Below are 54,819 nucleotides of genomic sequence, written 5' to 3' on the forward strand. Positions count from 1 at the left end.
GAGCACGAGGTCGGCAGCCTCGCGTTTGAATTCAGCAGAAAAGGAACGGCGTTGTTTGGTCATCTGACACCTCGATCTGGCGAGCATTCTCACCTAAATGGGTGTCCGGTTTCATTAGACCACTACATTTTGTTGGGCTCGATTCAGTGGAATGTTTAATCGTTCGGGGGCTGCCCGTACACCTTCTTAGCTTGATGTAAGCCTTGGCTTACTCTTTCGTAAGTGTTCGGTTTTTATGTTCGGTAGCAGTCGTCCGCAAGACTCTATTTAAGTTTCTAGTCTGTTGTTTTTAAAAGATATTTTTACAGTCTGGCAAGTTTCTATACGGAACGTTTGGCCATTACCTGTGATTGCTCTTGCCGAGGAACTCTCTAGTATCGGTCCTGTGTCGACGGACAGACACAGCCTTCAAGGATGATGGTCAAGGAGCATCTCAAGGACGCGATTCATCAGGATGATGAAAAGGAATACAGGGAATAGGGAAAAAATGTGGGCGGGTCATACCGCCCCTTTTTTTGCCTGTGAAAAAGTATCGAAACCCGGAAATGCAAAAAGGCCCGCAGGGGGCCTTTTCGAGGGTACCGTCAGGATCAGCGTTCGAGATCCTTGATCTTGCCTTTGACGCCATCCCACTCTTCGGCATCGGGCAGCGATTCTTTCTTTTCAGTGATGTTTGGCCAGATTTCGGCCAGCTCAACGTTCAACTGAATGAATTCCTGCATCTCTTCCGGGACTTCGTCTTCGGAGAAGATGGCCACGGCAGGGCATTCTGGCTCGCACAGGGCGCAGTCGATGCACTCATCCGGGTGAATCACCAGGAAGTTCGGGCCTTCGTAAAAGCAGTCCACCGGACAGACTTCTACGCAGTCGGTGTACTTGCACTTGATGCAGTTGTCGGTGACGACGAAGGTCATTTCTAATTCTCTCCTCAGGCGCGGCTTGCAGCGCCCCTTCACGGTGGGGTCGCCAGGTTTGGGAGCGATAGTCTGCAGACCAGGCTATGTGCCTGCAGCATCCCAAACCGCGCGAGATTCTATCAGCTTGCAAGCCTGTGCGTTAGATCAGTGTCTTTAGTGTATAGAGCATTTCGAGTGCTCGACGCGGCGTCATGTCATCCAGGCTGAGCTTGGCCAGTTCGTCGAGCACCGGATGGGGCAGGCTGGCGAACAGGTCGCTTTGCTGTGGTGCTGCCGGTTTGCCCTTGGCCGGTGTCGGCACTTCATGGGGCAGGCTGGTGGTTTCCAGGCGGCTCAAATGCTCACGTGCCCGTACGATGACCTCGGTTGGTACGCCGGCCAACTGCGCAACCGCCAGCCCGTAGCTCTGGCTGGCAGGCCCGGGCAGTACGTGGTGGAGGAACACGATGCGTTCGTTGTGCTCGGTGGCATTGAGGTGCACGTTGGCCACCAGCGGCTGGCTTTCCGGCAGTACCGTCAGCTCGAAGTAGTGCGTAGCGAACAGGGTATAGGCACGCAGTTGTGCCAGGCGTTCGGCTGCCGCCCAGGCCAGCGACAGGCCGTCGAAGGTGCTGGTGCCGCGGCCGACTTCGTCCATCAGCACCAGGCTGCGTTCGGTGGCATTGTGCAGGATGTTCGCGGTTTCGCTCATTTCGACCATGAAGGTCGAGCGCCCGCCCGCCAGGTCGTCGCTGGAGCCGATCCGGGTGAAGATGCGGTCCATCAGCGACAATTCGCAACTGGCGGCCGGTACGAAGCTGCCGATATGGGCCAGCAGTACGATCAGCGCGGTCTGGCGCATGTAGGTGGATTTACCGCCCATGTTCGGGCCGGTGATCACCAGCATTCGCGTGTTGTCATCCAGGCTCAGGTCGTTGGCCACGAACGGCGTGGTCAGCACCTGCTCGACCACCGGGTGACGACCCTGGCTGATGCGCATGCACGGCTCGCTGACGAATCGCGGGCAACTCAGATCCAGGTTCAAGGCGCGTTCGGCCAGGTTGCTCAGGACATCCAGTTCGGCCAGGGCGGCAGCGGTATCCTGCAGCGGTGGCAGTTGGCTGATCAAGTCTTCAAGCAGCGCTTCGTAGAGCATCTTCTCGCGAGCCAGTGCACGGCTCTTGGCCGACAGGGCCTTGTCTTCGAAGGCTTTGAGCTCAGGCGTGATGAAGCGCTCGGCACCCTTGAGGGTCTGGCGGCGGATATAGTCGGCAGGTGCCTGTTCCGCCTGCTTGCTCGGCAACTCGATGAAGTAGCCGTGAATCCGGTTGTAACCGACTTTAAGGTGTGACAGGCCGGTGCGGGCTTTCTCGCGGGCTTCGAGGTCGATCAGGAACTGGCCAGCGTTCTCGCTCAGTGATTGCAGCTCGTCGAGTTCGGTGTCGTAACCGGTCTTCAACACCCCCCCGTCACGGATGACGGCGGGCGGGTTGTCGACGATGGCTTTTTCCAGCAGGGCAGCCAGCTCGGGATAGGTGCTGGTGGTGACGGCCAACTGGTTCAGGTGCGGTGCTTCCAGCTCGCCCATCGCCACTTGCAGTTCCGGCAGGGCACCCAGCGCATCGCGCAAGCGCGCCAGGTCACGTGGGCGCGCATTGCGCAGGCCGATCCGCGCGAGGATCCGCTCGATGTCGCCGATCTCTTTCAATTGCGGTTGCAGTCGTTCGAAGCGATAGCCGTCGAGCAGGCACGTGATCGAGCTCTGGCGCGCCTGCAACACCTGCAGGTCGCGCAGCGGGCGGTTCAGCCAGCGGGTCAGCAAACGGCTGCCCATGGCGGTCTGGCAACGGTCGACCACCGATTGCAGGGTGTTGTCGCGGCCCCCGGCCAGGTTGGTGTCCAGCTCCAGGTTACGGCGGCTGGCACCGTCCAGTACCACGGTATCGTCCAGGCGTTCATGACGCAGGCTGCGCAAATGGGGCAGGGCGGTGCGCTGGGTTTCCTTGGCGTAGCTCAGCAGGCAGCCAGCAGCGCCGATGGCCAGGGTCAGGTTCTCGCAGCCAAAACCCTTGAGGTCTTGGGTGGAAAATTGCTGACAAAGGCTTTTCAGCGCCGAATCGCGCTCGAAATCCCACGGTGCACGACGACGAACGCCACGACGCTTCTCCGCTGGCAGGTCTTTTGGCCAGTCGTCGGGAATCATCAGCTCGACCGGGTTGACCCGCTCCAGTTCTGCCAGCAGGTTTTCCCAGCCTTTGATTTCCAGCACGGTGAAGTTGCCGCTGGTGATGTCCAGCACGGCCAGGCCGAACAGGCGCTCATCGCCGAGCACCGCGGCGATCAGGTTGTCGCGGCGCTCGTCCAGCAGCGCCTCGTCGCTGACGGTGCCGGGGGTAATGATGCGCACCACCTGGCGCTCCACCGGACCTTTGCTGGTCGCCGGGTCGCCGACCTGCTCACAGATCACCACCGACTCACCGAGTTTGACCAGCTTCGCCAGGTAGCCTTCGGCGGCGTGGTATGGAATCCCGCACATCGGAATCGCCTGCCCGGCCGACTGCCCACGGGCGGTCAAGGTAATGTCCAGCAGCTTGGCGGCCTTCTTCGCGTCTTCGTAGAAGATCTCGTAGAAGTCACCCATGCGGTAGAACATCAACTGATCAGGGTGCTGGTTCTTCAGGCGCCAGTACTGCTGCATCATCGGCGTGTGGGAGGACAGATCGGAGAGTGCTTTATTCATCAGGTAATCAGGCGACTTCATTCAAAGGGGTGGGGTAAAGGTGGGGCATCGGCCCGGCTTTTCCGCGATGGGCGCAAGGTTACCATGGGCCGGTCCGGACGACTCAGGGATGAACAGTACGGGATGGTTTTCTGCTCTTGACGTGGCGCTTATGCAAATCAGCAATTGTCATCGTCGAACAGAACTCGCACTATGTGCATTATGCAAAAACGCAACGTTTCCACAGTCCTCAGAGCGCTGCTCGACCAGCACGGGATCTCCCCGACGGAGCTTCACCGTCGCACCGGCGTGCCTCAGTCCACCCTCTCGCGGATTCTCGGCGGCAAGATCGCGGATCCTTCGGATAAACACATCTCGAAGATTGCCGAGTACTTTCGCATGAGTACTGATCAGTTGCGCGGCCGTGCCGACCTGGCAGCGTTCACGGCGCCTGTTCGCGGCCCGGTGCATCCGGAACTCAAGGATATAAGCCTGTGGGATGACGACACGCCCGTTGATGACGACGAGGTGTCGGTGCCCTTTCTTCGCGAGGTTGAATTGGCTGCCGGTTCAGGAAGATTTGTCATTGAAGAAAGCGAGCGCGCCAGTCTGCGTTTCGGCAAGCGCAGCCTGCGCCACAACGGTGTGCAGTTTGACCAGGCCAAGTGCGTGACAGTACGCGGCAATAGCATGTTGCCGGTGCTGCGCGATGGCGCCACGGTCGGGGTGAATGCAGCGAAGTGCGCAATCGGCGACATTGTCGACGGTGACTTGTATGCCATTAACCATAACGGCCAACTGCGGGTGAAACAGCTCTATCGTCTGCCGACAGGGATTCGCCTGCGTAGCTTCAATCGTGATGAGCACCCGGACGAGGACTACAGCTTCCAGGAAGTCCAGGAAGAACAGATTGTCATCCTCGGGCACGTTTTCTGGTGGGGTATGTACGCCCGCTAACCTTTAACTATCCGGTAGAGCCCGCCATACGGCGGGCATTTTTTTGCCTGCGGATATCAAAAGGCCTTGCCTGTCGATGCTCTGATGCGCTTGTGCATTTATTTGGTATTTAGGAATGCATTGATGCATTGACTGTATATGCATACATGCATAGTCTGTATTCGAACCCGCCAGCAAAATGTTGCTCGACCAGGGAAAGGCAGGTTCATGGCGATTTTTCCACTCGGGAGTAGTGAGATGACAAACGAACAGCAAGCATTGCTGGAAATTCCTGTCTGGATTGTCATTGCCCTCACGTTGCTGGGTGGTGTCTCAGGTGAAATGTGGCGGGCCGACAAGGCGGGCGCTCGCGGCTGGCCACTGTTTCGACGCCTGCTCCTGCGCTCCGGCTCCAGCATGATCTGCGGCGTCTCGATCGTCATGCTGCTGTATGCCGCCAACCTTTCGGCCTGGACGGCGGGGGCTCTGGGTTGCCTGACGGCCATGGCCGGTGCCGATGTGGCCATCGGGCTTTACGAGCGTTGGGCGGCCAAGCGTATCGGTGTGGCTGAACCGGCAGCGCATCACGACCCTTCGGACCCGCAGTAGAGCGGTGCCGACCTACTCACAATTTGATCCAGCCTGCGTCTTGCAAGCGCAATCCGCTCGTGTACGGTAGCGCTCATGCCCGCCTGATTTAAGGAGAGAGTCGTGAACGAAATCACCCAGCTTGCCGCGGAACTTGGGCGACGCCTACAGGTTCTCAATGCCCACGTCAGCACCGCCGAGTCTTGTACCGGTGGCGGTATCGCCGAAGCGATCACCCGGATTGCCGGCAGTTCGGCGTGGTTCGAGGCCGGCTATGTCACGTATTCCAATCGCCAGAAGACCCAGCTACTGAAAGTGCCGGCCGAGTTGTTCGTCCAGGTCGGGGCGGTCAGCCGCGAGGTGGTCGAAGCCATGGTCCGGGGCGCGCAGCGCAACAGTCAGGCGCGTTTCGTCGTGGCGGTCAGCGGTATTGCCGGGCCGGACGGCGGCTCGCCGAACAAGCCGGTGGGCACTGTCTGGCTGGCCTGGGGCATTGGCGAGGCGGTTTTCAGCGAGTGCCGGCACTTCCCGGGTAACCGCGATGAGGTTCGCCGACAAACGGTGAAGGCCGCGCTAGAGGGGTTGCTACAGCATGCCGACGCAGAAATCTCAAATCAGGGGTAGGCGATCCACAAACGCTGTGGAATAATACTGGCTACTTATACAGGTGTTGGCCGTCAGGCCTTATTGATTACGTGAGGACTTTAATGGACGACAACAAGAAGAAAGCCTTGGCTGCGGCCCTGGGTCAGATCGAACGTCAATTCGGCAAGGGTGCCGTAATGCGTATGGGCGATCAGGACCGTCAGGCGATCCCGGCTATTTCCACAGGCTCTCTGGGTCTGGACATCGCGCTCGGCATTGGCGGTCTGCCAAAAGGCCGTATCGTTGAAATCTACGGTCCTGAATCCTCCGGTAAAACCACACTGACACTGTCCGTGATCGCCCAGGCTCAAAAAGCCGGCGCGACCTGCGCATTCGTCGACGCCGAGCACGCACTGGATCCGGAATACGCCGGCAAGCTGGGGGTTAACGTCGATGACCTGCTGGTTTCCCAGCCAGATACCGGCGAGCAAGCCCTGGAAATCACCGACATGCTGGTGCGTTCCAACGCGGTTGACGTGATCATCGTCGACTCCGTGGCAGCTTTGGTGCCAAAGGCTGAAATCGAAGGTGAAATGGGTGACATGCACGTGGGCCTGCAAGCCCGACTGATGTCCCAGGCACTGCGTAAAATCACCGGTAACATCAAGAACGCCAACTGCCTGGTGATCTTCATCAACCAGATCCGGATGAAGATCGGCGTGATGTTCGGCAGCCCGGAAACCACCACCGGTGGTAACGCGCTGAAGTTCTACGCCTCGGTTCGCCTGGACATCCGCCGTACCGGCGCGGTGAAGGAAGGCGACGAAGTGGTGGGCAGTGAAACCCGCGTCAAGGTCGTCAAGAACAAGGTGGCTTCGCCGTTCCGTCAGGCCGAGTTCCAGATCCTTTACGGCAAGGGTATCTACCTCAACGGCGAGATGATCGACCTGGGTGTGCTGCACGGCTTCGTTGAGAAATCCGGTGCCTGGTATGCCTATAACGGCAGCAAGATCGGTCAGGGCAAGGCCAACTCGGCCAAGTTCCTGCAGGACAACCCGGACATCGCCGCCACTCTCGAGAAGCAGATTCGCGACAAGCTGCTGACGCCGGCAGGCGACACCAAGGCTTCTCCGGTCAAAGAGACCGAAGCTGACCTGGCTGATGCTGATATCTGATTGATCCAATGACCGCCGTACTCGATACCCTCGTCGCGGTGCGGCGAACCGCAATGGACCTGCTCGCGCGTCGCGAGCACGGTCGAGTCGAGCTGACGCGTAAACTGCGTCAGCGCGGCGCTCCAGATGAAATGATCGAAACAGCCCTCGATCGCCTGACGGAAGAGGGGCTGCTGTCCGAATCCCGTTACCTCGAAAGCTTCGTTTCCTACCGTGCCCGTTCCGGCTATGGCCCTCTGCGTATTCGCGAAGAGCTCAGCCAGCGTGGTTTGCAGCGTGCCGATATCGAACTCGCCCTGCGCGAGAGCGGAATCAGCTGGCAAGAGCGCCTGGAAGAGACCTGGCGGCGCAAGTTCGCCGGGCATTTACCGACAGATGCCCGCGAGCGTGCCAAGCAGGGGCGCTTTCTCGCCTACCGTGGTTATTCCATGGAGATGATCGGCCGCTTGTTCAGCGGCCGGGGAATGGAAGACTAAAGAAGCCCGACTATGCCAATAGTCGGGTTTTTTTATGTCACCTTGCTCGGCTCCCGTTTGCGCTTTGGCGTAGCCGGCTGAGGCGTGGCCCAGTTTTCCGGCAGGTTGATGTAGTCGACCAGTTCACGCAGGCGTCCGTGATCACGGGCGCTGAAGGTGAATGCCAGGCGCGCCAGGTGGCTGAATTGAGCCTCGTCATGCTCCTCGCCGCTGTAGGCATGCTGGTGAAAGTGATCGTTCAGGCACAGGTCGGCAAACGCCTCCTGCATGTGCTCAAGTGCCCGTTCGTTGAGCGGGTGATTCATGCGGATCACAAACTGGTGTTTCAGCCAGCGGCTGGAGTGGAAGTTGCTGTAGAACTGGTTGATTTGCGTCACGGCCTCCTCGGCGGTGTACACCAGTCGAATCAGCTTCAGGTCGTTTGGCAGGATGTAGCGGTTGGCCTCCAGTTGATTGCGAATGAAGTCCAGCGCCCCTTCCCAGAACGTGCCGCCGGGTGCATCCAGCAACACCACCGGCACCAGGGGGCTTTTGCCGGTCTGGATCAGGGTCAGGACTTCGAGGGCTTCGTCCAGGGTGCCGAAACCGCCCGGGCACAGCACCAGTGCATCGGCTTCTTTGACGAAGAACAACTTGCGGGTAAAGAAAAAGTGAAAGGACAGCAGGTTTGCCGTGCCGCCGACGGTCGGATTCGCATGCTGCTCGAATGGCAGGGTGATATTGAATCCGAGGCTGTGATCCCTGCCCGCACCTTCGTGGGCGGCGGCCATGATGCCGCCACCGGCACCGGTAATGACCATCAGGTTCGATTGCGCGAGTTTTTCCCCCAGCTCCCGGGCCTGGGCATACAGCGGGTGTTCGACCGGTGTTCGTGCCGAGCCGAAAACGGTCACCTTGCGTCGCCCCTTGAACTGCTCCAGTACGCGAAAGGCATGTTCCAGTTCGCGAAGGGCTTGCAGGGTGATCTTGGCATTCCAGCGATTATGGTCCTCTTGGGCCATGCGCAGGACCGTTAATATCATGTCGCGATAAATCGGAATATTCGGACTGTTGGGTGAAAGCTGGTTGAGTTGTTCTTCGATCTTGCTGGTGAGATCGACGCCGTTGCTTTGGAAATGACGTATCAGAAGGTCATTCGGTTGGTAAGGCATTCAACTTCTCCTTCTACACAGAACCTCGGCCCGAACGAGCAGTTCGTTTGAGCCGCGACACGGCTTGTGTCGCTGTCAGCCTGTAAAAAAGGTTGGGCGCTAAACCCGACCCGACAGGCTAGCAAGGGTAATCGGGTCATCCAGACGGGTTCTGTTTATCCCTTGGATGAAAGAAATGTTCGCACGACAGACACTTGAGGGCAGCCCCTTTTCTGCCTTGAGCGTTGAGTATCAACCTATATGAATCTAGACCTTTGCAGTGAATTGCGCTGGCTTGATCATGGGCTTCAAAAGTCGATGCTGGCAATAGCGGGTTAGCGCTTTGTCATTGGCATTCACCGCCGGTCAGGCGTTGCGCGCGATGGCCTGGGCTCTGATTTACTCAGCAACAGACACAGCAAGGTCGCCATGCGTCCGGACCCCGGAACAAGGCATCAGGAATCGTGGGGTGCGATACCTATGCAGGGAGGCAGGTCATGACCCAGGTCATTCTAGAGATCGACACGCCATTGTATCGATTGCTGAAGTCGGCGGCCGATGAGCATCACGTCAGCCTCGAAGAGGCGTGTCGCCGGCGTCTGCAGGGCAATGAACAGTGTTCGCCGTACTTGCAGGCGCTGCTGGCGGAGCTGCGCGCCGCTGATGAGCAACGGCGCGCCGGCTCGCGGTGATTACTTTTTCTTCTGTGCAGGCTGGGCAGGGCAGTCCGATTCCTGGAATCTGGCCGAGGCCACAGGACGGTTGGTTTTGTTCTCGGTGAACTCGTACCGCATGATTGCGCCCTTGGCCATCAGCTTGCGGTAGTTGGGGTTGCGGCAGACACTGGCACCCAGTTGCAGATAAACCGCCTTCGGATTGGCGCGCATCTGATCGGCGTAACCGGCTTGTACGCTCAGATGGTCAATCAGTTCCTTGCCCTCGACCGTATAGCCTTGGTCGAGAATGTTGTCACTGACCTCGCGCGGCAGCCCGACGTTGCTTTCCTGGGCGACCTTTTGCAGCATTTTGTTCAGGTCGTAGTCCTGCTTGGACGCCGCCTGGGCACTGAGGGGCAGGGCCAGCAACAGGGCAGCGGTGGGAACGATAAGGCGCAGCATGAAACTCTCCTGATTCAGTGACTGGTGCTTCGACCCGTCACGGGGCTGAGCGTTCAGTGGCGGCGAATTATAGGGGGCTGCGGGCGGGCGGTACAGGTTTGCGCAGGAGGCTCTGGTAAACTGCCACGACTTTATTGCCTTGCCGAGCGCTTTTTGTGTCGAATCAATCCCCTTTGCATCGAAGCCTGCCATGAGCCATGCCGTTTCCCGTTTGCGCGCCCAGCGTCTGGCTCGCGCCGTCAAACCTTTTGTGGCGCGCGGCTCGCGGGCTGAGCGTTGCGCCGGTTGCCGAGTGATCCCCAGCCATTGCATGTGCGCCTGGCGACCGAAAGTGGCGGCGAAGTCGGCCATGTGCCTGGTGATGCACGATGTCGAGCCGTTGAAACCGAGCAATACTGGCTGGCTGATTGCGGATGTAATCAGCGAGACCAGTGCTTTTCCCTGGTCGCGTACCGAGGTCGAGCCGGGCTTGCTGGCGCTGATCGCGGACCCGCAGTGGCAGCCGTACATCGTGTTCCCGGGGGAGTTCGTTGCCCCGGAGCGGGTGGTGTCCGAGGTCAGGCTGCAGGAGGGCAAGCGCCCACTGTTTATTCTGCTGGACGCGACCTGGAGCGAAGCGCGCAAGATGTTTCGCAAGAGTCCGTATCTGGAACACTTGCCGGTCCTGAGTCTCGCCCCCGAGCAGCTGTCGCGCTACAAGCTGCGCCGCTCCAAGCGTGACGACCATTTCTGCACCGCGGAAGTCGCAGCGTTGTGCCTGGAACTGGCCGATGATCAAGTGGCCAGCGAAGTGCTGGACGCCTACCTGGACGTTTTCAGCACTCACTACCTGTCAGCCAAGTTCCAGCTTCCCATCGACCCGCAAGACGAAACCCACAGCCGTCTCAAGCCGTACCTGTAAGTCTCACGCCTTGGCCAGCGCCGGTTTCCTTGGCCAGAGCTGGGCCATCAGCATGCCGGCCAGCATCAGTGCACAACCGATGTAGCCGCGTGGTTGCAGTTGTTCATCCAGCAGCCAGGCGCCGGCAATGGCGGCAAACACGGCCTCCATGGAAAAAATGATCGCCGCGTGCGAGGCGATAGCGTCCTTTTGTGCGATCACCTGCAGGGTATAGCCGATACCGACCGCAATCAGGCCGCCATACAAGATGGCCGGGCCGGCCGCGATGATTGCGCTGAGGTCAAAGGTCTCCAGGCACAACGCCAGGATCAGGCTGACCACCGCGCACGTCGCGAACTGCACAAACGCCAGGCGAATAGGGTCGTGGCGGCTGGCGAACACGCCGACCAGCACCACGTGACCGCCCCAGACAAATGCCCCGATCAGTTGCAACCAATCGCCGGAGGCCACCTGGAACTGATCGCCAACGCTGAGCAGGAACATCCCCAAGACCGCCAGGATCGCCCCGAACCAGGTGCCGAGGCCGGTCTTGTGTCCAATCAGCAGGCCCAGCAGAGGCACCACGATGACGTAGAGCCCGGTGATGAAACCGGCGTTGGTCACGCTGGTAAACAGCAGGCCGACTTGTTGCAGGTTGATTCCCAGGGCCAGGGCCAGGCCCATCAGGCCGCCACCGATCAACAGGCCCCGGGTCAGGAAGGGCTCGGCCTTGGCCTGGTGCCGGGGGCCACGCAAGACCAGGGGGAGCAGGCACAGCGAACCCAGCGCAAAGCGCAGGCCGGAATAGAGAAAAGGACCGATGTGATCCATACCGGAGGTTTGTGCGACAAATCCCGACCCCCAGATCATGGCGGTAATCAGCATCAGGACATCGGCACGCAGGGCTTTGGTCTGCATGATGGCACTCTTATTAGTTAGCCAGCTAAGATGCCGCAAAGGATGCGGCTTGACCACCCCGGCTTCGCTGGGCATCCTTGGCGCCGATTGGGGTGCGGCCGAAGATTGAAACGCCGGTTTCATGGGCTCTTGGCGTTGAACGTGCCCTGTTGGTGCCGCTGATTGGCGGTGCCTTGAGTTGCTTTGGTGAGGCTTGAATGCATCAGGCCTGCCATGAAAAACAGGATCATTTGAAAAATGGCCACATACGAAATCCTGATTGCCGATGACCACCCCCTCTTTCGCAGCGCACTGCATCAGGCGGTAACCCTGGGCCTTGGCCCCGACGTGCGCCTGGTGGAAGTGGCAAGCATTGCCGAACTGGAAACCCGCCTGACTGAAAAGGCCGATTGGGACCTGGTACTGCTGGACCTGAACATGCCTGGCGCGTACGGGTTTTCCGGACTGGTGCTGTTGCGCGGGCAGTACCCGCAGATTCCGGTGGTGATGGTCTCGGCGCAGGAAGAAGCGTCGATCATGGTCAAGTCCCGTGAGTTTGGCGCCAGCGGTTTCATCCCTAAATCCAGTTCACTGGAAGTGATCCAGCAGGCCGTGCGTGCCGTACTCGATGGCGATGTTTTCTGGCCGCCACAGGCGTTCGAAGAGGTCAGTGTGTCGGCTGAGGCCAAGGCGGCCAGTGAAGGCCTGGCGAGCTTGACCCCGCAGCAGTTCCGCGTACTGACCATGGTCTGCGAAGGGTTGCTGAACAAGCAGATTGCCTACGAGCTGAATGTTTCGGAAGCTACCATCAAGGCGCACGTGACGGCGATCTTCCGCAAGCTGGGTGTGCGCACCCGGACTCAGGCGGCGTTGCTCCTGCAACAACTTGAGTCAATTTCGAACCTGTAACGGCTCTACATTCACGCTTTTTTGACTTTTGTTGATCTAGCTTTTCCATTCCTATTTGTTCAGTTGCCTACTCTTATGTCACCTTTCAAAGGTCAAACCGGTCTCAAACGCATCCTCAACGCTTCCGGCTACTCCCTGGACGGCCTGCGTGCAGCTTTTACGGGCGAAGCGGCTTTTCGTCAGCTGGTGTTGCTCAACGTCATCCTGATTCCGCTGACCTTCTTCCTGGATGTCAGCCGCGTCGAACAGGCGCTGCTGATTGCCGTCTGCCTGCTGGCGTTGATCGTGGAGCTGCTCAACTCCGCCGTGGAAGCGGCCATCGACCGGATTTCCCTCGAGCTGCACCCGCTGTCGAAGAACGCCAAGGACATGGGCAGCGCCGCTCAGTTCGTGGCCCTGAGCATGATTGCGCTGGTGTGGGCAGTCATTCTGATCTGAGCCTTCAGGCAATGGTCGGCAGTACGATCTCGTCGCTGCGCTGAACCCCGGCGGTGAAGGCGCGGCACAGGTCGAGGAACTCGCGCATGGCCGAGGTCTGATACTTCTGTTTGTGCCAGATGAAGTAAAACTGCCGCGCCAGGTCGAGGTCCGGGGTTTCGACGGCCACCAGGCTGCCACGGCGGAAGGCGTCACGCAGCGCAAGTCGGGAAATGCAGCCTATCCCCAGGCCCGACTCGACCGCGCGCTTGATGGCTTCGGTGTGTTCCAGTTCCAGGCGGATGTTCAGCGTGCTGCGGTGGTGGCGCATGGCCTGGTCAAAGGTCAGGCGCGTGCCGGAGCCTTGCTCCCGAAGGATCCACGCCTCATGAGTGAGCTCCTCCATGCTTGCCTGGCCACGGCTCGCCAGCGGATGTTGCGGGGCACAAAACACCACTAGCTCATCCTCGACCCAGCTCTGCACTTCGATGTCCGGGTGGCTGCAGTCGCCTTCGATTAGACCCAGATCAATTTCATAGTGCGCAACCTGTTGCACGATATGAGCCGTGTTCTGTACATGCAGCTTCACTTGGCTTTCCGGATGACGCTGCATGAAGCCGCCGATCAGGAGGGTGGCCAGGTAATTGCCGATGGTCAGCGTGGCGCCGACCGCCAGTGAGCCGAAACCGGACTTGCCGTTGAGCAGGTCTTCGATTTCCTTGGCCTGGTCGAGCATGGCCACCGCTTGCGGCAAGAGCTGCTTGCCCAAGGCGTTGAGGCTCAGGCGTTTGCCGGCGCGATCGAACAACTGGCAGCTCGACTGGCGCTCAAGTTCGGTGATGGAGGTGCTGGCCGCTGATTGCGAGAGGTTGAGCAGGCCCGCAGCACGGGACACACTCTCTTGCTGAGCGACGGCGACGAAGACTTGAAGTTGACGTAGAGTAAATCGCATATCGATATAACCGATAACCCTTATCTTAATAATCCATTTAACAGATATTGTCGCCGCCATTAGAATGCGATGCAATTGCGCACTGCATCGGCGCAGGCAAAATCTCCAGGAGTCCCACGTACATGAGCAACATGAACCACGAGCGTGTCCTCAGTGTTCACCACTGGAACGACACTCTGTTCAGCTTCAAGTGCACCCGCGATCCGGGCCTGCGCTTCGAGAACGGTCAGTTCGTGATGATCGGCCTGCAACAGCCCAACGGCCGCCCGCTTATGCGTGCTTACTCCATTGCCAGCCCGAACTGGGAAGAGCATCTGGAGTTCTTCAGCATCAAGGTGCCTGATGGCCCGTTGACTTCCCAGTTGCAGCATCTGAAGGAAGGCGATGAGATCATCATCAGCAAGAAACCGACCGGCACCCTGGTGCTGGACGATCTGAAGCCGGGTAAACACCTGTACCTGCTCAGCACCGGTACTGGCCTTGCGCCGTTCATGAGCGTCATCCAGGACCCGGAAACCTACGAGCGTTTCGAAAAAGTGATCCTGTGCCACGGCGTACGTTACGTCAACGAAGTCGCTTACCGCGAATTCATCACCGAGCACCTGCCGCAGAACGAGTTCTTCGGCGAGTCGCTGCGTGACAAGTTGATCTACTACCCGACCGTGACCCGCGAGCCGTTCGAGAACGAAGGCCGCCTGACCGACCTGATGCGCAGCGGCAAGCTGTTCAGCGACATCGGCCTGCCGCCGATCAACCCTGAAGACGACCGCGCCATGCTGTGCGGCAGCCCGAGCATGCTCGACGAAACCAGCGAAGTGCTCAACAGCTTCGGCCTGAAGGTTTCGCCACGGATGCGCGAGCCAGGCGACTACCTGATCGAGCGTGCGTTCGTCGAGAAGTAAGCGGTTGTTCCAGTGACGCAGAGCGTCACTGGATGCATGTCCAAGCAAAAGCCCGCGTTGCCTGACAAGGCTGCGCGGGCTTTTTCGTTGCTGGGGATCAGGCGCTGGCGGGGATGACCTCAAGGACCCGAATCGAGTCCGGCGTCGGGTAGTGCCAGCGCACGTCCAGGTCCCAGAACTGTGCACCGTACTCGCGCTCGGGCGTCGGGGTCTGGTAGGCCGGGCGCGGATCCTGGGCCAGGCACTGCTCGATCAGCTCCACCAAGGGTTCTTCAAGGCGCTGAGCGTGCGTATGAGCCTGTTGCAGTGCGCTCTCGGCCCACTGCACCGCAATCAACTGCGGCGCCGCGCTGGCGATCGCATTGGAGGCCTCAGGAATGATGTCGGCGTAGGGCACGTAGGGCTTGATATCGATGACCGGTGTGCCATCCAGCAGGTCGATGCCGGAGATCCACAGGCGATTGCCTTCAACCTTGTCCAGCTTGACCACCGATTGACCGATGCCATTGGGGCGATGGGTCGCACGGGTGGCGAATACACCCATGGATTTGTTGCCACCCAGGCGCGGCGGGCGGACTTTGAGTCGTGGCTTGTCTTCCAGTGCCTGGTGAAACAGAAACAGCAGCCAGACATGACTGACCTGTTCCAGGCCCTGCACGGCATCGCCCTGATCGAACGGTGCCACCAACTCCAGAATGCCGCGGGCGGCCGGGGCCAGTTGCGGTTGACGGGGGATGGCGAACTTCTCCTTGAAGCAGGAGCGCACGAAGCCGATGGGGGAAACGCTGTAGGTCATTACTGAAGCCTCAAGTTACAAGCTGCAAGCGACAAGCCTTGACTTGTAGCTTGCAGCTTGTCGCTGTCTTACGCTCTGACGCGCAACGTCAGACCCTTGAGGAAGTTACGCAGCAACTGGTCGCCGCACGTGCGGTAGTTGGTGTGGCCGAACTTGCGGAACAGCGCACTCAGTTCAGGCTTGGACACCGGGAACTCGGCCGCCTTGAGGATGGCGTGCATGTCGTCTTCTTTCAGTTCGAAAGCCACGCGTAGCTTCTTCAGGATGATGTTGTTGGTCACCGGCAGCTCGATGGGCTGCGGCGGACGGCTTTCGTCCTTGCCGCGCTTGAAGATCACCAGGCCATCGAGGAAGTGCGCCATGACGTCGTCCGGGCAGCGTACGAAGCCTTCCTCGTCTTCCTCTTTCTTATCGAGGTACGTCACCAGGTCTTCCATGGTCACGTCCATGCCGCCGAGCTTGATGATCTCGATGACTTTCTTGTCACTGATGTCGAGCATGTAGCGCACGCTGCGCAGTACGTCGTTATGAATCATGGTGTGCAATCCTGATATTCAGCAGTGGGCGCCGCACAAAACTGCGGTGCCGAAATGTATGGCGGCGTGAAAAGTCTTAGAACTTCTCTTTGCCGGACAGGTAGCGCCATTGCCCCAACGGCACTTTGCCGATGGACACGCCGCCGATGCGGATACGGCGGATGGCGACGACCTTCAGGCCGACGGCCTGGCAGAACAGGGCAATCACGCCCGGTTGTGGGTTCTTCATCGCAAAGCGCAGGCGGTTTTCGTTCTGCCAGCTGGCTTTGACCGCTGGCAGTTCCTTGCCCTTGTAGGTCAGGCCGTGGTTCAAGCGGTTGAGGCCGTGAGCCACCATGTCGCCTTCAACCTCGACCACATACTCTTGCTCGATCTTGTTGGAATCGGCAGTGAGTTTGCGCAGGATCTTCCAGTCCTGGGTGAACACCAGCAAACCGCTGGCATTGGCCTGCAGGTCGGTACTGGCGGTCAGCCGCAGGAAGTGGCCCTTGAGCGGACGTTTGCCGTAGCGGTGCTCTTCGCTCAGAGTTTCGGCGCTGATCGTCGCCATGGCGGTGTCCGCATCCATGCCCACGGGAACGTTCAGCAGGATGGTCACCGGCTCCGGCGCGGTGGCCTTGGCTTCTGGATCGAGCTCGACTTTCTGGTTGTCGACCTTGAACTGGGGCTCGTCGATGACTTCGCCGTCCACGGTGACCCAGCCGCCCTCAATGAACAGCTCAGCCTCCCGACGGGAGCAGCCGACGAGCTCGATGAGGCGTTTGGAGAGGCGAATGGGGTCAGTCATGACAAGGCCGTAACAAAAAGGGGGCAGGCATTGTACCTGCCTCGCGCCGGTTAATCGCGGGTCCATTTGCCTCGTGTGGCTTTTAGCCGCGCAGGGCCTGCTGCTGAGGCTGTTTAAAACGCATGTGCAGCAAGGGATAGGGCTGCCCCATGCCGTCGACTTCCGAGCGTCCGATGACTTCAAAGCCCTGTTTCAAATAGAAGCCGAGGGCTTGCGGGTTCTGTTCGTTGACGTCCAGTTCATCGGCGTTGAGGTGCTCCAGGGCATAGCGCAGCAGTTGTTTGCCCAGGCCTTCGCCGCGGTGTTCGGGGGCAATGAACAGCATCTCGATCTTGCCCGCGGCCACGCCGGCGAACCCGGTGATGCGCTGATGCTTGTCACGGGTGCAAATCAGCATCACGGCGTCCAGGTAGCAGGTCAGCACCAGGGTTCTCAAGCGCTCGATGTAAGGGTCCGGCAAAAAATCATGGGTGGCGCGTACCGACGCCTCCCAGACCCGGGTGAGTTCTTCGTAGTCGCTATGTTTCGGCGTGTGGATGACCGAATGATGGCGCATGCCCGCCTGCCCCTTGTGGTGAGTGAGTTCACTGAACCAAACAATAGTCGTAAAAAAGCCCCGCATCTCGTCTGGAGAGCGGGGCTTTGCGTATTTTTTACGATTAGATCTGTTCAGCCCACAGATCGTACTCGTCGGCGTCGGTCACCTTGCACCAGACCTTGTCGCCTGGCTTGAGGTTGCTGCCGTTGTCGATGAACACGTTACCGTCGATTTCCGGGGCATCGAAGAAGCAGCGGCCAACGGCGCCTTGCTCGTCGACTTCATCGACCAGCACTTCGATCTCGCGGCCAATGCGCATTTGCAGGCGCGCCGAGCTGATGGCCTGCTGGTGCGCCATGAAGCGGTCCCAGCGGTCTTGCTTGACGTCGTCCGGCACGATGTCCAGGTTCAGGTCGTTGGCTGGAGCGCCTTCAACCGGCGAGTACTGGAAGCAGCCGACGCGGTCGAGCTGGGCTTCGGTCAGCCAGTTCAGCAGGTACTGGAAGTCTTCTTCGGTTTCGCCCGGGAAGCCGACGATGAAGGTCGAGCGGATGATCAGGTCCGGGCAGATTTCGCGCCAGTTCTTGATGCGCGCCAGGGTCTTGTCTTCGAAGGCCGGGCGTTTCATGGCCTTGAGCACTTTCGGGCTGGCGTGCTGGAACGGGATGTCCAGGTACGGCAGGATCTTGCCGGCGGCCATCAGCGGAATCAGTTCGTCAACGTGCGGGTACGGGTAGACGTAGTGCAGGCGAACCCAGACACCGAGGGTGCTCAGGGCTTCGCACAGCTCGGTCATGCGGGTTTTCACCGGCGCGCCGTTCCAGAAACCGGTGCGGTACTTGACGTCAACACCATAGGCGCTGGTGTCCTGGGAGATCACCAGCAGTTCCTTGACGCCGGACTTGACCAGGCGCTGGGCTTCGTCGAGCACGTCGCCCACCGGGCGGCTGACCAGTTTGCCGCGCATCGACGGGATGATGCAGAAGCTGCAGCTGTGGTTGCAGCCTTCGGAGATCTTCAGGTAGGCATAGTGGCGCGGTGTCAGCTTGATGCCTTGCGGTGGCACCAGGTCGATCAGCGGGTTGTGGTCCTGGCGTGGCGGCACGACTTCGTGGACGGCGTTGACCACTTGTTCGTACTGCTGCGGGCCGGTGACGGCCAGTACGCTTGGGTGCACGTCGCGAATGTTGCCTTCTTCGACGCCCATGCAGCCGGTCACGATGACCTTGCCGTTTTCCTTGATGGCTTCGCCGATCACTTCCAGGGATTCGGCCTTGGCCGAGTCGATGAAGCCGCAGGTGTTGACCACCACGACATCAGCGTCCTGATAGGTGGACACGACGTCATAGCCTTCCATGCGCAGTTGGGTAAGGATGCGCTCGGAGTCGACCAGCGCTTTCGGGCAACCCAGGGATACGAAGCCAACCTTGGGATTGGCTGACGCAGGAGTGGTGGACATGTCTAACCTCGGTGTTTTATGACGCCTCCAGCCGAAGACGGCAAGGCGACAGATGGGCGCTTAGCGTCCTGTCTCGTGAATACGCCGTTTTTTGACGAATGACTGTTGTTGCCAGGCAAGGCAGCATGGCAACAACAGTCATTCGTCAAGAAGTCAGCAGTGATTCGCGAGACAGGACGCCTGCCTCTGATCAAAAAGTGCGCAATTCTAGCGATGGTCAGCGCGCTTGACCAGCTTTATGCAGGGAAATACGACGAGTGCTGCGCTATGCTTCGCGCCGTTACACCCAAGTGTATTTTGTTCGTCAATGAATCGTCTGTATCAACAGGTAAAACAGCGCAGGCTGCACATCAGTCTGTACCGGTTTGTACAGCGCAGGCGCACGATCTGCGCCGTGCTTTGAATGAAGCCCCGGTCTTGGTGGGCAGGAGTGGTTGATGGGGCAGGCAAGTAGTCAGGCGGTGAGCACGGAGCATTCCGGGGTAGCAAAACCCTTGGGGATGCTGGTGGCGGCGGTCGGGGTGGTGTATGGCGATATCGGTACCAGCCCGCTTTATACCCTTAAAGAGGTGTTTGCCGGTCATTATGGGGTGCCGGTCAATCACGATGGCGTGTTCGGGATTCTCGCACTGATTTTCTGGTCGCTGGTGTGGGTCGTTTCGATCAAGTACGTGCTGTTCATCCTGCGCGCCGATAACCAGGGCGAGGGCGGGATCATGGCACTGACGGCACTGGCGCGACGTGCAGCCTCTCCCTATCCGAAGCTGCGCACGGTGTTGGTCATCCTCGGGTTGATCGGCGCAGCGCTGTTCTACGGGGACAGCATGATCACCCCGGCGATCTCCGTACTCTCTGCGGTGGAAGGGCTGGAGCTGGCATTTGACGGGCTGGAGCGCTGGGTCGTGCCATTGGCGCTGATTGTGCTGGTGGGGTTATTCCTGATTCAGAAACACGGCACTGATCGCATCGGCAAACTGTTCGGCCCGGTGATGGTGTTGTGGTTTGTGGTGCTGGGCGTGTTGGGCATCAACGGCATTTCTCAGCATCCCGAAGTACTCCATGCATTGAACCCGGTCTGGGGTGTGCGCTTCTTCATCGTTCACCCGGGTATGGGGGTGGCGATCCTCGGTGCGGTAGTGCTGGCTCTGACGGGAGCGGAAGCGCTGTATGCCGACATGGGCCACTTTGGGCGCAAGCCGATTGCCCGCGCCTGGTTCGCGTTGGTGCTGCCGGCCCTGGTGCTCAACTACTTTGGCCAAGGCGCACTGCTGCTTGAGAATCCGGAGGCCGCGCGTAACCCGTTCTACCTGTTGGCGCCAAGCTGGGCGCTGGTACCGTTGGTCGTTCTGGCGACCCTGGCGACGGTGATTGCCTCCCAGGCAGTGATCTCTGGCGCATTCTCCCTGACGCGTCAGGCGATCCAGCTTGGCTACATCCCGCGCATGTACATTCAGCACACCTCGAGTGCCGAACAGGGGCAGATTTACATCGGCGCTGTGAACTGGGCGTTGATGGTCGGCGTGATTCTGCTGGTGCTCGGTTTCGAGTCGTCCGGCGCGCTGGCGTCGGCCTACGGCGTTGCAGTGACCGGAACCATGCTGATCACCAGTATTCTGGTATCGGCGGTGATGTTGCTGCTGTGGAAATGGTCACCGATTCTTACCGTGCCGATTCTGCTGGGTTTCCTGTTGGTGGACGGCCTGTTCTTCGCCGCTAACGTGCCCAAGATCTTGCAGGGTGGTGCATTCCCGGTATTGGCGGGGATTGTGCTATTCGTGCTGATGACCACCTGGAAGCGCGGTAAGGAACTATTGGTGGATCGAATGGATGAGGGCGGGCTGCCACTGCCGATTTTCATCAGCAGTATTCGCGTGCAGCCGCCGCATCGGGTTCAGGGTACCGCCGTGTTTCTCACCGCCCGCCCGGATGCGGTACCTCATGCCTTGCTGCACAACCTGCTGCACAACCAGGTGTTGCACGAGCAGGTAGTGCTACTGACGGTGGTCTACGAAGACATTCCACGGGTGCCGGTGCAACGCCGCTTTGAGGTGGATGCCTATGGTGAAGGCTTCTTCCGGGTGATCCTGCACTTCGGTTTCATCGATGAGCCGGACGTGCCGCAGGCCCTGAAACTGTGCCATCTCGAGGCGCTGGATTTCAGTCCGATGCGCACTACCTATTTTCTCAGTCGCGAGACGGTCATCACCTCCAAACTGGTGGGAATGGCCCGTTGGCGTGAGGTGTTGTTCGCCTTCATGCTGAAAAACGCCAACGGCAACCTGCGCTTCTTCAAACTGCCGCTGAATCGGGTGATTGAGCTGGGCACTCAGGTCGAGATGTAAGCCATGTGAAAAGCCCCCCGTTACCTTGCGGCAGCGGGGGCCTCTTTTTGGGCGCGGCTCAGGTCACTCCTCAGCGACCTTGCGCTTGTCCTGGTGCTTTTCGATGATGTCGACCAGGCGCTGAGCCAGGGCCGGGTAGTTCTCGTCGAAGTGGTGTCCGCCGGGCAGCTTCACGGCTTCGCCGACGGCCGTCTTGTCGGTGCAGCCGCTTTCATCGGCCTCTTCCACGCCGTAGATGCACACGACCTTGGCCGCCGGCAGCCTGGCCATTTCCGGGCCGGTGGCGGCTTCCTTGCCTGCATTGCCTAGCCAGCCTTCGACTTCGATCTCGAAGCTGCCAGTGCGGGCGAAGGCCAGCAGAATGATCGCATCGACGCGCTGCTGCTCCGACTCGGGCAGGCGGTTGTAGATGGCAGGCAGTACGTCCGCACCAAACGAATAGCCGGTGAGGATGAAGCGCTTGGTGCCCCATTTTTGCCGGTAGTGCTGCATCAGTTCGCCCAGGTCGATGGCGCTTTGCTCGGGGCTTTTGTGCTGCCAGTAGTAGCGCAGGGTGTCGATGCCGACCACCGGATAGCCGATCTTGGTCATCTCTCCGGCCACGTCACGGTCCAGGTCGCGCCAGCCGCCGTCGCCGGACAGGAACAGGGTGACGGTGTCCCTGGCTTGGCCGGCAGGCACCTCGACCACGGGGATGCTGAGCCCGCCATTGCCCTTGTCGGAGCCGACCAGGATCTTGCGCAGCTCGTTGTTGAGGACTTGCGGCAAGTTGATGTCATAGTCGCTGATGCTGGTTTGCGCATTGGGTTGGTCGCGCACGAAACCGGCACTGGTATCGTCCGGGTTGTCGTTCCAGGCCACCAGCCAATGGCCATGGGCGGCGCTTTTTGGCAGCAGGTGGGTGCAGCCGGGCTTTTCCAGGGCCAGGTCGACCGAGACCGCCTGGGACTTGTCGTCCTTTTGTTCGGCCAGCCAGCGCCAGGCCAGTACCGCGCCCGGGCCTATGCCGCTGACCAGCGTCGCCGGGCCCTTGAGTTCCCTGAGTGCCGATTGCAGCGCCCGCCCTTGCAGCAGGCAGTCCTTGGGCAGGATCACTTGGACGATCTGCGCGGCGCCGCCACGGCTCAGGGCAATCAGTTGCTTGTCGCTCAGCTTCTGTTCATCGGTCACCGCAACCACCACCCGGGCGTGGGGCGTCGAGCCAGGCATGACCCGGGTCATGGGTGCGCCATCAGGCGGCGCCAGCACTTCCAGGGTCGGTTCGGGGGCGGGGCGGTTCCAGTACCAGTAGCCACCGCCGAGTATTACAGCCAGTACCACCAGAGTGGCCAGTACATACCGCCAGGCACGTCGAATCATCAGCGTTTCACCAATCCAGTCAAGCCGCCCGCAATCAGGGCGGCGGTATCGGCCAGCGCCACCAGCGGATCGAGTCCGGCGGGCACGGCCATGTAGCGGGGTTCCCAGTCAGGCTGGAACTTGTCTTTGAAGCGGCGCAGCCCCTGGAAGTTGTAGAGCTGCTCGCCACGGCGGAACACCATCGAGCCGAGGCGCTGGGTCAGTGGCGCACCGCGACGCGGCTGCAGGCCCGACAATGGGACCATGCCCAGGCTGAAGCGCGCATAGCCATGGCTTTTATAATATTGAATCAGGCCGACCATCATGAACTCCATGGTCAGCTTCGGGGCTTCGGGGTGCGCCCGCATCAGGTCGAGGCTGGCCAAGTCGTGGCTGTAAGTCTCGAGCAGGTTGGCGAACGCCACCGGGCGGCCTTCAAAGTGAATGATCGCAATGCGAAAGTGCTTCAGGTAGTCGTCGCTGAAACGGCCGAGCGAGAAGCCTTTCTCGCGCACGTTCTTGCCGGTGAGCCAGGCGTCGGAGATGACTTTCAGTTCGTCCATCGGTGCCTGCCCTGGTTCGAAGATCTCCAGCGACAAACCATCGCGGGTGCCACGGTTCCAGGTGTATCGCAGGTCTTTCATCTCCTTGCCCTTGGCGTCGAGATCGAAGCGCTGCAGGTCGACCCGGGCTTCCTCGCCAAGCTTGATCGCGGTCAGGCCGATGTCCATGTAGTAGGGCAGGTTCTCGGCACGGACCTGGTAGAACACCGGGCGGGCGTGATGCAGGTCGCACAGGTCGCGGAACTGCCAGATCATCTCGGCCCTTTGCTGGGGCGGGCCGATCGGGTCGTACAGCGCCACCAGGCTGCGGCCACGGCGCGCGTACATCAGGAAGGCGTTGTCGTCGGGGTTGAACAGCAGCGCCTTGTCACCGGTCAGGGCCAGGCCTCCGTCCGGCTGCGCCGAGGCCAGCAGAATCTTCTGGGCTTTATCCAGTTCGGTACTGTCGGGCAGGTGGATCACCGGGCGTTCGGTTCGCAGCAGCCAGGTCAACGACACGACCACCAGTACCACGGCGGCGCCGAGTAGCGAGCGCAGGCCACGGGGCGCATCGGAGTCCAGGGTGAATTGCCACCAGAGTTCGTGGCTGTAGGGCACGTCCTGATAGGCGAACAGCAGCAGCCAGATCGAGGCGCCGAGTACGCAGACGCTGGCCACCAGATACAGGGGCGAGAAGGGCAGTTCGGTCAGGCGGCTGGGGCGATAGAACGAGCGACGGAAAATGGCCAGCAGGCTGGCCGTCAGGATCAGCAGGCTGGCTTCTTCCCAGTCGAACCCCTTGAGCAGCGAAAGCAGGGCGCCGGTCAGCAGCAACACGGTGGTCAGCATCCACGCGGCCGACAGTCGGCGGCGCAAGCCTTGGGCCAGCAGCAGGCACAGCACGCCGATCAGGCTGGCGCCGAAGTGCGACGCGTCAATCAGGCGATGAGGGATCAGAAAGCCGATATGTTCCAGGCGGGTATCGATCTCCGGCGTGGCGCCGGAGAACAGCAGGACCACGCCGGAGAGAAATACCAGCACGGCCAGTACCGGCGCGGCGAGGCCAGAGGCCGTGCGCAATGCTTCGCGGGTGGTGAACAGCCGCTGGGCTTCATTGATCAACAGCAGAATGCACGCCGCCAGCATCGGCAGGACCACATAGATCAGGCGATACAGCAGCAGCGCGGCGGCCAGTGGCGCGGCACCGAGCGTGTCGGCGAACGCGGCCAGCAAGATGGCTTCGAATACCCCGACGCCCCCCGGTACGTGGCTGAGTACGCCCGCGGCCAGGGCCAGAAGATAAACCAGCAGGAACGCACCGAAGGGTGGCGCCTGCGGTAGCAGCAGGTACAGAACGATCGCGGCAGCGGCCACGTCGAGCGCGGTGATGATCAGTTGCAGGAAGGTCAGGCGCCGGCCTGGCAGGCGCAGGGTTCGCCGACCGATACGCACCAGCAAATTATCCGCATACGGCTGCTCGGGCAGGCGACGACGGTAGAGGCCGATCGCCAGGATCGCGCACAACAGCAGTACGGCAATCGCAATCGCCGCCAGCACAGGTTGCGACACGTGCAGTGCGACAGACGCGGCGGGCAGGTTGCTCAACGTGGCCAGGGCGGCCAGCGGCGGCAGGGCGCAGCCCAGCGATAAACTGGCAAACAGCGTCATGCGAGCGACTTCTGCCGCCCCCAGGCCGTGGCGCGCGTACAGGCGATAGCGCACCGAGCCGCCCGACAACAGCGACAGGCCGATGGCATTGCCGATCGCGAATGCGGTGAAGCCCCCCAGAAACAGAGTGCGTGCTGGCAGGGTCACGCCGGCATAACGCGTCGCCGACCATTCATAGCCGAGCAACACCATGAAGCCGATAATCGTTGCGCCCAATGCACCGAGCAAGGCTGGCTGCGGGACTTGCAGGATCGAGTCGTGCAGGGCGTAGAGGTCGAGTTCGCTTAATAGATGACGACAGGCAATCAGGGCGATCGCGAACAGCAGCAGCGTCACTGCCAGGCCAATGGGCTGGCGGTATTTGCTGATCAGGTCCAGCCAGTGCAAGCGGCTGGCGTTGATCGGTTGAGTTCCTGTCACGGTGTCTTGTGAGTCAGACGAGTTGGCGCGCATCAATCACCTCTTGGATTGTGCGCGACAGGATGGAGGTATCCAGCCAAGTTACCAATCCCTGCAGAAAAATATAGTTACAAATATTAACGCGTATTGCCCCGCGGATGTGCGTTGCCAATGGGCAAGGCAGGCTTGTGCTTGAGCATAGCCTGAGATGTTGGAGTGGGGAGGGCATGGGGAGACCGGGCAGTGAATTGCCAAGCCATTGTTACGAAAGGGTTTTTCGACAGGCACAAAAAAGGCCACTCTTTCGAGTAGCCTTTTTTGATGTTTGGTTGCGGGAGCCGGATTTGAACCGACGACCTTCGGGTTATGAGCCCGACGAGCTACCAGACTGCTCCATCCCGCGTCTGTGTGGCGGCATTCTACAGGCGAACGCCGGAGTGTCAACTGTTAATTATACGCGCGGTCAAGTAAACGTAAAATCGCCTCAAGCGGTCGTAGGTGTGCGGTTAAGTCTCGGACGCACAATGAGAATTTATCGTGTCTCGGCGTTTGGTCCGCAGGGGGAGAAGTAAAAACACGCACGCACAAAAAAGGCCACTCTTTCGAGTAGCCTTTTTGATGTTTGGTTGCGGGAGCCGGATTTGAACCGACGACCTTCGGGTTATGAGCCCGACGAGCTACCAGACTGCTCCATCCCGCGTCTGTGTGTCGGCATCCTACAGGTGAATGCCTGAGTGTCAACCGTTAGTTGTTCGCGGGGTCAAATAAACGTAAATTCACCCCAAGCGGTTGTGGCTTTGCGGTTAAGTATCAGATGTGCAAAGAAAAATTATCGCATCTCGATGTTTGCTCCGCAGGGGGAGAGGTAAAACATGCGCGCACAAAAAAGGCCACTCTTTCGAGTAGCCTTTTTTGATGTTTGGTTGCGGGAGCCGGATTTGAACCGACGACCTTCGGGTTATGAGCCCGACGAGCTACCAGACTGCTCCATCCCGCGTCTGTGTGTCGGCATTCTACAGAGGATCAGGGTGCTGTCAACGATTGATTCATAAAAAATGCTGTCTGTTCAATCGGTTAGCGTTTTTTGTCAGGAGGGTTATGGGCTTGAAGGCTTGCTGTGCAAGGCTTTCAGCTCTATTGGTGGCTTGAACTTGATTAGAAAAATAAATCCATCAGTCACCTGTCCTACGCTCAGTAGAGAAGATTCAAGGTACTGGTGCTATATACAGTTGTCAGTGAGATACTGGTGATCTGGCTTGTTTGGGTTCCTTTTCCTTCATTGAACACCGCCTTGATATGACGCAACGCAAAATCATCCACGTCGACTGCGACTGCTTTTATGCTGCCATCGAGATGCGTGACGACCCGACGCTGGCCAGCAAGCCGCTGGCCGTGGGTGGTTCGGCGGACCGGCGGGGCGTCATTGCAACCTGCAACTATGAGGCGCGAGCCTTTGGGGTACGGTCGGCGATGTCTTCGCGACATGCACTGAAGCTGTGCCCGGACCTGGTCATCGTCAAGCCGCGGATGGAAGCCTATCGAGAGGCGTCGAAGGAAATCCAGGCCATCTTTCGCGATTACACCGAGCTGATCGAGCCCCTGTCGCTGGACGAGGCTTACCTCGATGTGTCCGAGAGTAGCCATTTCGCGGGCAGTGCCACGCGAATTGCCCAGGATATCCGGCGCCGGGTCTCCAATCAGTTGCACATCACGGTGTCGGCAGGCGTGGCGCCGAACAAGTTCCTGGCGAAGATCGCCAGTGACTGGAAAAAACCCAACGGGTTGTTCGTGATCACGCCGGATCAGGTCGAGGATTTTGTCTCGCAACTGCCGGTAAGCAAGTTGCACGGGGTGGGAAAGGTCACGGCGGACAAGCTGGCCCGGCTGGGGATTGTCGATTGCCTGCAGTTGCGCGAGTGGAACAAGCTGGCGCTGGTGCGCGAGTTCGGCAGTTTCGGCGAACGGTTATGGAGTCTGGCTCGTGGGATTGATGAGCGGCAGGTGCAGAATGACAGTCGGCGGCAGTCGGTGAGCGTGGAAAACACCTACGACGTTGATCTGCCAGACCTGGTCAGCTGCCTGGACAAGCTGCCAGCGTTGCTGGAGTCGCTGAATGGGCGCATGGCTCGCATCGACAGCAGTTACCGTCCGGGCAAGCCGTTCGTGAAGGTGAAGTTTCATGACTTCACCCAGACGACACTGGAGCAGGCCGGCGCGGGGCGGGATTTGGGCAGTTTTCAGCTGTTGCTGACACAGGCATTCAACCGGGGTGGCAAGCCGGTGCGATTGCTGGGGATTGGCGTGCGTTTGCAGGATCTGCGGGGCGGGTTCGAGCAACTGGATCTATTTGGCTGGTAAGACCTCGCGCCTACCAGGGTAGGGGCGAGGCTTGCCCGTGAAGCGTCAGATCAATTCGGGCCAGGGTCGGCCACTAGCCGTCCGGCATCCTTGGTCAGGGACTTGAGGAACTCACTCTGCAGTTCAGGATCGTTGCGAGTCAGTTCGATCAGGCTCTGTTCAAGCTCGCTGGCTTCCTCTTCCAGACCCAGTTCCGACAGACGTTTGACCCGGTGTACCCACTGGCTGACTTCGTCGTCTTCGAGGTCGTCGTAAATCAGCTCATGGGCTTCCAGCAGCTTGCTGCGCAAGTTGCCGCTAATGGCCAGTGATGAGTCGGTGTGCACGTCATCCTGGGCATCCGCTACGGAAATATGCAGCTTGCTGATGTGGCTCAGGTCGTTTTCCGAGAACGGGCTGTCGAGCAGGTTCAAGCGCAACAGGCCATTACGGTCGGTGGTGAGCTCGAAGGTCTGCTTGCCGGTCTTGACCTCTACCGGGCGTTCGCTCCAGGGCAGGCTCGAGTACTCCGTGCGCTTGTCGCGCTGGACTTCATCGATGCCCGCCAGGTTCTGTTGCGCGCGTCCGTGGGACTGTACGTTCATGAACGGGTTGAGCCCGGCAAAGCCGTAGCTGATCCAGTCCTTGGTGGCACTGTCCGGCAGGTTGCCCAGGGCGAAGACATTGACCACGTTGGCGCCGACGCCGGCCACCACCGCGACCGCGCCCAGCGGGATCTCGTAGACCTCCCGCCAGGGTTGGTACGGCGTATAGCGATCATAGCGACGGGTGACTTCGAACTCGGTGACCTCGAAGGTCTTCTGTTCGTTTATCCGTACCCGGCGTTGCGGCAGCTCAAGCACCTTAGGCTCACCGACATCGATCTGAAGGCTGTGATCGAGCAGTTTTCGCTCGATGCGCTCCTCGTGCTCGCTGCGCTGCGACATTTGATTGGCGCAGCCGCTGATCAGCAGGGTGCCGCACAGGGCGGCACCACCGAGGCTTAAGGTGTTTCGCTTGAACATGAGGTCTCTATCTGGTGTCAGCGGCGGATACGAGCCTGAAGGAACGACAGCACGTCGGCGACCGGCAGCGCTTGCGGCTCGGCCTCGGTACGGCTCTTGTATTCCAGGTTGCCTTCGGCCAGGCCGCGGTCACTGACCACGATCCGGTGAGGAATGCCGATCAGCTCCATGTCCGCGAACTTGATGCCCGGGCTGGTTTTCTTGTCGCGATCGTCCAGCAGCACTTCGAAGCCGGCCGCCGTCAATTCAGCGTAGAGCTTGTCGGTGGCTTCGCGAACCAGGTCGGTTTCGTAGCGCAATGGCACCAGGGCAATCTGGAAAGGTGCGAGGGTGTCGCTCCAGATGATCCCTTTCTCGTCGTTGTTCTGCTCGATGGCTGCCGCCACCACGCGGGACACGCCGATACCGTAGCAACCCATTTCCAGGGTCACCGGCTTGCCGTTCTCGCCCAGCACTTCGCACTTCATCGCCTTGCTGTACTTGTTGCCCAGCTGGAAGATGTGTCCGACTTCGATGCCGCGCTTGATTTCAAGGGTGCCTTTGCCGTCGGGGCTCGGGTCGCCGGCCACGACGTTGCGCAGGTCGGCCACGGTCGGAACCGGCAGGTCGCGTTCCCAGTTGACGCCGAAGTAGTGCTTGTCGTCGATGTTGGCGCCGATGCCGAAGTCGCTCATCAGTTCGACCGAGCGGTCGATGATGATTGGCAGCGGCAGGTTCAGCGGGCCGAGGGAGCCGGCGCCGGCGCCGATGGCGTCACGCAGTTCGGCTTCGGAGGCCATGACCAGCGGGCTGGCAACGCCAGGCTGATTGGCGGCCTTGATTTCGTTGAGCTCGTGGTCGCCGCGAATGATCAGCGCGATTAGCTTGCCGGCTTCTTCGGCGTGTACCACCAGGGTCTTGATGGTCTTTTCGATCGGCAGGTTGAAGCCTTCGACCAGTTGCGCGATGGTCTTGGCGTTCGGCGTGTCGACCAGGCGCAGTTCTTCGGTGGCTGCGGCGCGGGAAGTTTCCCGTGGCACGGCTTCGGCTTTCTCGATGTTCGCCGCGTAGTCGGAACCGTTGCTGAAAACGATGTCGTCTTCACCGGACTCGGCCAGTACGTGGAACTCGTGGGAACCGGCGCCGCCGATCGAGCCGTTGTCGGCCTCAACCGGGCGGAACTTCAGGCCCAGGCGGGTAAACACGTTGCAATAAGCCTGGTGCATGCGGTCGTAGGTGACCTGCAGCGATGGCTGATCGGCGTGGAAGGAGTAGGCGTCCTTCATGATGAACTCGCGGCCGCGCATCAGGCCGAAGCGTGGGCGGATCTCATCACGGAATTTGGTCTGGATCTGATACAGATTGATCGGCAGCTGCTTGTAGCTGCTCAACTCGTTGCGCATCAGGTCGGTGATCACTTCTTCGTGAGTCGGGCCTGCGCAGAAGTCGCGACCATGGCGATCCTTGAAGCGCAGCAGTTCAGGGCCGTACTCCTCCCAGCGACCGGATTCCTGCCACAGCTCAGACGGTTGAGTGCTCGGCATCAACACTTCGAGAGAGCCGGCGGCGTTCATTTCTTCGCGAACGACGGCTTCAACCTTGCGCATTACCCGCAGGCCCATGGGCAGCCAGGTGTACAGGCCCGAGGCGAGTTTGCGGATCATGCCGGCACGCAGCATCAGCTGGTGGCTGATGACGACCGCATCGGAAGGCGTTTCTTTCTGTGTGGCGAGCAAAAATTGACTGGTGCGCATGGTAGGCCGTTGTCGGTTGCTGAAGACTAGAAATGACGGAACATTGTACGGGCGAGATCCGCTGACGTACAGGCGTGCAGCCTAGGGTATCACCCGGGCGCGGGGAAAGCCCCGCGCTGTCCGGGATTACTCGATGGCGTTAGTCGTCTGGGTGGGCTCCGGCGTCTGTGTCGGCGTCGGGCCTTCACGGCGGCTTTCCTGATACCAGTGCACAAGGATCAGGACGAGGGTCGGGATGCCAAGCAGGGCGGTGATGATAAAGAAGTCGTGGTAGCCGAATTTTTCCACCATGACCCCGGTGTAGCCACCGATCAGGCGTGGCAACAGCAGCATGATCGAGCTGAGCAGGGCGTATTGGGTGGCCGAGAACTTCAGGTTGGTCAGGCTCGACAGGTAGGCCACGAAGGCCGATGTCGCCAGGCCGGAGCTGAAGTTGTCCAGGGAAATGGTGGCAATCAGCATCTGCAGGTTGGCGCCCATGTCGGCGAGCATCACGAACAGAATGTTGGTGCCGGCCGAGGCCGCGCCGCCGATGAACAGAATGGGCAGGATGCCGAAACGCACGATCAGCAGGCCGCCCATGCCGGCGCCGATCAGGGTCATGATCAGGCCGAAGATCTTGCTCACCCCGGCGATCTGGTCCTTGGTGAAGCCCAGGTCAATGTAGAACACGTTGGCCATGACGCCCATCACGGTATCGGACATGCGGTAGGTGGCAATCAGGCCGAGCAGCAGCAAGGCTTGCCAGCGATAGCGCATGACAAAGTCGTTGACCGGTGTCAGCACCGGGGCCAGGCCCCGTCGGCCCATGGTCGACAGGCACATGGCAGTGAAGGTGATGTAGAGGATGGCGCGCAGGAAAGCGCGGTCTTCCAGCAGCAGGTCGAGCAGGCTGGCGTCGCCGAACAGTACGCTGGCAAAGTCGGTGTTGTAGAGCTGGGTGAACATCGCCGGTACGGACACCAGCAGCACGATCAGGACGAACACGGACGCCAGTTGGTGCGCAAAGCTGTAGCGGCCGGCGGACAGTTGTGTGCGCAGCGGCACTGGCGGTTCGCGCATGAGCAGGCAGGTCACCAGCGCCGGGATCATCAGCAGGCCAAAGAGGACATAGGTACCGGTCCAGGCCGAGTGTTTGTAATTGAAACCGGTGGAGCCGAAGCCTTCGGCAAAGAACAAGGCGCCCGCGGTGGCCAGCAAGGCAGCAACCCGATAGCCGGACATGTAGCTGGCGGCCAGTGCGGCCTGGTGTGTGTCGTCGACGATTTCCAGGCGGTAGGCGTCGACGGCAATGTCCTGGGTGGCCGAGGCAAAGGCCACCACCACGGCAATCGCGATCAACCAGGACAGGTGTTTTTGCGGGTCGCAGAAGCCCATGCCGATCAGGCCCAGGATCACCAGGACTTGCGACAGCACCAGCCAGGATCGTCGTCGACCCAGTTTGCCCAGCAACGGCAGGCGCCACTGGTCGAGCAGTGGCGACCAGACCCATTTGAAGGCATAGGCCAGCCCGATCAGGCTCGCGTAGCCAATGGTTTCGCGGGCCACGCCGGCCTCACGCAACCAGACGGAAAGCGTCGAAAACACAAGCATGTAGGGCAGGCCGGCGGCGAAGCCCAGCAGCAACAGCACGAGCGTCGAGGGGCTGGCATAAGCGGCGAGCGCGGCGCGCCAGGTTTTACGGGGCATGGGCTGGAGTCTGCCTCAAAATATACGGAAACAAAGCGCGCACTCTAACCGCTGTGCTCTACCGGGCGCCAGCCATGGCGCTGAATATCAACACGATTGTTCAGGATACTGACGCCTTCCATGCGCAAGCGCGCCCGTTGTTCGTCGCCCGATGGGGTGCCTGCTGGCAGGCTGATCCGGCCGCCCGCGCCGAGTACGCGGTGCCAGGGCAGCGTGCTGTCCGCGGGCAATTGGCTGAGGGCACGTCCCACCCAGCGAGCGGCGCGACCAAGGCCGGCCAGTTCCGCGAGTTGGCCGTAACTGACGACCTTGCCTTCCGGCACTTGCGCCAGGGTGACGTAGAGTGCCGTTCGGCGGATGTGTGCCGGGTCCTGGGAATCGTTCTCGTCGTCACTCACGTCCGGGTTTCCTTGGAAAGGGGGGCGTCGTACCGTTGGTAGCTCGAGGCGCCAATGATCCAATGATAAATGAACTCGATGCAAATACCCCGGTCAGTCCTTGCTTGGGCGTTCTCTATGGGATAATGCCGCCTTTTTTCGCGAACCCGAGTGTTGTCGTTGCTTATGCTGTCCAGAACCTTGTTATGCCTCGCCGTCCTCTCTGTCTGCACGCCAGCACTCGCCGACACTGTCTGGTTGAAGAACGGTGATCGCTTGAGTGGCAAGATCAGGCTCTTCGACGGCGGCAAGTTGCTGATCCAGACCGAGTACGCCGGGGCGGTTGCGATCGACTGGAAGCAGGTCAAGACCCTGGAAAGTGATCAGCAACTGCTGGTCAAACAGGGCGATTACAGTGCAGAGGTGGCCAAATCGTTGCAGGCGGCCGATGCAGGCAAGGTCACGTTGGCCAACGGTGATGCGCCCAGGACCGTGGAGCTGGCCAGTATTCAGCAAATGCTCAAGCCCCGACCGGTGGTCGAGGATATGGTGTGGAAGGGCAATGTCGACGTCGCGCTGGATTACGAGCGCTCGGAAACCAAGACGGATGACTACGCCATCGATTTCAAGACCAGTGCGCGTCATGGTCATTGGCGTCACACGGCGGAAGGCGAATATAACCGCGAGTTCCAGGATGAGGTGGTGACTTCGGACAATTGGCGTGCGGAATACGCCCTTGACCGCTTCGTTACCGAGCAGTGGTTCTGGCAAGGGCGATTCAACTACAAGCGCGACAAGGTTGAAGACTTGAAGCTGCAGCGCACTGTGGGTACGGGGCCGGGCTATCAGTTCTGGGATGATGAGCTAGGTGCGTTTTCGCTAGGTTCGCTGTTGAATCGAACCGACTATGAGTACACGCAGGGAGGGCGGGATAATTTCTACTCCCTGGCGATGAAGTGGGACTACAACCGCTACCTGATTGGCAGGTCGGTCGAGCTGTTCACCACCGGCGAGGTCGGCAAGCCCCTGTCCAGTGTGGCGGACTACGCACTCGATGCCGAGGCCGGGTTGCGTTACAGGGTGACGGACTGGGCGTCGCTCAATCTGAAGGCCGAGCGCAATGAAATCAAAGGTACACAGGATAGCGACCTGGACAAGACCCATTATTCCGCTGGGTTTGGGGTGACCTGGTAAGGCGCGCAGTGGTGCGGCTGGCCGTGTTGCAGTTTTTTGCCTGTACAAAACACCCGGGCACAAAAAAGCCCCGCTTTGAGGGCGGGGCTTTTTACTAAATCAGTACAAGTTAGATAACTTGTACTTCTTCAGCTTGCATGCCTTTCTGACCGCGGGTAGCGATGAAAGAAACCTGTTGGCCTTCTTTCAGGCTTTTGAAGCCGTCGGATTGGATAGCTTTGAAGTGAACGAACAGGTCGTCACCGGATTGTGGAGTGATGAAGCCGAAGCCTTTTTCATCGTTGAACCACTTAACGGTACCGGTTTGGCGATTAGACATGGTGTAACTCCTTGGACAAAGATAACTGCGACTCAGGAAGAACCCTGGCCGAGACTGAGTGCAAAGAGCAGGAAAAATTCTTGTAGATGGTTGGATCGAAATTCAACATATCGTGTAGAGATTCTCAGTGACACAAGCAGCACAGTGGCGCCACCTTAACCCTTTTTCCGGAACGTGCCAATGGTCTTTGCGAAGGTTTCTCTGTTTTCGTGACTGACGGTGCGCATCAGCGACGCACGGCTTCTGATATTAAGGGGATCGGCGATTTATCCATCCCCGGACTTTGAACCCTGCTGCGTGCCCGGTAAGATGCCGGACAGAATTTTTCCACCTCGCTATTTCAGGACACCCGCCATGAGCATCAAATCGGACAAGTGGATTCGCCGCATGGCGCAAGAGCACGGGATGATCGAGCCCTTCGTGGAGCGCCAGATGCGTGGCGAAGGCGCCGACCGGCTGATTTCCTTCGGGGTGTCGAGCTACGGCTACGACGTGCGTTGCGCCGATGAGTTCAAGGTGTTCACCAACATCAATTCGGCGACCGTCGATCCGAAGAACTTCGATGAGAAGAGCTTCGTCGACGTCAAAAGCGATGTCTGCATCATCCCGCCGAACTCGTTCGCGCTGGCCCGTACCGTCGAATTCTTCCGGATCCCGCGCAACGTGCTGACCATCTGCCTGGGCAAGAGCACCTACGCGCGTTGCGGCATCATCGTCAACGTCACGCCGCTGGAACCGGAATGGGAAGGTCACGTGACCCTGGAGTTTTCCAACACCACCACGCTGCCGGCCAAGATCTATGCCAATGAAGGCGTGGCGCAGATGCTGTTCTTCGAATCCGATGAAGAGTGCGAAGTGTCTTACAAGGACCGTGGCGGCAAGTACCAGGGCCAGCGTGGCGTGACCTTGCCGCGCACCTGAGTCAACCGTCTGACAACGCGTATGAATTCTTGAGCGAGCGTACACTCTATGGAGTGTACTGCTCCGACCCGCGCAAGGCGGGTCGGGCCATCGCTCAGGAGTGCGCAATGAAAATCGATCCTCGAATAAGTGCCGAACTGGCCAGGCTCGAACCCAACCAAGTGGGTGTGCTGGCGTGGTCATTGTTGGCGCATCCGGCCGTCACTCAGGCTGGCGGGATCCCCGGCCAACCCGACCCGGACACCCCCAACGAACAGCCCAACGAGCCCGGTGAGCCGACCTTGCCGGATGAGCCGCCTCCTGCTCCAGTAGTGTGATAACCCAGACTGGCCGCTCATACTCGGAAATAACGGTGTGTGCCTGTGGAACCTTCAGGTAGGTGGGCCGTGTTTTGATCGCGGCCTGCTCGTCATGCCTGCTTGTGTAAAAGGCTGGGGCCGAGCCGTTATCCCTCAAAAGCAAGCACATAGCCCAGGGGGGGGCGGGAGTCGGCCAGGCCGACTCCCGTTTCATGCGTGATCAGTTACTTCAGGTTGCCACTGAGGAACTGTTTCAGGCGTTCGCTCTTCGGGTTGCCCAGTACATCCTCGGGTGTCCCTTCCTCTTCCACCACCCCCTGGTGCAGAAACAGCACCTGGTTGGACACTTTGCGTGCGAAGCTCATTTCATGGGTGACCATGATCATGGTCCGGCCTTCTTCGGCCAGGCCCTGGATCACCTTGAGCACCTCGCCGACCAGTTCGGGGTCCAGGGCCGAGGTCGGTTCATCGAACAGCATGATTTCCGGTTCCATCGCCAGCGCCCGGGCGATGGCCACGCGCTGCTGCTGACCGCCCGACAGGAACGCCGGGTACTGATCCGCCACCCGTGCCGACAGGCCGACCTTGTCCAGATAACGGCGAGCACGCTCTTCAGCGTCCTTTTTACTCACGCCCAGCACCCGGCGCGGGGCCATGGTGATGTTTTCCAGTACGGTCATGTGGCTCCACAGGTTGAAGTGCTGGAACACCATGGCCAGGCGGGTACGCAGTCGTTGCAGTTCGGCTTCGTCTGCCACGCGCATGCCATGGTGATCCTTGATCATGCGGATGGCCTGGCCGTCCATGCTCATGGCGCCGTCGTTGGGGGTCTCGAGAAAGTTGATGCAGCGCAGGAAGGTACTCTTGCCCGAACCGCTGGCGCCGATCAGGCTGATCACATCACCGGTCTTGGCCTTCAGCGAAACGCCCTTGAGTACTTCATGGCTGCCGTAACTCTTGTGCAGGCCTTCAATGGTCAGTTTGTACATGGGGCAAACATCCTCAAGGCGAAAGTAGGTAGCCGGTGCGATACGCTTCAAGGCCTGCAACATGGGCGATCACCATGCCGGCAGTGGCCATGCGTCGCGTGGAGCGGGCGTACAGCAGGCCGGCGTTGGTGCAGTGAACCGGTGTGACCCGGTCACTGATCGGATCAATGATTTCAGCGATCAATTGCCCTGCCTGCAGGTATTCACCCGGTAGCACGTGGTACACCAGTAAGCCGCCAATCGGCGTGGCCACTGGCTCTACGCCAGCGAGCGGAGTGGCCGGGTAGGGCAGCTCCGGCAAGGGCGGGGCCCGGCCTTCAATCGCGCCATAGTGTGTCAGATAGTCGATCAGCGCCTGGCTGTCCAGGCTGGCCAGGGGATGGTTGACGTCACCCTGGCCGCGCAGCTCTACGGTGACCGAGAAACTGCCCATCGGAATGTTGAAGTGCTCGCCGAAACGCTCCTGCAGTTGCCACCAGAGCAAGGTGAAGCATTCGTCGAACGACTGGCCGCCCGAGTCGGTGGCCAGCAGGCTGGCCTCGGCGCCAATGTAGCGTGCCAGGGGTTCGACCTGGGGCCAGGCGTCAGGGGTGGTGTACAGGTGCGTGACCGCTTCGAAATCACAATGCAGGTCCAACACCATGTCCGCGTCACACGCCAGTGTCTGCAGGGCCAGGCGCTGGGATTGCAGTTGGGTGCTGGCGGTCTGCCGTGCCAGCGCACTGCGCAGGTGGCTGCGGATCAGTGCCAGGTTGCGTTGCGGGTCATCGCTGAGCCGGCCCTCGATCTCGTTGCCGATCTCTTCGCTCAGGTCGACGAACCAGCGGTTGAAGTTCTGTCCGCTTTCAAGCTCGTAACGCCCGAGCGGCACATCCATCAGCACCTGTTCCAGGCCAATCGGGTTGGCGACGGGCACCAGCACGATTTCGCTGCGCAGGCGACCGGCGGCTTCAAGCTCCGCCAGGCGCAGCTTGAGGTGCCAGGCCACCAGCATGCCGGGCAGTTCGTCGGCGTGCAGCGAGGACTGGATGTAGATCTTGCCTTGGCCCTGTGTCGGACCGAAGTGGAAGCTGTGGATCTGTCGCGTGGTGCCCGGCAATGGGGCCAGCAAGTCATGAATCTGGTGGCGCATGTGCAGAAAATCCTAGTGAGTCGGCCCAAGGAACGCCAGCCAGCGGCGTTCGGCCAGTCGGAACAGGCCGACCAGCGCAAAGGTAACGGTCAGGTAAATCAGCGCGGCGATGCCGAACGACTGGAAGGTCATGAAGGTCGCCGAGTTGGCGTCGCGCGCGACTTTCAGTACGTCGGGGATGGTTGCGGTAAAGGCCACGGTGGTCGAGTGCAGCATCAGGATCACTTCGTTGCTGTAGTACGGCAGCGAACGACGCAGGGCAGATGGCATGATCACGTAGGCATACAGCTTCCAGCCGGTCAGGCCGTAGGCCTTGGCCGCTTCGACTTCGCCGTGGGCCATGCTGCGAATCGCCCCGGCGAAAATCTCCGTGGTGTAGGCACAGGTGTTCAGGGCAAACGCCAGGATGGTGCAGTTCATCGCATCGCGAAAGAACGCATCCAGCACCGGCTGCGCGCGGATCGCGGCCAGGCTGTAGATCCCGGTGTAGCAGATCAGCAGCTGGATATAGAGCGGCGTCCCCCGGAACAGGTAGGTGTAGAACTGCACCGGCCAGCGGATGTAGAAGTGTGGCGAAACCCGGGCTATCGACAGCGGGATCGATACCACGAAGCCGATGAAGATCGAGGCGCTGAGCAGCCACATCGTCATGGCCAGGCCGGTGATGTGGTAGCCGTCGCTGTAGAGGAATGGCCGCCAGTACTCCTGCAGAAGTTCGATCATCGTACGGCCTCCCTGCTGCCTGCGGCATAACGGCGTTCAAGCCTGCGCAGGACAATGTTCGACACGCTGGTGATCACCAGGTAGATCAAAGCGGCGAGCACCAGGAAATAAAACAGTTGATAGGTGCTTTTGCCAGCGTCCTGGGCGGCCTTGACCAGATCGGCCAGGCCGATGATTGACACCAGTGCGGTGGCCTTGAGCATCACCATCCAGTTGTTGCCGATACCCGGCAGGGCAAAGCGCATCATTTGCGGGAACACCACGAAACGAAAGCGCTGGCCGCGTTTGAGGCCATAGGCGGTGGCTGCTTCGACCTGGCCACGGGGCACGGCAATGATCGCGCCGCGAAAGGTTTCGGTGAAGTAGGCGCCGTAGATGAAGCCCAGGGTGATGACCCCGGCGCTGAACGGGTTGATTTCGATGTATTCCCATTCCATGAAGTCGGTAAAGGATGTCAGCCAGGTTTGCAGGCTGTAGAAAATCAGCAGCATCAGTACCAGGTCCGGTACCCCGCGAATCAGTGTGGTGTAGAACTGGGCTGGTATCCGAAGCAGCCTGGAAGCGGAAAGTTTGGCGCTGGCGCCCAGCAGACCAAGTAACACGGCCACCAGCAGCGACAACACCGACAATTTGATGGTCATCCAGGTGCCTTGCATCAGCAGTGGGCCGAAGCCCTTCAAGCTGAAGGCAGAGAGCCCCAGGTCTTGCAGGAGTTGTTCAAACATAAAATCAGCGACCTGATGGTGTAGAAAAAGCGCCCATCACGAAGATGGGCGCCGGGCATTATTTGCCGCTGTACAGATTCAGATCACCGAAGTGTTTCTTTTGAATGGTGGCGTAGGTGCCATCGTCGTGTAACGCTTTGATACCTTTATCCAAAAGCGCCTTCAGCTCTTTGTTACCTTTCGAGATACCGATCGCGGTCTTGGAGGGCAACAACTCGCTGTCGACAGGCTTGCTGACTTCGAAGTCAGCGCCTTGTGGCGACTTCAGGAAGCCCAGTTCGGCTTGCAGCATGTCCTGGATCGACGCGTCGAGGCGACCGGACGTCAGGTCCGCGTAGACCTGGTCCTGGTTGGCATAGGCCTGGGTTTTCACCCCGGCCTTGTCCAACACGGCCTTGGCGTAGGCTTCCTGGATGGTGCCTTGTTCGTAACCCACGGTTTTACCCTTGAGGGACGCAGTGTCCTCGGTCAGCCCGGAACCTTTCTTGAACACGAAGGAGGTAGGGCCGGAGAACAGCTCGTTGGAGAAGTCGATGACTTTCTCACGGGCCGGCGTCACGGTCATCGAGGAGATCACACCGTCGAATTTATTGGCCTTGAGGCCCGGAATCATGCCGTCGAAGTCACTTTCGACCCATTTGCACTTGACCTTCAGTTCGGCGCAGATTGCATTGCCCAGATCGATATCGAAGCCCACCAGGTTGCCATCGGCGGCTTTGGATTCGAACGGCGCATAGGAGGGATCGACACCAAAACGCAGTTCCTTGTATTCCTTGGCCAGCGCGGAGCCTGCAGCCATGCACAAGGCCAGTGCAGAAAGGGTCAGCAATGCTTTTTTCATTATTCAATCCTTAAGAAGCAATATGAGCGCTTGTGGCGCGTAAGTATTGTTACTGGAAAGCGTAAGACATTATGAAAGTAGCAATTTCCGAACCAGAGTCCCGAACAAGCGTTTTAAAAGTTGATTCAAGAAGCGTCTGGTCAGGCATCACGCCCCAAAAACGGGCGTGACGGGTTTACCGCACCCACACTGGGCAATCTGCATGAGGGGGGCCTGTTTCCAGGCACCCTCAGCCTCGACCCGGTCATTTGCCCGGGATCAGGGTCAATCGAGTCTTTCCATACACCTTGTCGAAGTTCTGCGGCTGTAGCGGCAGGCCCTGATACTGGCCCTTGAGCCAAGGTTCGATACTGTTCAGGTAGTTCGGGCTGGCCGGGTTACCGGATTGACCGGTGCCGTTTTGAACCATCAGCGGTTCGGCCTGGCCGAAGTCGACAATCAAGCGCATGACCGGCACCCGCGTGGCATTGAAGTCCTGGCCCCAGGTGTAGGCTGCTGCATTCAGTGTCGTGTGGTCTCCACCGGCCGCCATGGCCCCGCGTACTGTCTGGCCGCGGGTGTTTTTCCATTCATAGCGGTGCAGCTTGCCCCACTGCCAGGCTTTGCGATCGCCGCCCATCTGGCTCTCGCCAGCGGTGATCGCCGCCGCGAGGCTACGGGCGAGTATCGCCGGCTTGTCTTCTTTTTGCGCTGTGCGAATGTCATCCCAGAACGGGCTGTCTTCGCGGCCGAGCAAATGGTCGGCCTGGGCCGAGTAGGACAAGGTGCCGTTGGCAACGAACGCTTTCCAGGCCGGGCTGGAGTCCGGTCCCAGTTCGTCGAGGAACACCTGCTTCATGCTTTCCTGCAGGAACAGTTCGTAGATCGCCGCGTCGGTCGATGTCGGGCTGAGCTTGCCATCGAATGCCATCAGGCGGCTGAACGCCTCGCGTGCTTTGCCGGCTTCGAGGCCTGGCAGGGCCGAGATCGCCTGTTTCAGCGGCTGCAACATGCCGGGGGCTTCAAACATCTTTTTCAGTTTGGCGGCGAACAGGGTGGTCTGGTCGTACTGCATGGCAATCATGCTGCGACTGTCGTGCTTGCCGGCGCCCGCCAGTTCGGCGATACGCTCGCCGCGCTCGGGTGCCGCCCAGGAGTTGGACAACTGCATGCCATAACCGTGGGGAATGATCCGCTGGTTAGCGGTGCCGAGCCAGCCTTGGGCCGGGTCCTGATCGTAGGGATGGAGCATCGGGTCGGCATAGCCGTCCCAGTCATAACGACCCTCCCAGCCGGGCGATGGCAGCAGGCCTTCACCTTCGCGACGGTTCGGGAAGCGGCCCGTGACTTGCCAGCCAATGTTACTGGCGTCGGCGAACAGCATATTCAGGGCAATGGCACGGATTTCACGGCTGGCATCCGAGGCTTTTTCCACACTCTGCGCACGGGACAGGTCGAAGAACGCATCCAGGCTCCTGTCATCCTTGAACTCAGGCATCTGCAGGGCCACGCCCAGACCATTGCCCAGTGCGCTGCCTTGGGCACTGTTGAGCAGCGCGCCGTGACGGGTTTCGTACACGGCTTCGCGAATCGGTCGCTGACCTTTGACGAAGTAGGTTTCATTGCGAACCATCACCGGCTGCCATTTGCCTGCCACTTCGTAAACCAGCCCAGTGCCCTGGCGCTTGAGTTTTTCCAGGAACAGGTCCTGGTTGTCACCCATGACCGCCGTCATGCTCCAGGCCACCTTGCCATTGAACCCGGACAGGATCATCGGCAAGCCGGCAATGGTGATCCCGGCAGCCTGGTACTTCGGCGCGCGGATCTGTACAGGGCTCCACAGCGAGGGCGCGCCAATCGGGAACTGGCTGTCGCTGGCCAGCAGGCTCTTGCCGCTGCGGCTGCGTTGTGGGGCAATGGCCCAGTTGTTCGAGGCGGTGGTGCCCAGTGGATTCAATCCGGACAGTTGCTCGCCGGCTTTCGCCAGATCGGCCAGGCCCGGGATCGCGCCGTTGAGCTTCACGCCTTGAAGTTTGTCCGTCTCGCCCTGTGGCAGTTGCTCGTCCGGGTAGGACGGCGACAGCCACGCCAGTTTGTCGGTCGTGACGTTTTGCGCCATGACCAGTGCGTTTATTTCCTGCGGCAGGTTGGCCGACTGGCTGAAATTGAGCAGGCAGAAAATCAGCGCCGAATCCTCGGCTTTCCAGTATTCGGGCTTGTAGCCCGTGGCCGCCAGGTCCGCTGGCAGTTTGTCGCGATACCGGAACAGGTAGGCGTTGACCCCGCGAGCATAGACTTCAAAGAAGCGTTTGAGGCGTGGGGAGGAGGCTTTATAGAGTTCGTCGGCGTTTTTCTTGAGATTGACCGCGCGCATGTAGCGGTCAGCGTCCAGCATCTGTGCCCCGGACATTTCTGACAAACGCCCTTGGGCCAGCAAACGCAGGGTGACCATCTGGTTGATGCGGTCACTGGCGTGTACGTAACCGAGGGTGAACAGCGCGTCGTGGAAGGTGCTGCTTTCAATCAATGGCATGCCCATGGCATTACGTCGTACGGAGACGTTCTGTGCCAGCCCCTTGAGCGGTTGCACGCCGGAGGTCGGTGGCAACGTGTCCTGGGTGTTCCAGGTCTGGCACCCTGAGAGGCTGAGCACACTGGCTACAGCTGCGGCAACGCCGAACCGGGGAAGAAAAGATGTAAGGGCTGGCGAGGCCATGGCAAAGCTCCTGCAGGGGGGTAGTACCAATAAAGGCGCTACGTTAGTGAGCGGCCGGGAGCCGCGCAAGCGGGGGCCGACCTTATTTCAAGGTTTGTCCGATAATTCAGCGAATTTGCAGTCGATGACCCGCCATCCGAGGCTTGCCTGGCGGAACCGGTGATGCTCAAGTAGGCAGAATCCGATGACTGCTATGAGGGAACACTTGCCATGGAGTTTCAGGCAAACGCAACGCTGATTCTGATCGATCAACAAAAAGGTATTCATCACCCCAGGCTCGGGCCACGCAATAACCCACAGGCGGAAGACTGTATGGCGCGTCTGCTGGCTGAGTGGAGGCGATTGGCGCGACCGGTGATTCATGTTCAACACCTGTCCCGCGAACCGGACTCGGTGTTCTGGCCAGGGCAGTCTGGGGTCGAGTTTCAGGAGCGTTTTGATCCACAGGCGGGGGAGCGGGTGATCCAGAAGCAGGTGCCGGATGCCTTCTGCGGGACGACGCTTGCCCTTGATTTGCGCGAGGCGCAGGTCGAGCAATTGGTCATTGTCGGTGTGGCAACCCATAACTCGGTGGAGGCTACGGCGCGGACGGCCGGTAATCTGGGGTTTGCAACCTGGGTCGTGGAAGATGCCTGCTACACCTTCGATAAAGCGGACTTCTTCGGCAACCCGCATTCGGCCCGGGAGGTGCATGCCATGTCACTGGGCAACCTGCATGGCGAGTACGCCACGGTCATTCCCCTGGCCGGGATTCTGTGATCGCGGTCAAATGTCCGCGATCCGCCAGAAGCCTAATGCATCAAGCGCCGTGGCACTTCTTGAACTTCTTGCCGTTGCCGCATGGGCAAGGATCGTTGCGGCCGACGTCTTTCAACGCGTTGCGTACCGGCTCCTGGTGAGCGTGGCCGCAATGGGGGCCGTGTACATGGCCATGGTCGTGATCATGGTGGTCGTGATGGTCATGATCGTGGTTGCAGTCAGGGCCATGGACATGAGGTTGCTGGGTCATCGAGGTTACTCCGGAATAAAATCGCCGGGAATTATCTCGCCATAACGCGACAGGTGCACGTCATTGCGGATGAATAATCCGGTTTTCAGTTCGCCTTCGAGGCGATAAGAGATGGGTTGATCGGGTTTTTTCAGCAATTTCACCACCTCGCGCAGGTGTTGCCAGAGGTTGGTGCGAATCGGCACTTCGAAGTAGGCACTGCTGTTGGGGTCGACCCTGAACCATTCGCTGGACTCACCTTCGGTCAGCAGGAACTGGCTCAAGTGAATGCGGTACTCCAGTCCGCGAACCGTCAGGCTGGAGTCGTTGGGGTTGTCGACACGAAAATGCAGCATGAATTTCTGTTCGAGCAGTTTGGCCCTCACCACTTCGACCTTGAGCAGATGCACCTGGGGCTCAAGGTCGTCGTCGGTGAACCAGGAGGCGCAGCCGCCGAGGCCCAGGGCCATCAGCAAGGTGAGTGTCTGCAGTGCGCGCCATTGGCCGGGCATGGTGTGGCTCCTTTCTACACACTAGGTTCGTGGTTACGCGAAATACCCCGCGCAACACTTCTTGAACTTCTGTCCGCTGCCGCAAGGGCAGGCATCGTTTCGCCCGATCCTGAGCGGCACGGTCGGGTCGATGAAGTACCAGCGACTGGTGTTTTGCACAAAGGAGGAGCGTTCGCGGTGACTGTGTTCGCCAGTGTTGTCGTGCCAGCGGGCAATGAAAGTGACAAACGCGTGTTCAGGCTGGCCGCCGAAGACTTCCGAGCTTTCCACCTCCAGACCCAGCCAGGTGCTCTGCGCGCTCCAGTCGCTGATCGACTGGCGATCCAGGCCTGGTTGTTGAGCCGGCAGGGTGGTGGCGACCAGATAATCGACCAGGCCCAGCACATAGGCGCTGTAGCGCGAGCGCATCAAGGCCTCGGCACAAGGAGCGGGGTGGCCGTCGTGGTAATGGCCGCAACAGGCATCGAGCGGCGTGCCGCTGCCGCAGGGACATATGGATGTGCTCATTGTGTTACCACCAGTATTTTCCGAAGTTTTCCGGATTGGCCCAGAATCGTGAGTTGAGCCAGTCGGGCACTTGCTTGTAGTCAAGCAGATCGTAGGTGAACAGGGTCAACACCTGCTCGTTGCGCTGGAAGCGTTCACTGGCTTGCAGGGCTAGGGAATAGAAGTCGGTTTCCTGCCAGCCACAGGCATTCAGGTCCGCGAGCACCGCGATGCGGCTGGCGTTGAGGTTGCGGATCCCGCCGAGCAGGTTGAGGCCGTCGCGCTTGGGCAGGTGCTCAAGGCAATCGAGCGCCAGCGCCAGGTCGAAACGTTGGGCTGCCAGCTCCGGAGGTAGTACGCCAGGTGCTGCCTGGGCGATCTGGGTCTCGGGGTGTGCCTGCCTGAACGCCTGCAGTGCCGGGAAGTCACTGGCGCCGATCAGCAGCAGTCGCTGCGGCGCATAGCGATCGAGCAGGGCGGCGAGGGCTTGCTGGGGTGTGCGCGAAGAAATGCCTGCGGTCATCGAAGATCCTCAATCAGAACTGCAGAGACTAGCCTGCCGGAACGCTCGGGCCTAGAGCCTGATTGCGCATCAGGTTTCCAGAGCCAGTGATTACGGGGTGAAACAGAGGTGGCCTAGTGCTGGCGGATATTAAAACCCGGGTCTTTACTCCATGAATCGGTCGTAAGCCGATCCCTCAGGAGATAACTCGATGAGCATAGTTCGGACAGCATTACCCTTGGTTCTGCTAACCAGTGTGTTGACTGGTTGCGCAGGTTTGCAGAAAACAGACTGGCCGACCTGTGCTGCGGTCGGTGGCGTTGTGGGTGCCGGTCTCGGCGCGACGGAAAGCTCGGCCTGGGCTGGCAGTGGCGCGCTGATCGTGGGGAGTCTGGCAGCCGCCTATTGCTGGGTTCATGGCGACGGTGACGAAGATGGCGATGGTGTTCTGGACAGTCGTGACAAGTGCCCTGGCACACCGAAAGGTACGCAGGTCGATGCAGATGGTTGCCCTCCACCGGCTCCTGTGGTTGAAGAGGTCGTGGTGGTCAAGGAAGAAACCATCGTTATCCGCGATGTGAATTTCAGCTTCGACTCGGCCAAACTGACCGAAGCCGACAAAGCCAAGCTTGAAACCATTGCCACCCGCCTGAAACAGGAAGCACCTTCCGCCCGGTTGAGCGTGACCGGACATACCGACAGTGTCGGCAGCGATGCCTACAACCAGGCACTCTCGGAAAAACGTGCGCGTTCGGTGGTCGAGTACCTGATCGAAGAAGGCGTGCCACGCGCCAGTTTCGTTTCGGTGAGCGGCGCCGGGGAAAGCCAGCCAGTGGCCGACAACTCAACCGCTGACGGCCGTTCGATGAACCGTCGTACCGAAATCAAAATCAACCGTTAGACCCTCTCGCCTCCGCGCCTTGTGCAGTCGCGGAGGCGGGTCTTTACTCCTGTGTGACCGGTATGGACCGGTGACACAGGAGCAATCACCATGAGTGTTCGCCTGCGAGCCGCAATGCCGGTTCTTCTGCTCGGCAGCCTGTTGACAGGTTGCGCCACACACAGCGACGGCACTGCCCCCCTCAATCAAGGTAACTGGCCGATCTGCAGCTTGATCGGTGGCTTGGTAGGCGGCGGTCTGGGGGCCATTGAAAGTGCGAGTTGGGCAGGGGGCGGTGCGGCACTCGGCCTGTTGACCGGTGGCTTGATTTGTTACGCACAGGATGGCGACGACGACGAAGACGGCGTGTTCGATCGCCGTGATCATTGCCCCGACACTCCCGCCAGTACCCCGGTCGACAACAGGGGTTGCCCGGTTCCTCAGTACCCGGCCACCGTCAAGCCGGTCGAGGCCCCTCAAGATGAAGTCATCACCCTCAGCGATCAAGGCAATGTGCTGTTCGCCTCCGGCTCGGCCGAGCTGACACCGGCTGCCAACGAACAACTGATGGCGCTGATGGGCAAGCTGAAAAATGCCGACGTGGCGAGTATCAAGGTGCTCGGTCACACCGATAGCCAAGGGGCGGATGCTTTTAACCAGGGGCTTTCCGAGATGCGTGCCAGCAGTGTGGCCGCATTTCTGTTGGAACAGGGCCTTGCGCCGGACAAAGTGACCAGCCAGGGCGTGGGGGAAAGCCAGCCGGTGGCCGACAACGCCACCGAAGAAGGACGGGCAAAAAACCGTCGGGTGGAGCTGGTGATCGGACACTGATCAACCGCTGCCGGACCGGCGATCCTCGTCGAACCGGCAGCCAAACAGCGGGCTCAAGAAGAATTTTCACTGGCCTCTGGCGTATTCCTCGTGGAAGTCGTTACTGTGCGCGCAAAGAATAATGATCCACGGGGGCGCGTATGAAAGTGTTTTGGGGGTTGGGGAAGTGGTTGACCCTGATGTTCTGGCTGGTGGTGCTGATCAATCTGATCCAGCCGTTCACCAATCCGATTCATTTGATGGTCAATCTGGTCGGTAGCCTGTTGCTGCTGACCCATCTTCTGGAACTGGTGCTGTTCAACCGCAACCTTAAAACCCGGCCGCACCCTTGGCGTGATCGTTTGCAGGTCCTGGTGGTCGGCATCTTTCATGTGCAGACCATCGCAACGTCTGACTCTACGGAGGCCTCCCATGCGTAAGCTCTGTTTGCTGGCCGCGCTGGTCAGTCCGATGGCTTTGGCGCAGGTGGTCACGGTCGAAACCCATTCGCTGGTGCGCCTGCCCAATACCGCCAGCGTTTTGCAGCTGGAACGGCTGGAGGTGGCGGATTACGGTACGTTGCTGATCCCTTCGAATGTCACCGAGTTGAATGTGGGCCTATTGCAGCTGGGGCGCGAGGCGCGGATCGCCATTGTTCCCGGTGAGCAGAGCCTGCAATTGAAGGTCAGCCGTGCGCAGTTGGACTCGGGCAGCCAGATCACGTCCCGCGGTGCGCCTGGTACTTACCTCAAGGCTGCACGCGCGGGGCGCAACCTGAATCTACGGATTGCCTCGCTCAATGCACCCGAATTGTCGATCGATGCCCGTGGTGGCGCGGGGGCGCCGGGTTACGTGGGGCTTGATGGTGCCAATGGTCAGGAACCCGGTTGTACTTGGGGAGAGGCGGGGCGAGGTGCCGATGGTGATAACGGCGGCGATGGTCGTGCCGGTGCCCCGGGCGCGTTGGTGCGCGTGGAGTTGCCGCGTGATTATCCGGAGCAACAGATCAAGGTGCTGGTCGAGGGTGGCGTCGGTGGCGTGGCGGGGGCCGGTGGTAAGCCGGGGGCGGGAGGCAAGGCCAAGGGGTGCTTCGTTTATCGCGCTGATGGCGGCAAGAGTGGGCGGGCCGGTGCACCGGGGCAGCCTGGGCCGGCTGGTGCGCCGGGTTCGGTGACGGTTCAGCGGCTGTAAATCTGCTTTGATTGGTATGGCCCCCGATTTTCTGTGGGGGCGGGCTTGCTCGCGAAGGCGGCCTGGCAGTCAACCATTCTCTTGCGGGTGCGGTGTACATATCCTTTGCTGCGGTCATGGCTACTTATGGTTCCGCCCTTACGGCGGGTCACTTTGGCAAACGCCCCAAAGTAACCAAAGGTCTCGCCCCGAGCGTCCGGCCCCTCGCCGAGGCTCGGGGTTCCCTCGACTCCGGCATTCCTCAGGGGGCATCGCCCTCCGGTCGGCTTCGCTCGACCTCCATGCGATGTCCTCGACTGCGTCGAGGGGCGCTGCGCGCCATTCCCCTGATGAACGCCTGCGCTCGGCCTGCCGATGGGGCGGGTGGATCAAGATCAAAAGCCAGAGCCAGAGCCAGAGCCAAAGCAAGATCAAGGGCGGCAGGCGAGCTAACGCTCGGCCTGTTGAGTGGTGGTGGTGGTGGTGGGTTGTCAGCGAAGTTGTTAGAACATCGGCCGCGCGGCGGCGATGGCTACCAGTAGTAGTCCCAGCAGCAGATTGATTCCTACCAGGCGGCGAATGCTGCCAAGGGTCGCGGCGCCGGTCGGCCAGTCCTCGGCCAGCACGGCTTCGCGCAAGTGTGGAAGTTGCAAGGCTTGAATGCGGATGAACAGGGCGGCCATCACCAGATACAGGCCCATCATGATCTGTACATAGCGTGGCGCGGTTTCAAAGCCGCTGAAGTGCAGGTGAATCATCCCCACTCCGCTGACCGGCAGGATCACCACCGCGATCCAGACCCAGACAAAAAAGCGTTGAAACACGTCTACCCACAGTTTCAGCCGGGCCGGGCCTTCCAGTGTTTTTACGGCTGCCGGGCGCAGGACCATCCAGGCGAAAAACATGCCGCCTATCCAGATCGTTGCAGCCAGTACATGGAAGGTATAAATGATAGCGAAAGGTGTCATTGGGGTACTCCGTTCTGCGCGGGATTCATTAGCGGGGTATGATAGCGACCGATCCGAACCACTGAAAATTTATCCAGCGTTTTTTGCGCCCGACAATCCATGATCAGCACTGAACTCAAAACCACGATCCAGGGCGCCTATTCGCGTTTTCTCGAAGCCAAGAGCCTGAAGCCGCGTTACGGCCAACGTCTGATGATCGCCGAAGTGGCGAAAGTCCTGGGGGACATCGACACCGACGACGAAGGCCGGCGTAGTGGCGACCCCGCTGTCGTGGCGGTGGAAGCCGGCACCGGTACCGGCAAGACCGTGGCCTACAGCCTGGCGGCGATCCCGACTGCCAAGGCCGCCGGTAAACGCTTGGTGATTGCCACCGCGACCGTCGCCCTGCAAGAGCAGATCGTCTACAAGGACCTGCCGGACCTGATGCGCAACAGCGGGCTGAACTTCAGCTTTGCGCTGGCCAAGGGCCGTGGACGCTACATGTGCCTTTCCAAGCTCGATATGCTGCTGCAGGAAGGCCACGCCCAAACCGCCACCGCGCAACTTTTCGAAGAAGAAGGCTTCAAGATTGAGGTCGATGAGGCCAGTCAGAAGCTGTTCACCAGCATGATCGAGAAGCTCGCCGGCAATAAATGGGATGGCGACCGCGACAGCTGGCCCAATGCCCTGGAAGATGCCGACTGGGCGCGCCTGACCACCGATCACAGCCAGTGCACCAACCGGCATTGCCCCAACTTCGGCCAGTGCGCGTTCTACAAGGCCCGCGAAGGCATGGGCAAGGTGGATGTGATCGTCACCAACCACGACATGGTCCTGGCCGACCTGGCGCTCGGCGGTGGTGCGGTGCTGCCGGATCCCCGTGACACGCTCTATGTGTTCGATGAAGGTCACCACTTGCCTGACAAGGCCATCGGCCACTTCGCCCATTACACCCGTCTGCGTTCCACCGCGGACTGGCTGGAACAAACCGCCAAGAACCTCACCAAACTGCTGGCCCAGCACCCGTTGCCCGGCGACCTGGGCAAGCTCATCGAGCAAGTGCCGGAGCTGGCGCGGGAGATCAAGACCCAGCAGCAGTTCATGTTCAGCGCCTGCGAACAGGTGGCTGACTTCAAGCCCGGTGAAGATGTCGAAGGCCGGGAGCGTCCACGTCACCGTTTCGTGGGCGGAGTGGTTCCCGAGCACATGCGCGAGATGGGCATCGAGCTGAAGAAAGGCTTTTCGCGCCTGACGGACCTCTTTACCCGGCTCACGGATTTGCTGAAAGAAGGCATGGATGGCGAGGTCAACATCGGCATCGCCAGTAACCAGGCGGAAGAGTGGTACCCGCTGTTTGGCAGCCTGTTGTCCCGCTCCCAGGGCAATTGGGAGTTGTGGACGGCATTCACCGCGGAAGACCCGGAAGACAACCCGCCGATGGCGCGCTGGCTGACCCTGGCCGAAAGTGGTTCGCTGTTCGACATCGAGGTCAACGCCAGCCCGATCCTGGCCGCAGAAATGCTGCGTCGCAACCTGTGGAATGTGGCCTATGGCGCATTGGTCACTTCGGCGACCCTGACGGCCCTCGGCACGTTCGAGCGTTTCCGCATGCGTGCCGGCCTGCCGAAGAAAGCCGTGACGGCCGTGGTGCCCAGCCCCTTCCTGCATGCCGACGCCGGTGTGTTGCGGGTGCCGGATTTGCGGGCCGATCCTCGCGACGCCCCCGCCCATACGGCGGCGATCATTCGTGACCTGCCGGAACTGGTGGAAGGTTCGCGCGGCACCCTGGTGCTGTTTTCTTCGCGCAAACAGATGCAGGACGTGTTCGACGGGCTGGATCGGGATTGGCGCAAGCAAGTATTCATCCAGGGCAACCTGTCGAAACAGGAAACCTTGAACAAGCACAAGGCGCGAGTCGATGGCGGGGACTCCAGCGTGTTGTTCGGGTTGGCCAGTTTCGCCGAGGGCGTCGACTTGCCGGGTGCCTACTGCGAGCACGTGGTGATCGCCAAGATCCCGTTCTCGGTACCCGATGACCCGGTTGAAGCCGCGCTGGCCGAATGGATCGAGGCCCGGGGCGGCAATCCGTTCATGGAAATCTCGGTGCCCGACGCCTCGCTCAAACTGGTCCAGGCCTGCGGGCGCTTGCTGCGTACCGAAGAAGACCGCGGCACCATCACCCTGCTTGACCGGCGCCTGGTCACGCAGCGCTACGGCAAAGCGATCCTCAACGCGTTGCCGCCGTTCCGTCGCGAAATATCTTGACTCACGGTGGGCGAAATCGCCCGCCGCGTTGTCTATCCCCTATCACCGATTGCACACTGGCCCTAGGGAGAACCTGGTTCATATGATTCGCCGCACGTTACCCGCTGTTTTTGCCCTGATGTTTGCCGCTCCGCTGCTCGCGGCACCCGCCGGGCAACAGACGCTGTTCAACTTTGTTCGACCCGCCGACGTTGTCCAGGTGGCGACGCAGGATGCCAGCCTGCCGCAATCCAATGCGGAGCAAACAGCCGAGGGTGAAGTGCTGCGTAGGGTGACGTTCAACCCGGTGGCGCAACCGAGCCTGCGCCTGACGCCGCAAACCGGTGCCTGGGACTGGTCGCAGTCCGGGGTCATGAGCCTGCGCCTGCAGAGTGCGATGAACTGGGCGGTCACCCTCTACGTGAAGATCCAGAGCAGTGACGGCAAGGTTCTGGTCAGCCGCGTCGACCTGCCAGCGGGGCCTGCGCAAACACTGCTGGTACCGCTGACCCCCAGCTCGCCACTGAGCCAGGGGATGAAAGCCGGGCCGCCCATGCCAATGATGGTGGATGGCCAGCGGGTATTGCTGGCCAGCAGCGAAGGGCAGCTGGATCGCAGCCAGGTAGTCTCGGTCACGCTGTCGATGGATCATCCGAAAGTCGCCCAGAGCATCATGCTTGAGCGCTTTGGCGTGCAGGACGGCGAAGCGGTGATCAGTACTGTCTATGGCTCGTTGGTCGATGCCTATGGCCAGTCCAGCCGGGCAAAGTGGCCGGAGAAAGTGGCCACTGACGATCAGCTCAAGACCGCGGCGAATAAAGAGCAGCAGCAACTGAACACCTGGCTGGCAGAGCGCGGGCGTGCGTCCCTGGACACGTTCGGCGGCTGGAGCAAGGGCCCGGCCTTCAAGGCCAGCGGCTTTTTTCGCACTGAAAAGCGTGATGGTCGCTGGTATCTGGTGACACCGGAAGGTCATCCGTTCTATTCCCTGGGGGTCAATACCGTCACCGCGGATGCCGCTCGGACTTACGTCGCCGGGCGTGAAGGAATGTTCCAGTCGTTGCCGACAAGCGACGAGCCTTTGGCCCGTTACTACGGCGAAGGCGATAACCGTGGCGGTAACGGTGCCGACCGGGGCCGTGGGTTCAATGCCGGCCGCTGGTACGACTTCTATGGCGCCAACCTGCAGCGTACCTATGGCCAGCCGTGTATCGTTGCGACGGCAGCCAAAGTCGATGAGGCCACGGCCGACGCCAGTACCGCGCCTTGCGTGCCTTCTGCCTTCGATGAAAAGCGCTGGGCCGGCCACACCCTCGACCGCCTGCAGGCCTGGGGTTTCAACACCCTGGGGAACTGGAGCGCTCCAGTGCTTGGCCTGAACGACCGCGTGCCCTACACCTTGCCGCTGTCGATCGTTGGCGATTACACCAGCATCAGCACCGGCAACGACTGGTGGGGCGGCATGCCTGATCCGTTCGACCCGCGTTTCGCCATGGCCACCGAGCGCGCCGTGGCCATTGCCGCCCGTGATCATCGCGACGATCCGTGGTTGATCGGCTATTTTGCCGACAACGAACTGGCCTGGGCAGGTCCCGGCGATGACCCGAAGGCCCGTTATGCGCTGGCCTACGGCACGTTGAAAATGACCACCGATGTACCGGCCAAACGGGCGTTCCTCAAGCAATTACGCGACAAATACCGTAATCAGGCCGGGCTTTCCAAGGCCTGGGGCATCGACCTGCCAGCATGGGAGTTGATGGAGGACCCGGGGTTCGTGCCGCCGCTGCCAAGTGCGGAGTACCCGGAAATCGAAGCCGACTTCAAATACTTCCAGAAAGTCTTCGCCGATACCTACTTCAAGACCATTTCCGACTCGCTGAAATGGCATGCCCCCAACCATCTATTGCTTGGGGGCCGGTTTGCCGTCAGCACACCAGAGGCCGTGGGGGCCTGCGCGCAGTATTGCGACGTGCTGAGTTTCAACCTGTACACGCTCAAGCCACAGGAGGGTTATGACTTCGCCCAACTCCAGGCGTTGGACAAGCCGGTGTTGATCACCGAATTCAACTTCGGCTCGCGCGATCGCGGACCGTTCTGGGCGGGTGTCACTGAGGTGGCCAGGGAAGAGGATCGTGGTCCGGCCTACGCCAACTTCGTCAAGCAGGCGGTGAGCGAGTCATCGATTGTCGGCGTGCACTGGTTCCAGTACCTGGACCAGCCGGTGACCGGTCGTCTGCTGGATGGTGAGAACGGTCATTTCGGACTGGTAGGGATCACTGATCTGCCATTCCAGGGCTTCGTCGACAGTGTGCGCAAGGCCAACCTGCAGGCTGTTGATCAGTTGCGTAAAACCGCTGAAAAAGCCAGGGTAACGGCCGAAAAAGCGCAAAGCACCAGCCCTGGCGAAGAGGGCGGGAAAGTCGACCACGAGGCGAAAACCTCGGACTAGGGCACTCACGTCGGCGGGCTTTCGGGAAAAGGCCACTGAACCCTGAAACTCCATGCTTCAAAGCACTGACCGCCCGGCCTGCGCGGGTTCCCAAAACCCTCAAGGGCTGGAACAATGCGGGCCTTTGTATCAAGACGTTTTTCCGGGGAGTGGCGGGTGCAGATTCAGGGTCATTACGAGCTTAAATTCGAAGCGGTACGAGAAGCGTTTGCGGCCCTCTTCGACGATCCTCAGGAACGCGGTGCTGCATTGTGCATTCAGATCGGCGGCGAAACAGTCGTCGACCTGTGGGCCGGTACGGCGGACAAGGACGGTAGTGAAGCCTGGCACAGCGATACCATCGCCAACCTGTTCTCCTGCACCAAGACCTTTACCGCCGTGACGGCCCTGCAACTGGTTGCCGAAGGCAAGTTGCAGCTCGATGCGCCGGTTGCCCGGTACTGGCCCGAGTTCGCCGCGGCGGGCAAGGAGGCAGTTACCTTGCGCCAGTTGCTCTGCCATCGGGCCGGCTTGCCGGCACTGCGTGAGTTGCTGGCCCCCGAAGCGCTGTACGACTGGCAAACCATGGTCGATGCATTGGCTGCCGAGGCGCCTTGGTGGACGCCGGGTGAGGGGCATGGTTATGCCGCGATTACCTATGGCTGGCTGGTGGGGGAGTTGCTGCGCCGTGCCGACGGCCGGGGTCCGGGCGAATCGATCGTGGCGCGTATTGCCCGTCCATTGGCGCTGGATTTCCACGTCGGCCTGGCCGATGAAGAGTTTCATCGCGTGGCGCACATCGCACGCGGCAAAGGCAACGTGGGTGATGCTGCCGCACAGCGTCTGCTGCAGGTGACCATGCGTGAGCCAACGGCTATGACCACGCGAGCCTTCACCAATCCACCGTCGATCATGACCAGCACCAACAAGCCGGAATGGCGCCGGATGCAGCAGCCGGCGGCCAATGGCCACGGCAATGCGCGTAGCCTGGCCGGGTTCTACAGTGGTCTGCTCGATGGCAGTTTGCTCGAAAGCGACATGCTCCAGGAACTGACCCGCGAGCACAGCCTGGGTGAAGACAAGACGTTACTGACCCGGACCCGTTTTGGCCTGGGTTGCATGCTCGATCAACCGGACGTTCCCAACGCCACCTTCGGCCTCGGACCTCGGGCGTTTGGCCATCCCGGGGCGGGTGGTTCCGTCGGATTTGCCGACCCGGAACACGATGTAGCCTTCGGTTTTGTCACCAATACCCTGGGGCCTTACGTCTTGATGGACCCGCGTGCGCAGAAGCTGGTGCGGGTTTTGTCTGAATGCCTGTAAATAGAGTTGCTGAAGGCGCTTTTTCGATAAAAAATGCTTGGTAACTTTCCGTGTTACAAAGCGTCTGTTGTATACGGGTCACAGCGACCCACAGCTATTTATCTCATTTTGTGGATATCCCATGTCACCGAACAAATCTCTAGCCTTGGCACTGTGTCTCAGCATCACTGGTTGCGCACAGACCCCACAAAATGACGCAGACGGTGGCCACTGGTGGTCATTGGGTTCCGGTCCCGACAAGGTCGCGGACAAAGGCACTGCCAAGCAGGACGTCAAAGCGGATCCCAAGGCAGCCAGTGCGCCGGCTCCTGCCAGCACTGCAGCCAGTACTGCCAGCAAGGCCAAGCCTGGTGTAAGCGCTGCAGCGCCCGCGGCGGCTCCTGCGCCAACCCCGACGCCGGTCGCCAAGGCCCAGGACACTGGCAGCAGCTGGTGGCCGTTCGCCTCCTCGGCGTCCGCCGACAAGGCACCCGCCTCGGAAATCAAGGTACTGGCGCCAATCCCTGCCAGCACGTCCGCCGCAGCGGCGGCCAAGGCCGATTCCG

The 54,819-nt window shown here is 60.2% G+C and carries 54 protein-coding genes and 3 tRNA genes (1 of these 57 only partly in view); 25 read left to right on the plus strand and 32 right to left on the minus strand.

Annotated elements, in window-relative coordinates:
* Positions 1–590: 590 nt before the first annotated feature.
* Both fdxA and mutS read right to left on the minus strand, forming a co-directional pair.
* Complete coding sequence (fdxA, locus tag CKW07_RS20320; protein ID WP_007908827.1) at positions 591–914, minus strand: ferredoxin FdxA; 324 nt, start codon at positions 912–914, stop codon at positions 591–593.
* Between the two features lie 142 nt (positions 915–1,056).
* On the minus strand, positions 1,057–3,636 hold the full coding sequence (gene mutS / locus CKW07_RS20325) for a DNA mismatch repair protein MutS (RefSeq protein WP_095146748.1): 2,580 nt from the start codon (positions 3,634–3,636) through the stop codon (positions 1,057–1,059).
* Between the two features lie 192 nt (positions 3,637–3,828).
* Between mutS and CKW07_RS20330 the strand changes: the two genes are divergently transcribed.
* The 5 genes from CKW07_RS20330 (at position 3,829) to recX (ending at position 7,375) form a co-directional block, all read left to right on the plus strand.
* The gene (locus tag CKW07_RS20330; protein WP_095146749.1) at positions 3,829–4,572 is read left to right on the plus strand and encodes an XRE family transcriptional regulator; all 744 of its coding nucleotides are present in this window, start codon (positions 3,829–3,831) and stop codon (positions 4,570–4,572) included.
* 237 nt (positions 4,573–4,809) lie between these two features.
* Positions 4,810–5,160 carry a phage holin family protein gene (locus CKW07_RS20335; protein WP_095146750.1) on the plus strand — a complete coding sequence of 117 codons (351 nt, stop codon included), beginning with the start codon at positions 4,810–4,812 and terminating at the stop codon, positions 5,158–5,160.
* 102 nt (positions 5,161–5,262) lie between these two features.
* Entirely contained in the window at positions 5,263–5,763 is a 501-nt protein-coding gene (locus tag CKW07_RS20340; protein WP_095146751.1) for a CinA family protein, read from the plus strand.
* Between the two features lie 83 nt (positions 5,764–5,846).
* Positions 5,847–6,899: a recombinase RecA gene (gene recA / locus CKW07_RS20345; protein WP_095146752.1), complete on the plus strand. Its 1,053-nt coding sequence runs from the start codon at positions 5,847–5,849 to the stop codon at positions 6,897–6,899.
* An 8-nt stretch (positions 6,900–6,907) separates the two neighbouring features.
* Positions 6,908–7,375, plus strand: a complete 468-nt coding sequence (gene recX / locus CKW07_RS20350) for a recombination regulator RecX (protein ID WP_095146753.1) — start codon at positions 6,908–6,910, stop codon at positions 7,373–7,375.
* 32 nt (positions 7,376–7,407) lie between these two features.
* Here the strand turns inward: recX and CKW07_RS20355 are convergent, their stop codons facing one another.
* Positions 7,408–8,526 (minus strand): LOG family protein, encoded by a 1,119-nt coding sequence (locus tag CKW07_RS20355; protein ID WP_095146754.1) that lies wholly within the window; start codon positions 8,524–8,526, stop codon positions 7,408–7,410.
* Between the two features lie 476 nt (positions 8,527–9,002).
* Here CKW07_RS20355 and CKW07_RS20360 point away from each other — a divergent pair, with 476 nt between their 5' ends.
* Complete coding sequence (locus CKW07_RS20360; protein WP_095146755.1) at positions 9,003–9,197, plus strand: hypothetical protein; 195 nt, start codon at positions 9,003–9,005, stop codon at positions 9,195–9,197.
* Here CKW07_RS20360 and CKW07_RS20365 read toward each other — a convergent pair whose 3' ends face one another.
* The gene (locus CKW07_RS20365) at positions 9,198–9,623 is read right to left on the minus strand and encodes a PA3611 family quorum-sensing-regulated virulence factor (protein WP_095146756.1); all 426 of its coding nucleotides are present in this window, start codon (positions 9,621–9,623) and stop codon (positions 9,198–9,200) included. It lies immediately after the preceding gene.
* Positions 9,624–9,813: 190 nt separating this feature from the next.
* Here CKW07_RS20365 and CKW07_RS20370 point away from each other — a divergent pair, with 190 nt between their 5' ends.
* Positions 9,814–10,524: a tRNA-uridine aminocarboxypropyltransferase gene (locus CKW07_RS20370; RefSeq protein WP_095146757.1), complete on the plus strand. Its 711-nt coding sequence runs from the start codon at positions 9,814–9,816 to the stop codon at positions 10,522–10,524.
* Between the two features lie 3 nt (positions 10,525–10,527).
* Here CKW07_RS20370 and CKW07_RS20375 read toward each other — a convergent pair whose 3' ends face one another.
* Positions 10,528–11,421 (minus strand): DMT family transporter, encoded by an 894-nt coding sequence (locus tag CKW07_RS20375; RefSeq protein ID WP_095146758.1) that lies wholly within the window; start codon positions 11,419–11,421, stop codon positions 10,528–10,530.
* 237 nt (positions 11,422–11,658) lie between these two features.
* Here CKW07_RS20375 and erdR point away from each other — a divergent pair, with 237 nt between their 5' ends.
* Together erdR and CKW07_RS20385 are read left to right on the plus strand one after the other, a co-directional pair.
* Positions 11,659–12,309, plus strand: a complete 651-nt coding sequence (gene erdR / locus CKW07_RS20380) for a response regulator transcription factor ErdR (RefSeq protein WP_095077444.1) — start codon at positions 11,659–11,661, stop codon at positions 12,307–12,309.
* 75 nt (positions 12,310–12,384) lie between these two features.
* Positions 12,385–12,747, plus strand: coding sequence for a diacylglycerol kinase (locus CKW07_RS20385; RefSeq protein ID WP_095077443.1), 363 nt, complete (start codon positions 12,385–12,387; stop codon positions 12,745–12,747).
* 4 nt (positions 12,748–12,751) lie between these two features.
* On the opposite strand, the gene CKW07_RS20390 is transcribed toward CKW07_RS20385, so the two are convergent.
* Positions 12,752–13,678, minus strand: a complete 927-nt coding sequence (locus CKW07_RS20390) for a LysR family transcriptional regulator (RefSeq protein WP_095077442.1) — start codon at positions 13,676–13,678, stop codon at positions 12,752–12,754.
* A gap of 122 nt (positions 13,679–13,800) precedes the next feature.
* On the opposite strand from CKW07_RS20390, the gene fpr reads away from it, so the two are divergent.
* Positions 13,801–14,580, plus strand: coding sequence for a ferredoxin-NADP reductase (gene fpr / locus CKW07_RS20395; RefSeq protein ID WP_095146759.1), 780 nt, complete (start codon positions 13,801–13,803; stop codon positions 14,578–14,580).
* A 97-nt stretch (positions 14,581–14,677) separates the two neighbouring features.
* Here fpr and tsaA read toward each other — a convergent pair whose 3' ends face one another.
* From tsaA to rimO, 5 genes are all read right to left on the minus strand, one after another.
* Positions 14,678–15,376 carry a tRNA (N6-threonylcarbamoyladenosine(37)-N6)-methyltransferase TrmO gene (tsaA, locus tag CKW07_RS20400; protein WP_095146760.1) on the minus strand — a complete coding sequence of 233 codons (699 nt, stop codon included), beginning with the start codon at positions 15,374–15,376 and terminating at the stop codon, positions 14,678–14,680.
* 68 nt (positions 15,377–15,444) lie between these two features.
* The gene (locus tag CKW07_RS20405; RefSeq protein WP_095077439.1) at positions 15,445–15,912 is read right to left on the minus strand and encodes a DUF1456 family protein; all 468 of its coding nucleotides are present in this window, start codon (positions 15,910–15,912) and stop codon (positions 15,445–15,447) included.
* 76 nt (positions 15,913–15,988) lie between these two features.
* Positions 15,989–16,699: an rRNA pseudouridine synthase gene (locus CKW07_RS20410; protein WP_095146761.1), complete on the minus strand. Its 711-nt coding sequence runs from the start codon at positions 16,697–16,699 to the stop codon at positions 15,989–15,991.
* A gap of 82 nt (positions 16,700–16,781) precedes the next feature.
* Entirely contained in the window at positions 16,782–17,255 is a 474-nt protein-coding gene (locus tag CKW07_RS20415) for a GNAT family N-acetyltransferase (RefSeq protein WP_095146762.1), read from the minus strand.
* 103 nt (positions 17,256–17,358) lie between these two features.
* A complete protein-coding gene (gene rimO, locus CKW07_RS20420; RefSeq protein ID WP_095146763.1) occupies positions 17,359–18,696 on the minus strand; it encodes a 30S ribosomal protein S12 methylthiotransferase RimO in 1,338 nt (445 codons plus the stop codon).
* Positions 18,697–18,801: 105 nt separating this feature from the next.
* On the opposite strand from rimO, the gene CKW07_RS20425 reads away from it, so the two are divergent.
* A complete protein-coding gene (locus CKW07_RS20425) occupies positions 18,802–19,134 on the plus strand; it encodes a hypothetical protein (protein WP_141234464.1) in 333 nt (110 codons plus the stop codon).
* Between the two features lie 62 nt (positions 19,135–19,196).
* Positions 19,197–21,038 (plus strand): potassium transporter Kup, encoded by a 1,842-nt coding sequence (locus tag CKW07_RS20430; protein ID WP_371850663.1) that lies wholly within the window; start codon positions 19,197–19,199, stop codon positions 21,036–21,038.
* Between the two features lie 63 nt (positions 21,039–21,101).
* On the opposite strand, the gene CKW07_RS20435 is transcribed toward CKW07_RS20430, so the two are convergent.
* From CKW07_RS20435 to CKW07_RS20455, 5 genes are all read right to left on the minus strand, one after another.
* Positions 21,102–22,397 carry a virulence factor family protein gene (locus CKW07_RS20435; RefSeq protein ID WP_095146766.1) on the minus strand — a complete coding sequence of 432 codons (1,296 nt, stop codon included), beginning with the start codon at positions 22,395–22,397 and terminating at the stop codon, positions 21,102–21,104.
* On the minus strand, positions 22,397–25,039 hold the full coding sequence (gene mprF, locus CKW07_RS20440; RefSeq protein WP_095146767.1) for a bifunctional lysylphosphatidylglycerol flippase/synthetase MprF: 2,643 nt from the start codon (positions 25,037–25,039) through the stop codon (positions 22,397–22,399). The genes CKW07_RS20435 and mprF overlap by 1 nt, the downstream gene beginning before the upstream one ends.
* 272 nt (positions 25,040–25,311) lie before the next feature.
* Positions 25,312–25,388 (minus strand) — tRNA-Met (locus CKW07_RS20445).
* A gap of 220 nt (positions 25,389–25,608) precedes the next feature.
* A tRNA-Met gene (locus CKW07_RS20450) sits at positions 25,609–25,685 on the minus strand.
* Between the two features lie 220 nt (positions 25,686–25,905).
* Positions 25,906–25,982, minus strand: a tRNA-Met gene (locus CKW07_RS20455).
* Positions 25,983–26,281: 299 nt separating this feature from the next.
* Between CKW07_RS20455 and dinB the strand changes: the two genes are divergently transcribed.
* The gene (gene dinB / locus CKW07_RS20460; RefSeq protein WP_095146768.1) at positions 26,282–27,343 is read left to right on the plus strand and encodes a DNA polymerase IV; all 1,062 of its coding nucleotides are present in this window, start codon (positions 26,282–26,284) and stop codon (positions 27,341–27,343) included.
* A gap of 50 nt (positions 27,344–27,393) precedes the next feature.
* Here the strand turns inward: dinB and CKW07_RS20465 are convergent, their stop codons facing one another.
* From CKW07_RS20465 to CKW07_RS20480, 4 genes are all read right to left on the minus strand, one after another.
* A complete protein-coding gene (locus CKW07_RS20465) occupies positions 27,394–28,347 on the minus strand; it encodes a hypothetical protein (RefSeq protein ID WP_095146769.1) in 954 nt (317 codons plus the stop codon).
* A 17-nt stretch (positions 28,348–28,364) separates the two neighbouring features.
* The gene (locus tag CKW07_RS20470; RefSeq protein ID WP_095146770.1) at positions 28,365–30,080 is read right to left on the minus strand and encodes a proline--tRNA ligase; all 1,716 of its coding nucleotides are present in this window, start codon (positions 30,078–30,080) and stop codon (positions 28,365–28,367) included.
* Between the two features lie 126 nt (positions 30,081–30,206).
* Positions 30,207–31,769 carry an AmpG family muropeptide MFS transporter gene (locus tag CKW07_RS20475; protein ID WP_095146771.1) on the minus strand — a complete coding sequence of 521 codons (1,563 nt, stop codon included), beginning with the start codon at positions 31,767–31,769 and terminating at the stop codon, positions 30,207–30,209.
* Positions 31,770–31,813: 44 nt separating this feature from the next.
* The gene (locus tag CKW07_RS20480) at positions 31,814–32,167 is read right to left on the minus strand and encodes an MGMT family protein (protein WP_095146772.1); all 354 of its coding nucleotides are present in this window, start codon (positions 32,165–32,167) and stop codon (positions 31,814–31,816) included.
* 165 nt (positions 32,168–32,332) lie between these two features.
* On the opposite strand from CKW07_RS20480, the gene CKW07_RS20485 reads away from it, so the two are divergent.
* Positions 32,333–33,340, plus strand: coding sequence for a DUF481 domain-containing protein (locus tag CKW07_RS20485; protein WP_095146773.1), 1,008 nt, complete (start codon positions 32,333–32,335; stop codon positions 33,338–33,340).
* A gap of 109 nt (positions 33,341–33,449) precedes the next feature.
* On the opposite strand, the gene CKW07_RS20490 is transcribed toward CKW07_RS20485, so the two are convergent.
* Positions 33,450–33,659: a cold-shock protein gene (locus CKW07_RS20490; RefSeq protein ID WP_002554837.1), complete on the minus strand. Its 210-nt coding sequence runs from the start codon at positions 33,657–33,659 to the stop codon at positions 33,450–33,452.
* A 354-nt stretch (positions 33,660–34,013) separates the two neighbouring features.
* On the opposite strand from CKW07_RS20490, the gene dcd reads away from it, so the two are divergent.
* Together dcd and CKW07_RS20500 are read left to right on the plus strand one after the other, a co-directional pair.
* On the plus strand, positions 34,014–34,580 hold the full coding sequence (dcd, locus tag CKW07_RS20495) for a dCTP deaminase (protein ID WP_019692149.1): 567 nt from the start codon (positions 34,014–34,016) through the stop codon (positions 34,578–34,580).
* Positions 34,581–34,687: 107 nt separating this feature from the next.
* Positions 34,688–34,897: a hypothetical protein gene (locus CKW07_RS20500; RefSeq protein WP_095146774.1), complete on the plus strand. Its 210-nt coding sequence runs from the start codon at positions 34,688–34,690 to the stop codon at positions 34,895–34,897.
* Positions 34,898–35,103: 206 nt separating this feature from the next.
* Here CKW07_RS20500 and CKW07_RS20505 read toward each other — a convergent pair whose 3' ends face one another.
* From CKW07_RS20505 to CKW07_RS20530, 6 genes are all read right to left on the minus strand, one after another.
* A complete protein-coding gene (locus tag CKW07_RS20505) occupies positions 35,104–35,868 on the minus strand; it encodes an ABC transporter ATP-binding protein (protein ID WP_095146775.1) in 765 nt (254 codons plus the stop codon).
* Positions 35,869–35,881: 13 nt separating this feature from the next.
* Entirely contained in the window at positions 35,882–37,000 is a 1,119-nt protein-coding gene (locus CKW07_RS20510) for a succinylglutamate desuccinylase/aspartoacylase family protein (protein WP_095146776.1), read from the minus strand.
* A gap of 12 nt (positions 37,001–37,012) precedes the next feature.
* Positions 37,013–37,723 carry an ABC transporter permease gene (locus CKW07_RS20515; RefSeq protein ID WP_095146777.1) on the minus strand — a complete coding sequence of 237 codons (711 nt, stop codon included), beginning with the start codon at positions 37,721–37,723 and terminating at the stop codon, positions 37,013–37,015.
* Entirely contained in the window at positions 37,720–38,448 is a 729-nt protein-coding gene (locus tag CKW07_RS20520; RefSeq protein ID WP_095077419.1) for an ABC transporter permease, read from the minus strand. The genes CKW07_RS20515 and CKW07_RS20520 overlap by 4 nt, the downstream gene beginning before the upstream one ends.
* Positions 38,449–38,506: 58 nt before the next feature.
* Entirely contained in the window at positions 38,507–39,289 is a 783-nt protein-coding gene (locus CKW07_RS20525; protein WP_095146778.1) for a transporter substrate-binding domain-containing protein, read from the minus strand.
* Positions 39,290–39,533: 244 nt separating this feature from the next.
* On the minus strand, positions 39,534–41,984 hold the full coding sequence (locus CKW07_RS20530) for a penicillin acylase family protein (RefSeq protein WP_095146779.1): 2,451 nt from the start codon (positions 41,982–41,984) through the stop codon (positions 39,534–39,536).
* 210 nt (positions 41,985–42,194) lie between these two features.
* On the opposite strand from CKW07_RS20530, the gene CKW07_RS20535 reads away from it, so the two are divergent.
* A complete protein-coding gene (locus CKW07_RS20535; protein WP_095146780.1) occupies positions 42,195–42,743 on the plus strand; it encodes a cysteine hydrolase family protein in 549 nt (182 codons plus the stop codon).
* 40 nt (positions 42,744–42,783) lie between these two features.
* On the opposite strand, the gene CKW07_RS20540 is transcribed toward CKW07_RS20535, so the two are convergent.
* The 4 genes from CKW07_RS20540 to CKW07_RS20555 are packed head-to-tail and all read right to left on the minus strand — an operon-like array spanning position 42,784 to position 44,493.
* Positions 42,784–42,993, minus strand: a complete 210-nt coding sequence (locus CKW07_RS20540) for an SEC-C metal-binding domain-containing protein (protein ID WP_095077415.1) — start codon at positions 42,991–42,993, stop codon at positions 42,784–42,786.
* Between the two features lie 5 nt (positions 42,994–42,998).
* Positions 42,999–43,484 carry an LEA type 2 family protein gene (locus CKW07_RS20545; RefSeq protein ID WP_095146781.1) on the minus strand — a complete coding sequence of 162 codons (486 nt, stop codon included), beginning with the start codon at positions 43,482–43,484 and terminating at the stop codon, positions 42,999–43,001.
* Between the two features lie 33 nt (positions 43,485–43,517).
* A complete protein-coding gene (locus tag CKW07_RS20550; protein WP_095146782.1) occupies positions 43,518–43,991 on the minus strand; it encodes a YchJ family protein in 474 nt (157 codons plus the stop codon).
* Positions 43,992–43,995: 4 nt separating this feature from the next.
* Positions 43,996–44,493 carry a DUF6231 family protein gene (locus CKW07_RS20555; protein WP_095077412.1) on the minus strand — a complete coding sequence of 166 codons (498 nt, stop codon included), beginning with the start codon at positions 44,491–44,493 and terminating at the stop codon, positions 43,996–43,998.
* A 190-nt stretch (positions 44,494–44,683) separates the two neighbouring features.
* On the opposite strand from CKW07_RS20555, the gene CKW07_RS20560 reads away from it, so the two are divergent.
* The 4 genes from CKW07_RS20560 to CKW07_RS20575 all read left to right on the plus strand — a co-directional run bounded on the left by CKW07_RS20560 (position 44,684) and on the right by CKW07_RS20575 (position 47,353).
* A complete protein-coding gene (locus tag CKW07_RS20560) occupies positions 44,684–45,373 on the plus strand; it encodes an OmpA family protein (RefSeq protein WP_095146783.1) in 690 nt (229 codons plus the stop codon).
* 90 nt (positions 45,374–45,463) lie between these two features.
* Complete coding sequence (locus CKW07_RS20565) at positions 45,464–46,183, plus strand: OmpA family protein (protein ID WP_095146784.1); 720 nt, start codon at positions 45,464–45,466, stop codon at positions 46,181–46,183.
* A 140-nt stretch (positions 46,184–46,323) separates the two neighbouring features.
* Positions 46,324–46,602: a DUF1145 domain-containing protein gene (locus tag CKW07_RS20570; RefSeq protein ID WP_095146785.1), complete on the plus strand. Its 279-nt coding sequence runs from the start codon at positions 46,324–46,326 to the stop codon at positions 46,600–46,602.
* Positions 46,595–47,353, plus strand: coding sequence for a hypothetical protein (locus CKW07_RS20575; protein WP_095146786.1), 759 nt, complete (start codon positions 46,595–46,597; stop codon positions 47,351–47,353). Before CKW07_RS20570 ends, CKW07_RS20575 begins: the two co-directional genes overlap by 8 nt.
* 482 nt (positions 47,354–47,835) lie before the next feature.
* On the opposite strand, the gene CKW07_RS20580 is transcribed toward CKW07_RS20575, so the two are convergent.
* Positions 47,836–48,300 carry a DUF2269 family protein gene (locus tag CKW07_RS20580; RefSeq protein ID WP_095146787.1) on the minus strand — a complete coding sequence of 155 codons (465 nt, stop codon included), beginning with the start codon at positions 48,298–48,300 and terminating at the stop codon, positions 47,836–47,838.
* A gap of 99 nt (positions 48,301–48,399) precedes the next feature.
* Here CKW07_RS20580 and dinG point away from each other — a divergent pair, with 99 nt between their 5' ends.
* The 4 genes from dinG to CKW07_RS20600 form a co-directional block, all read left to right on the plus strand.
* The gene (gene dinG / locus CKW07_RS20585) at positions 48,400–50,544 is read left to right on the plus strand and encodes an ATP-dependent DNA helicase DinG (protein ID WP_095146788.1); all 2,145 of its coding nucleotides are present in this window, start codon (positions 48,400–48,402) and stop codon (positions 50,542–50,544) included.
* Between the two features lie 82 nt (positions 50,545–50,626).
* Positions 50,627–52,972 carry a beta-agarase gene (locus tag CKW07_RS20590; protein ID WP_095146789.1) on the plus strand — a complete coding sequence of 782 codons (2,346 nt, stop codon included), beginning with the start codon at positions 50,627–50,629 and terminating at the stop codon, positions 52,970–52,972.
* Between the two features lie 156 nt (positions 52,973–53,128).
* Entirely contained in the window at positions 53,129–54,274 is a 1,146-nt protein-coding gene (locus CKW07_RS20595; RefSeq protein ID WP_095146790.1) for a serine hydrolase domain-containing protein, read from the plus strand.
* Positions 54,275–54,395: 121 nt separating this feature from the next.
* Positions 54,396–54,819, plus strand: the 5' end (the start) of a protein-coding gene (locus CKW07_RS20600; protein WP_095146791.1) for an OmpA family protein. It continues 785 nt past the right edge of the window; 424 of the gene's 1,209 nt are visible here — the first part of the coding sequence; it begins with the start codon at positions 54,396–54,398; its stop codon lies off the right edge, out of view.

It is taken from the genome of Pseudomonas sp. Irchel s3b6, from assembly GCF_900187415.1.
Taxonomy (GTDB): Bacteria; Pseudomonadota; Gammaproteobacteria; order Pseudomonadales; family Pseudomonadaceae; genus Aquipseudomonas.

What these genes read in the sequence shown, in the direction of transcription:
- CKW07_RS20570 (WP_095146785.1), top strand. Translation starts at nt 46,324, where the DNA reads ATGAAAGTGTTTTGGGGGTTGGGGAAGTGGTTGACCCTGATGTTCTGG.
- CKW07_RS20485 (WP_095146773.1), top strand. Translation starts at nt 32,333, where the DNA reads ATGCTGTCCAGAACCTTGTTATGCCTCGCCGTCCTCTCTGTCTGCACG.
- CKW07_RS20510 (WP_095146776.1), bottom strand. Translation starts at nt 37,000, where the DNA reads ATGCGCCACCAGATTCATGACTTGCTGGCCCCATTGCCGGGCACCACG.
- CKW07_RS20500 (WP_095146774.1), top strand. Translation starts at nt 34,688, where the DNA reads ATGAAAATCGATCCTCGAATAAGTGCCGAACTGGCCAGGCTCGAACCC.
- CKW07_RS20515 (WP_095146777.1), bottom strand. Translation starts at nt 37,723, where the DNA reads ATGATCGAACTTCTGCAGGAGTACTGGCGGCCATTCCTCTACAGCGAC.
- dcd (WP_019692149.1), top strand. Translation starts at nt 34,014, where the DNA reads ATGAGCATCAAATCGGACAAGTGGATTCGCCGCATGGCGCAAGAGCAC.
- CKW07_RS20550 (WP_095146782.1), bottom strand. Translation starts at nt 43,991, where the DNA reads ATGAGCACATCCATATGTCCCTGCGGCAGCGGCACGCCGCTCGATGCC.
- CKW07_RS20435 (WP_095146766.1), bottom strand. Translation starts at nt 22,397, where the DNA reads ATGATTCGACGTGCCTGGCGGTATGTACTGGCCACTCTGGTGGTACTG.
- CKW07_RS20540 (WP_095077415.1), bottom strand. Translation starts at nt 42,993, where the DNA reads ATGACCCAGCAACCTCATGTCCATGGCCCTGACTGCAACCACGATCAT.
- CKW07_RS20430 (WP_371850663.1), top strand. Translation starts at nt 19,197, where the DNA reads ATGCTGGTGGCGGCGGTCGGGGTGGTGTATGGCGATATCGGTACCAGC.
- CKW07_RS20575 (WP_095146786.1), top strand. Translation starts at nt 46,595, where the DNA reads ATGCGTAAGCTCTGTTTGCTGGCCGCGCTGGTCAGTCCGATGGCTTTG.
- CKW07_RS20330 (WP_095146749.1), top strand. Translation starts at nt 3,829, where the DNA reads ATGTGCATTATGCAAAAACGCAACGTTTCCACAGTCCTCAGAGCGCTG.
- CKW07_RS20545 (WP_095146781.1), bottom strand. Translation starts at nt 43,484, where the DNA reads ATGCCCGGCCAATGGCGCGCACTGCAGACACTCACCTTGCTGATGGCC.
- CKW07_RS20385 (WP_095077443.1), top strand. Translation starts at nt 12,385, where the DNA reads ATGTCACCTTTCAAAGGTCAAACCGGTCTCAAACGCATCCTCAACGCT.
- CKW07_RS20335 (WP_095146750.1), top strand. Translation starts at nt 4,810, where the DNA reads ATGACAAACGAACAGCAAGCATTGCTGGAAATTCCTGTCTGGATTGTC.
- CKW07_RS20590 (WP_095146789.1), top strand. Translation starts at nt 50,627, where the DNA reads ATGATTCGCCGCACGTTACCCGCTGTTTTTGCCCTGATGTTTGCCGCT.
- CKW07_RS20520 (WP_095077419.1), bottom strand. Translation starts at nt 38,448, where the DNA reads ATGTTTGAACAACTCCTGCAAGACCTGGGGCTCTCTGCCTTCAGCTTG.
- CKW07_RS20505 (WP_095146775.1), bottom strand. Translation starts at nt 35,868, where the DNA reads ATGTACAAACTGACCATTGAAGGCCTGCACAAGAGTTACGGCAGCCAT.
- CKW07_RS20580 (WP_095146787.1), bottom strand. Translation starts at nt 48,300, where the DNA reads ATGACACCTTTCGCTATCATTTATACCTTCCATGTACTGGCTGCAACG.
- dinB (WP_095146768.1), top strand. Translation starts at nt 26,282, where the DNA reads ATGACGCAACGCAAAATCATCCACGTCGACTGCGACTGCTTTTATGCT.
- mutS (WP_095146748.1), bottom strand. Translation starts at nt 3,636, where the DNA reads ATGAATAAAGCACTCTCCGATCTGTCCTCCCACACGCCGATGATGCAG.
- CKW07_RS20535 (WP_095146780.1), top strand. Translation starts at nt 42,195, where the DNA reads ATGGAGTTTCAGGCAAACGCAACGCTGATTCTGATCGATCAACAAAAA.
- CKW07_RS20410 (WP_095146761.1), bottom strand. Translation starts at nt 16,699, where the DNA reads ATGACTGACCCCATTCGCCTCTCCAAACGCCTCATCGAGCTCGTCGGC.
- recA (WP_095146752.1), top strand. Translation starts at nt 5,847, where the DNA reads ATGGACGACAACAAGAAGAAAGCCTTGGCTGCGGCCCTGGGTCAGATC.
- tsaA (WP_095146760.1), bottom strand. Translation starts at nt 15,376, where the DNA reads ATGACCTACAGCGTTTCCCCCATCGGCTTCGTGCGCTCCTGCTTCAAG.
- CKW07_RS20390 (WP_095077442.1), bottom strand. Translation starts at nt 13,678, where the DNA reads ATGCGATTTACTCTACGTCAACTTCAAGTCTTCGTCGCCGTCGCTCAG.
- CKW07_RS20405 (WP_095077439.1), bottom strand. Translation starts at nt 15,912, where the DNA reads ATGATTCATAACGACGTACTGCGCAGCGTGCGCTACATGCTCGACATC.
- CKW07_RS20560 (WP_095146783.1), top strand. Translation starts at nt 44,684, where the DNA reads ATGAGCATAGTTCGGACAGCATTACCCTTGGTTCTGCTAACCAGTGTG.
- fpr (WP_095146759.1), top strand. Translation starts at nt 13,801, where the DNA reads ATGAGCAACATGAACCACGAGCGTGTCCTCAGTGTTCACCACTGGAAC.
- erdR (WP_095077444.1), top strand. Translation starts at nt 11,659, where the DNA reads ATGGCCACATACGAAATCCTGATTGCCGATGACCACCCCCTCTTTCGC.
- CKW07_RS20360 (WP_095146755.1), top strand. Translation starts at nt 9,003, where the DNA reads ATGACCCAGGTCATTCTAGAGATCGACACGCCATTGTATCGATTGCTG.
- CKW07_RS20565 (WP_095146784.1), top strand. Translation starts at nt 45,464, where the DNA reads ATGAGTGTTCGCCTGCGAGCCGCAATGCCGGTTCTTCTGCTCGGCAGC.
- CKW07_RS20355 (WP_095146754.1), bottom strand. Translation starts at nt 8,526, where the DNA reads ATGCCTTACCAACCGAATGACCTTCTGATACGTCATTTCCAAAGCAAC.
- CKW07_RS20465 (WP_095146769.1), bottom strand. Translation starts at nt 28,347, where the DNA reads ATGTTCAAGCGAAACACCTTAAGCCTCGGTGGTGCCGCCCTGTGCGGC.
- CKW07_RS20490 (WP_002554837.1), bottom strand. Translation starts at nt 33,659, where the DNA reads ATGTCTAATCGCCAAACCGGTACCGTTAAGTGGTTCAACGATGAAAAA.
- CKW07_RS20470 (WP_095146770.1), bottom strand. Translation starts at nt 30,080, where the DNA reads ATGCGCACCAGTCAATTTTTGCTCGCCACACAGAAAGAAACGCCTTCC.
- mprF (WP_095146767.1), bottom strand. Translation starts at nt 25,039, where the DNA reads ATGCGCGCCAACTCGTCTGACTCACAAGACACCGTGACAGGAACTCAA.
- rimO (WP_095146763.1), bottom strand. Translation starts at nt 18,696, where the DNA reads ATGTCCACCACTCCTGCGTCAGCCAATCCCAAGGTTGGCTTCGTATCC.
- CKW07_RS20525 (WP_095146778.1), bottom strand. Translation starts at nt 39,289, where the DNA reads ATGAAAAAAGCATTGCTGACCCTTTCTGCACTGGCCTTGTGCATGGCT.
- CKW07_RS20365 (WP_095146756.1), bottom strand. Translation starts at nt 9,623, where the DNA reads ATGCTGCGCCTTATCGTTCCCACCGCTGCCCTGTTGCTGGCCCTGCCC.
- recX (WP_095146753.1), top strand. Translation starts at nt 6,908, where the DNA reads ATGACCGCCGTACTCGATACCCTCGTCGCGGTGCGGCGAACCGCAATG.
- CKW07_RS20475 (WP_095146771.1), bottom strand. Translation starts at nt 31,769, where the DNA reads ATGCCCCGTAAAACCTGGCGCGCCGCGCTCGCCGCTTATGCCAGCCCC.
- CKW07_RS20370 (WP_095146757.1), top strand. Translation starts at nt 9,814, where the DNA reads ATGAGCCATGCCGTTTCCCGTTTGCGCGCCCAGCGTCTGGCTCGCGCC.
- CKW07_RS20375 (WP_095146758.1), bottom strand. Translation starts at nt 11,421, where the DNA reads ATGCAGACCAAAGCCCTGCGTGCCGATGTCCTGATGCTGATTACCGCC.
- CKW07_RS20555 (WP_095077412.1), bottom strand. Translation starts at nt 44,493, where the DNA reads ATGACCGCAGGCATTTCTTCGCGCACACCCCAGCAAGCCCTCGCCGCC.
- fdxA (WP_007908827.1), bottom strand. Translation starts at nt 914, where the DNA reads ATGACCTTCGTCGTCACCGACAACTGCATCAAGTGCAAGTACACCGAC.
- dinG (WP_095146788.1), top strand. Translation starts at nt 48,400, where the DNA reads ATGATCAGCACTGAACTCAAAACCACGATCCAGGGCGCCTATTCGCGT.
- CKW07_RS20530 (WP_095146779.1), bottom strand. Translation starts at nt 41,984, where the DNA reads ATGGCCTCGCCAGCCCTTACATCTTTTCTTCCCCGGTTCGGCGTTGCC.
- CKW07_RS20415 (WP_095146762.1), bottom strand. Translation starts at nt 17,255, where the DNA reads ATGCGCCATCATTCGGTCATCCACACGCCGAAACATAGCGACTACGAA.